This is a genomic window from Myxococcaceae bacterium JPH2, from assembly GCA_016458225.1.
In the GTDB taxonomy this organism is placed as follows: Bacteria; Myxococcota; Myxococcia; order Myxococcales; family Myxococcaceae; genus Citreicoccus.
Genome location: JAEMGR010000028.1, coordinates 56,858 through 114,528, shown reverse-complemented (window position 1 = coordinate 114,528; position 57,671 = coordinate 56,858). Strand labels below are relative to the sequence as shown.

Sequence of the window (57,671 nt, the reverse complement as noted above, 5' to 3'; positions counted from 1 at the left end):
ACACGGCGATGCCCAGCAGCCCCAGCCCCGACACGAGCGACATGACGAAGGCGGCGCGCGACTCGCCCTGCATGATGAAGAAGAAGCACGCCATGACGACCATGCTCAGCAGACCACAGGCCCACGCGAGCCGGCCCTGCGTGCTCCGTCGCGCCTCGACGCTCTTGTCGAAGGCCTCGATGGCGGCGATGTCCTCCAGCACCTCTGACGCGGGCGCGGAGGCGCGGTAGATCAACTCCTCGCGAAAGCGATGGACATCGAGCGCCACGGTTCGAGCCTTCCCTCTGGCCCGCCGACCGGGCGGGACCCCACAGCGTAGGAGGGGCCTCGGGATGGGTCAAACCCTCGCGTTTGCTCGAACACACGGGGCGCGGTAGCACGGGCGCGTGTCTACCTCCGGCATCGTCTACGCCTCGTTCGACCGCTTCCCCTCACCCAAGGGCGCGGCGGTGCACATCCAGGCCTTTGTCGAGGCGCTGGGCGCCGCGTTCGGACAGGTGGACCTGCTGGCCATCGGCGCGGAGCCCGGCGCGCGCCCCATGCCGTGGAGCCCTGGCGTCACGTATCACCCCCTGGAGGCGCGGGGCCGAGACCTGATGGCGCAGGCACTGAACTTCCGCGCGCGGCTCGGCGACTGGTGGCGCGAGCGCCCACGCGCCCGGGTGGTGCACGTGCGCTCCATCTTCGAGGGCTATCCGATTGCCCGCCGCAAGGACGCCCTCACGGACGCGCTGGTGTTCGAGGTGAACGGGCTGCCGTCCATCGAGCTGAAGTACCACTACCCGGACGTGGCCGATGACCGCGAGCTGTTGCTCAAGCTGGAGGCGCAGGAGGACACCTGCATCCAGAGCGCGGACCTCCTGGTGACGCCGAGCGCGGTGACCGCCGAGCACCTGAAGTCACGGGGCGCGGACGCCTCGCGGATCCGCGTGATTCCCAACGGCGTGGACTTGAACCTGTTCCGCCACGCGCCCCCGCGCGAGCGCCCACCCGAGCAGCCCGTGCGCCTGCTCTACAGCGGGACGATGTCCGCCTGGCAGGGCGTGCACCACGCCATCGAGGCGTGTCGATTGCTGCGCCGCGAGTTCCCCGTGGTGCTCACGCTGGTGGGCCCGCTGCGAAGACACCAACGCCGCGCGCTACTGGACCGCTGCGGAGACCTGCTGCTCGAAGGCGCGGTGGAGCTGCGCGAGCCCTTGCCCCAAGCCGAGCTGGCGGCGCTGCACCACGCCTGTGACGTCGTGCTCGTGCCCCTGCCCATGAACGACCGCAACTGCGCGCAGGGCTGCTGTCCGCTGAAGCTGCTAGAGGCCATGGCCTCTGGAACGCCCGTGGTGGCCAGCGACCTGCCCGTGGTGCGCGCGCTGGCCGAGGACACCACCGAGGCCCTGTTGGTGAAGCCCGGCTCCCCCAAGGCCATCGTCGATGCGGTGCGCGCATTGCGTGACGAGCCCCTCCGAGCCGCGGCCCTGAGCACGAGCGCGCGGGCCCGCGTGGAGCGGGACTTCACCTGGGGCCGTGCGCAGGAGGCGCTGGTGGCCACCTACGAGGACGCGTTCGGCATGGCCCGCGCGAGCACGCGGCGCAGCACGTCCGCCTCCGCGTCGGCCTGAAAACGCTCCTCGATGCGGCGTCGCGCGGCGGCCCCGAGCGCGGCCCGCCGCTCCGGAGGCAAACCCAAGACATCCAGACACGCCTGCCCCAGGTGGTTGAGCAGCGCCTTGGGAATGATGAAGCCGTTGTGGTCGGAGTCCACGGCCTCGGGGATGCCTCCGGCGTCGCTGGCGATGACGGGGCGCTCGCACGCCATGGCCTCCAGCAAGGCATTGGGCATGCCCTCCCACAGCGAGGGCTGAAGATAGACATCACACAGCCGCAGGTGCGCCGCGATGGCCTCGGGCGTGTCGAGCCGACCGGACACGACGATGCGAGCCGCGTCCTCGGGGTGCTCGGCGCGATAGGCCACCAGGTGCTCGGCGTCGCGGGCGCGCACCTCACCAATCACCAGCAGGCACGCGGGCCGCGCGCGGCGCACCTCGGTGAGCGCGGAGAGGAGGAACGGCAGGCCCTTCTTGTGGCGCAGCTCGCCGGAGAAGCCGAGCACCGCCTCGTCCGGAGCGATTCCCAACCGCGCCCGCAGCGCGAGGTCCGGCGCCCCGGGAGAGAACAGCGCGGTATCCACGGCGTTGGGAATCACCTCCACACCGGGGTCGCGGCCCAGCAGCAGCGCCATCTTCCGCCCCAGGTCGCGCGACGCGGCCGTGAGCACCTTCGCGCGTCCCAGCGTCCACAAGAGGCGCGCGAAGTCGCCCGGAGGGAACATGAGCTGATCCACGTCATTGCCGCGCGCGCTGAGCACCGAGGACAGCCCCTGGGACTCCGCGAACACCACCGCGAGGAACCCAGGCGGATACAGATAGTGCCCCCAGACCAGCGTGTAGCGCCGCTTCGCATGCAAGTGATTGAGCACGTCGAGCGTGTGTTGCATGGACAGGTCCGCGCTGCCGAACAACCCCAGCCGATGCAGGGTGACGCCGCGCGCGAACGGAGACACCTCGCCCGCGTCCTCCACGGTCTCCAGCGCGCCCGGGGCCGAGGTCCGCGTCCACGCCAACACGTCCACCTGCGCGCCCAGCTTCACCAGCGCGCCCGCGGTCCGAGCCCCACTGCGCGCCAGTCCTCCAATATCGGGAGGGAAGCGCTCGGCCACGAGGAGGACACGCGAATCAGGAGACATAGTCGGCGGATTCTTGGCCAAGTCCCCCGAGGGCGACACAGGAAACGGCGAGCCCCGCGCGCGGGCCCCGCTATCCTGGCGCCCTTCACTGGGGGTCTCCATGCAGTCCGCGCTTCCGATGTCCTCCGCACCGTCCTTGGATGTCATTGCGCCCACCTTCCCCGCCGTGCCCGGCACGCGCGAGGAGGCTCGGGTGCCCCTGCTCCTCGCGGGAGTGCTGGCCCCCATCCTGTTGCTCACGCTCCTCTTCTGTCCGGCCGGCCGCCTCAACTGGCTGCTGGAGATCGGCCCCGGGCTCATCGGCGTCGTCGTCCTGACCGCGACGTTCCGCCGCTTCCCCATGTCGCGTTGGGTCTATGTCTGCGTCTTCCTGCACATCCTGGTGCTGACCTACGGGGGCTATTACTCGTATGCCCTCACGCCGCTCGGCGACTTCGTCCGGGATGCCTTCCACCTGTCGCGAAACCCATACGACCGGCTGGGCCACCTCGCGCAGGGCTTCTTCCCCGCGTTCATCATCCGAGAGGTGTTGTTGCGCGCCACGCCGCTGCGGCGCGGAGGCTGGCTCAACTTCCTCACCGGCTCGGTGGCCTTCGCCATCAGCGCGGGCTACGAGCTGCTCGAGTGGTGGACCGCGCTGGTGCTGGACCCCGCCGGGGGCGACACGTTCCTCGGCTCCCAGGGCGACATCTGGGACGCGCAATGGGACATGTTCCTCGCGCTCTGCGGCGCCACGCTGGCCATGGCCGTGTTCGGCCGCGCCCACCTGAAGAGCGTGGAGCGCCTGATGGCCCGCGCGAAGCCCGCCGTGGAAATCTCCGCCCAGAACCGATGAAGGTCCAGAGAGCCGCGCCACCGACGTGTGGCGGCGTGTAACCGCGAATTTCCCGGCGCGTACTCTTTTTCGAAGTCGCGACGGGAGCCTTCTCCCACCCTGCTCCCGCGCGACCCAGAAGGAGTCTCCCCATGGGCGCTGGACGCGTTGCAGACAGGAGTTCGGCCGAGGCGGCACGCAGGGCAGCGGAAGAGGCGGCACGCAGGGCGGCGGAGGCCGCGCGGCAGGCCGAGGCGGCGCGACAGGCCGCGGCGAAGCACCCGCCCACCGCTCCGTCCACCTTCACCCCGTCCCCTTCCACCCAGCCGGTGGACCTGGGCGGCGGCGCGAAGAAGGCCCCGGCGACCTCGCTCCTCGATGAGAACACCCGCGACCGTCAGGTGAACTGCCTCGACCGGGCCGCAGACTTCGTGAGCAAGTGCTCGCCCGAGATTCAGGCCCGCTCGGAGATGGTGTTCCTCAAGGACTCGCGTCCGGGCGCGGAAGGCCAGACGGGCCACGTCGTCGTGCGGCAGGGCGAGCGCGTGCTCGACCCGGGCTCCGGCAAGAGCTACGAGGACATGAAGGCGTACCTCAAGGAGCAGCCGCAGTATTCGGAAGTCGGCTCCCTGCGAGGCACCGCGGCCACCAAGGTGTTCGCCACGAAGCCCGGCTCCCCCGAGCGCGCCCAGGCCCTGCGCGACGCGAACGTGTCGCCCGAAATCCAGCAGATGAAGCTGGCCGACCCCACCATCCCGTCGAACATCCCCAACCCCGCCACGGTGCAGCCCTTCAACGTGAGCGTCCCGGGCCAGGCCGGCCCCGTGTCCGTCGAGGTGTCCGCCTCGCTCGACAAGGACGTGAAGAAGAAAGACGGCTACACCACGGTGAAGCTCAGCGCGGACGTGGGAGTGACGGCGGGCGGTGAGCTGGACCTGAAGAAGGTCAGCATCGGCGGCGGCGTCACGGGCTCCCAGAGCCTGACCTACGAAGTGAAGATGACGGACGCGGACTTCGAGAAGATGAAGCGCGGCCAGATTCCCCCGCCGCATCCGCTCAAGCCCGAGACAATGCCAGACAACTCCTCCGTGCAGATGGAGGCCTCCCAGCTCGAGGGCTTCTATGCCCACGTGAGCGGCAAGGTCTCCAAGAAGGTCGAGCTGGGATTGGGCGAGGAGATCAAGAAGGGCCACGGCCTCTCCATCCAGACCGAGCACAAGGGCAACGAGCTGACGGTGACGGCAGGCCCCTCGAAGCTGATGGAGGGCGGCCTGTCCGTCGACGTGGGCCTCGGCGAGGGCTCGGTCTCCGTCAAGAACGACACGGCGCTGTCGGAGTACAAGCTGCGCACCGCGAAGTTCGACATCGGCACGAAGGGCGGCAAGGACGCCTTCGAGCAGTTCCGCAAGACGGGCGAGCTGCCCACGCAGAACGGCAAGGGCGTCCAGGGCGCGGCGACGGTGTCGAAGACGGAGCTGACCTCCCAGACGACGCTGGAGGCCAAGCTCGGGCCCTTGAGCCACTCGTGGGACGTGGTCCCCAAGAGCGGCAACACCATCACCGAGACGACCTACCCGGACGGCTCGCGCGACGACACCATGGAGCTGCAGCGCCCCTCCGGCTTCACCATCAATTACAAGCGACACATCAACGCGGATGGGAAGGAGGACCCCAACAAGCAGGAGTTCTCCCTCTTCATGAAGGGCCTCTCCGGCGAGGTGGAGGATGAATACGCCCGGGCCTACAAGGTCGACGGGCACCTCTTCGACAAGAAGAAGGACATCGAGCTGAGCTTCACGCCGCAGCAACTCACGCAGCTCGCGCAGCGCGCCCGCGACTACATCTCCACCAAGCAGAACGCGAACATCGAGTGGAAGGAGGGCAACGGCCGGGGCTTCAACGAGTTCATCGACAAGCTCTCCAAGCTCCAGAGCCCGGGGGACATCGCGAACTTCGTGCTCCAGCGCTCCACCAACACGGGGAAGCTGAGCCAGGACCTCAACGACCTCCAGTTCGGCTCCGGCGGCACCGCGCTGCCCGGCTCCATCCAGGCGCGCGACCGCGACGCCTGAGACGCGTCACCTCCGGGCCCCGCATCGCCGTGATGCGGGGCTCCGGCGTCTCACCGAAAGTCGCTCGCTACTTCGTCGGCGTCTTCGGCGCGGGCGGACTCGTGCGCGCGCCGCCGCTCTTCGGCGGGTCCACGATCCGATGGAGCAACTCTCCGAACTGCTCCGGGGTCATCCCCTCGGAGCCCTCGGCATTGAAGGTGCCCATCGACGAGGGCATCGGGCGCTTGGGGTCCTGCACCTGGTAGTCGGCAGGGACGGAGAAGCGCGAGTCCGGCTGCGCGCCCACCTGGATGTTTAGAACATCGACCTCCGAGCGAAGCGTGTTCTGCAGATCAAACGTCTGGCTGCGCACGTAGGCGACCTCCGGCAGGTCCGTGGGGCGCCACATCTTCTGCCGCTTGATGCTGCGCTCCGCGTTGGGAGGAAGGCCCTCGTAGACCGTGGTCGGGTGGCCGTTGACCTTCTCCGTGCCCACCTTCTTGTACCCCTGCGCGAGGAAACACGCGTCGAGGTCCTGGCCCTTGCCGATACACGTGTTGGGGAGCTGCCCAGCCACCTCATCCAGGCTGCGCACCATGGCCGTCTTGCGCTCGTGGAAGAGGATGATGCCACTGGGCTTCGCCCAGTCGAAGATGATGCTCATTCCGCCGGGAAGCTGAGACGAGACCATGTCCATGCGCAGCTTGTCCTTGCGGCCGTAAATCTTCCCGGCCGTCTCCGGCTCGGGGCTCTGCTGCCCCGGAAGGGGCGCGCTCTTCACACGCAGGTCACCGACATAGTCGGCGAAGGCGGGCGTGGCCAGCAGCAGCGTGGAGGCAACGAAGCCAGACAAACCCTGACGGAAGCGAAAGGAATTCATGAGCGGAATGAAGCCTCGTGAAGGAGTGTGAGTGGACAACGACAGACCACGGACCGTGGGATGCCCCCATGGCGGAATGAACCGCACGACTCTTGAAGAAACGAACGACGGCCTATTCCTTGACGAATAACCCAGCCCCGCCGAGACGTCGCGGCCCTGGCGAACGTCGCGGAGGAATTGGGCGCGGGTCCCGCCGACACCTTCTCCAAGCCGTTGAGCGCGGGGGCATGGAAAGACAGTCTCCAGGCGAGCCACGCGGAGCTGGGCTGCAAAGGCTCTCTCACGTGCCCCCGCGGGCCAGACAAGCGTGGATGGCTGTGTGAGGCAACCGAGGAATGCAGCCACCTGCGCACCGATGACGTACGCTTGGCGGAAGGAAAGGTTCGCACCATTCGCTATGCATTGAACCGCTCGCGCCAGGGATTGAAGGTTGGCGACGAGGTCTTCACCCGGGGCACCGAGGACCAGTTCGTGGGCCTGAGCAAGCGCCTGGGTTGCGGCGCACCCGAGGATGCGGAGGGCGGCTCCACCGCGACCTGCCAGGGCCCCTCGAAGCAGGTGACCACGCAACGGACCGGCGGCTCGGTGTACCCGTGTAACGCGTGGACGCGCCTCACGCCCCACCGCCTTGCAAGACCGGAGACATCCTCCGCCGAACGCGCTCGGTGGATGTCTCCGCGAAGGACGGATGTGAGCCGCTCGCTACTTCTTCGGCTTCTTCGGCGCGGGCGCCGTGCCGTGCGCGCCCTGCTGGCTCATGCGCTGGCGGATCATCTCCTGGATCTGCTCGGGGGTCTTTCCCTGGAGGTCCTCGGCCTTGAAGGCACCCATCGACGTGGGCACGGGGCGCATGGCGTCCTGCGTCTCGTAGTCCGCGGGGACGGAGAAGCGCGAGTCCGGCTGCGCGCCCACCTGGATGTTCGTGACGTCAATCTCCGCCCGAAGGGCGTTCTGCGGGTCGAACGTCTGGCTGCGCACGTAGGCGACCTCCGGGAGGTCCGTGGGGCGCCACACCTTCTGCCGCTTGATGCTCCCCTCCGCGCCAGGAGGAAGGCCCTCGTAGACGATGGTCGGGTGGCCGTTGACCTTCTCGGTGCCGACCTTCTTGTACCCCTGCGAGGTGAAGCACGCGTCGAGGTCCTGACCCTTGCCGATACACGTGTTGGGAATCTGCACCGGCAGCGCATCCAGGTTGCGCACCATGGCCGTCTTGCGCTCGTGGAAGAGGACGACGCCCGTGCGCTTCTCCCAGTCAAACAGGATGGTCATTCCGCCGGGAATCTGCGGGGTGTCCATGTCCATGCGCAGCTTGTCCATGCGGCCGTACATCTTCCCGGCCGTCTCCGGAGCGGGGCCCTTCTGCCCAGGAAGTGGCGCGCTCTTCACGCGCAGGTCACCGACCCAATCGGCGAAGGCGGGCGTGGCCAGCAGCAGCGAGGAGGCAACGAGTCCAGACAGGCCCAGACGGAAGCGGAAGGAGTGCATGAGCGGAGTGATGCCTCGTGGAGGAAAGCGAGAGGACAGCGGAAGACCACGGACCCGGGATGCTCCCATGGCGAGAGGAGCCGCGCGACCCCAGGAGAAACGAACGACCACCCATTCCTTCACGCCCACCCGTGCAGCGGCGCGGCACGGACAGCGCCCTCGTCCATGCGCCACATCCATGAGCGTCATCGATGCGGTGGATTGGGCTTCACCCCGCCGCATCCCTACGAAAGGGATCGCCACCGGCACCGCGCGGTGGCCGCCTCGCCACCTCTGGCGATGGCGCGCGGAGTCCCCTTTCCATGACCTTGCTTCGAACCGTGCTCGCGACCGGCCTGCTGCTCGGCGCCCTCCCCGTGAGCGCCGAGGACACTCCCTCGCTCTCCACCGCGCAGGACATCCAGGCGTGGAAGGCGAAACACACGAACTGGCGACGCTGGGGCGCGGAGGACCAGCTCGGCGCCGCCAACCTCATCACCCGTGACAAGCGCAAGCAGGCCGCGCGGCTCGTGCGAGACGGCGTCTCCGTCTCCGTCGCGCACACCGTGGAGACGCAGAAGGCCGCGGACGTGCCCTCGCCGCTGGAGCACGCCATGCTCACCTCCGGCGAGCCCGACAGCTCCACGTACAGCTCGGACCGATTGAGCATCGGCTACCACGGCTGGTCGCACACGCACATCGACGCGCTCTGCCACATCTTCGCGGAGGGCCAGATGTACAACGGCTACGCCCAAGGGCGCGTGAACGCCCAGGGCTGCTCGGTGCTTTCCATCAACAATCTGCGCGACGGCCTCCTCACGCGCGGCGTGCTCATCGACATGCCGGCCTTCCTGGGCGTGCCCTACCTGGAGCCGGGCACCCCCATCACGGCCAAGGACCTGGACGCCTGGGAGAAGAAGACCCAGGTGCGGGTGACGCCGGGGGACGCCGTCATCGTCCGCACCGGCCGCTGGGCCCGCCGCGCCGCCGTGGGGCCGTGGGAGGTGTCCCAGCACTCGCCGGGCCTGCACGCCTCCACCGCGGAGTGGTTCCGGCAGCGAGGCGTCGCCGTGGTCGCCACCGACGTCGGTGCGGACGTGATGCCCTCGGGCGTGGACGGCGTCGTGATGCCCGTCCACCTGCTGCTCATCCACACGCTCGGCGTCTACATCATCGACAACGCCGACCCCGAGGCCCTGAGCCGCGCCGCCGCCGAGCGCCGCCGCTACGACTTCCTCTTCACCCTCTCGCCGCTCGCCGTGGACGGGGGCACCGGCTCACCCGCCAATCCCATCGCCACCTTCTGACGGGTCAATCCCTGCCCTGACATGTCAGAGCCCCACCCTGACACGTCAGGGCCCGCGCCCGTGTCGGCTGGGAAACGGCCCGCCTCCTCTGAGGCGGGGCCTCCGACACGGCAACTCCGGACTGGCACTGTGATTGCTGTACAGTCCGCGCTCGCCTGGAACATCCCAGCACCCAGCAAAGGTCGGCGGCACACGTGGAATCACTCATCACTCAATTGAAGACCCTGGCACTGACGGACGCGCTGCCCTTCTTCCTGAAGCTGGCCGCCGTCATCGTGCTGTGGTTCATGGGGCGCACCGCCATCGGCGGTTTCCAGAAGGTGCTCCATCTCGCGCTGCAGAAGCGCAAGTTCGACGCCACGCTCATCCGCTACGTCGAGTCCCTCTTCAGCGGCTTCCTCACCATCCTCCTGCTGCTGTCGCTGCTGGGAGTGATGGGGGTCGAGACCACGTCCTTCGCCGCCCTGCTGGCCGCGGCCGGCATCGCGATCGGCTCGGCCTGGTCCGGCCTGCTCTCCAACTTCGCGGCGGGCGTGTTCCTGCTGGTGCTGCGGCCCTTCCGAGTGGGCGAGGAGATCAGCGGCGGCGGCATCAGCGGCGCGGTGCAGGAGATTGGTCTCTTCGTCACCACGATTGATACGCCCGACAACGTGCGCATCTTCGTCGGCAACAGCCGGCTGCTGGGCGACAACATCGTCAACTTCCACTCGCACCCGCACCGGCGCGTCGTCGTGAAGGTCCCGCTCGTGCACGGCACGAACGTGCGCGCGATGCAGGAGGCGTTCGCCAGCGTCGCGGCGGGCATCCCCGACGTGCTGACGACCCCGGGCGTGGGCGTGGGCATCGCGGAGTTCACCGCGGCGGGCCCTGTCCTCGCGGTGACTGCCTGGTGCGCCCCCACGCGCGGAGACGCGGTGCAAGGCGCCCTCACCCAGGCCCTGTCGGACGCCCTCCTCGCCGCGGCCTACGTCGTCCCCGCGCCGCCCCCCATGGCGGTGCTCACCAAGGCTGGCTGACCCCTCGGCCAGTGCCCGGGCTCCCCCAGCCCGGAGCTTCCCCCCATCCCGCAGTCGACGCACGGCAAGGGCCCCGGAGCCCCTCCTCCGGGGCCCTGCTACTTTGCGGGCCCTGCAACTGGCGGGTCCTCGCGCTCCACCGAGCCAGGCAAGCGCACGGAGGTCGCGCGCGGCGCGCGGCTGGGGTAGTGGAACGCGCCATGGCCAGGTTGGAGCTGAAGAATCGCTGGGTGGTCGTCACCGGCGCGTCGTCGGGACTGGGGCTGGAGATGGCGCGCGTGCTCGCGAGCCAGCACGGCGCGAACATCATCGCCGTGGCCCGCCGCGCGGACCGGCTGAGCGCGCTGCAAGCGGAACTCGAGTCGAAGCACGGCGTGAAGGTGGCGCCGCTCGCCGCGGACCTCTCCCGCGCGGGTGAGCCTCAGCGCCTCTTCGAGTCCGCCGTGGCCGGGCGCGACGTGGCCGGCGCCATCCTCAACGCGGGCGTGACGTTCTTCGGCCGAGCGCTGGAGCAGGCCCCCGCGGACTTCGAGTCCATGGTGGCCACGAACATCACCAGCCTCGTGGACCTCTCGCAGCGCTTCTCCACGCACTTCCTCCAGCAGGGCACGCCGAGCGGCCTCATGCTGGTGGCCTCCATGGCCGGCTTCTCGCCGCTGCCGTACCAGACGGCCTACGCGGCCACGAAGTCCTTCGTCATCAGCTACGGGCGCGGGCTCGCCTACGAGCTGCGCAAGACGGGCGTGTCCGTGACGGTGTTCGCGCCCGGCGGCATCGCCACCGAGATGCTGGAGCTGTCCGGCCTCTCCCGGAAGTTCAAGGCAGGCGACCTGGGCATCATGTCCGCCGAGGAGTGCGCCCGGCTCGCGGTGCGCGCCTTCGTCCGGCGCAAGGAGCTGTCCATCCCTGGATTGCTCAACCGGCTGCTCGCCCTGTCCATGAAGCTCTTGCCCCACGGGGTCATCATCTCGCGCTCCGGCAGCATGTACGCCGGGGGGCTGAAGCCCTCGTCCTGAGCCACGGGGCTGGAAAGCCCCTGTCCTGAGCCACGGGGCTGGAAAGCCCCTGTCCTGAGCCACGGGGCTGGAAAGCCCCTGTCCTGAGCCACGGGACAACACTCGCGGGGCCCGGTCGCCCGCACTCCCACCACCCCGCCGGGCGGCCTCCACCAGCGCCCTTTCCTCGCGTCGCGCTGGGAGGTATGCACCGGTGGGATGAGCAACGACGAGACGACTTCTCCGCCCCCGCCCGAAGCGCTGCCCCCGGTCACCCTGTCGCTGGACGAGGTCCGCGCGTGCACGCGGGTCCTCCAGGCGGTGAGCGAGAACCGCTTCCTGCTGGCGAGGCTGCCGGAGGAGGACCGCATCGAGCTGCTCGCGGCGGCGGGCCGCATGGTGCACCCCGACCGGACCGCGAAGTCTCGCTTCGCCAAGGCGCTGCGCCGCGACCGCAAGGAGACGAAGCGCGCGCATGACCGCGAGATTCGCGCGACGACCGAGATTCGCTCGCTGCGCCGCTCCCCCGTGTTCACCGTGCCCGCGCTGCCGCCGCCGCCGCCCACCGAGCAGGCCGAGCGCATCCTGGAGGTCCCGCGCCGGTGCTACGTGTGCAAGGCGGAGTACCGCAAGCTGCACTTCTTCTACGACACGATGTGCTGTGACTGCGCGGACTTCAACTACGCCAAGCGCACGCAGCGCGCGCCGCTGACGGGCAAGGTCGCGCTCATCACCGGCGCTCGCGTGAAGATTGGCTATCAGGCGTCGCTCATGCTGCTGCGCTCGGGCGCGCGAGTGATTGCCACCACGCGCTTCCCCAAGGACGCGGCGGGCCGGTACATGCAGGAGCCGGACTTCTCCAGCTGGTCGCACCGGCTGCACATCCACGGGCTGGACCTGCGCCACGCGCCCAGCGTGGAGCTGTTCGCGCGGCACATCGAGCAGACGCACCAGCGGCTGGACATCCTCATCAACAACGCGGCGCAGACGGTGCGCCGTCCGCCCGGCTTCTACGCGCACCTGCTGGACGGTGAGCAGCGCGCCTTCGACACGCTCCCGGACGCGGCGCGCACGTTGCTCGCGGGCCATGAGGAGTGCGTCACGGCGCTCCAGCCCACGCTCGGCGCGGGAGGTCAGGACCCGTCGGCGCTCGCGGCGTCGTGGCGCAGCAGCGACCCCGCGCTGGGCATCCACTCGTCGGCGGCGCTGTCGCTCCAGCCGTATCACCTGGAGCAGGAGGGCGACACGCAGGCGCTCTTCCCGCAGGGGCGGCTGGACGCGGACCTCCAGCAGGTGGACCTGCGCGAGGTGAACTCCTGGCGGATGAAGCTGGCGGAGGTGCCCACCGCCGAGATGCTGGAGGTGCACCTGGTGAACGCGGTGGCGCCCTTCATCCTCTGCGGCAAGCTCAAGCCCTTGATGATGAAGGACCGCAGCAAGCCCGGGCACATCGTGAACGTGTCCGCCATGGAGGGCAGCTTCTCGCGCGGGACGAAGACGGACCGTCACCCGCACACGAACATGGCGAAGGCCGCGCTGAACATGATGACGCTGACCTCCGCGCCGGACTACGCGAAGGACAACATCTTCATGAACGCGGTGGACACGGGCTGGGTCACCGACGAGGACCCGGCCCTGCACGCCGAGCGCAAGGTGAAGGAGTTGGACTTCCAGCCGCCGCTGGACATCGTGGACGGAGCGGCGCGCATCGTGGACCCCGTGATGACCTCCGAGAACACCGGCGAGTTCGTCTGGGGCAACTTCTTCAAGGATTACCGTCACACGGCGTGGTAACCGCGCGCACGCGCCTCGTGACCCGGGGCGCGTGAAACAACCCGAGGCTCATTCCCGCGCCTCTGTCTTCTTGGAGGCCGTCATGGAATTCGCTGCCCTCGCCCTTGCTCCCCCTTTGCTTCAGGTCCTCCAGGAGCTGGAGTTCCAGACCGCCACGCCCATCCAGGCGCAGAGCATCCCCGTGCTGCTCGCGGGGAAGGACCTCGTGGGGCAGGCCCGCACGGGCAGCGGGAAGACGGCGGCCTTCGCGCTGCCGCTGCTCCAGAAGGTGGACCTGTCGCGGCGTCACATCCAGGCGCTCGTGCTGTGCCCCACGCGTGAGCTCTGCGCGCAGGTGGCGGGCGAGCTGCGCCGGCTGGGGCGCAGGCTGCCGGGCCTCCAGGTGCTGGCGCTGGCGGGCGGTCAGCCCATTCGCCCGCAGGTGAACGCGCTGGAGAAGGGCGCGCACGTGGCGGTGGGGACGCCGGGGCGCGTGTTGGACCTGCTTCAGCGCGAGGCGCTCGACACGCGGAACCTGGTCACGGTGGTGCTCGACGAAGCGGACCGGATGCTCGACATGGGCTTCCGCGAGGACATGGAGCGCATCCTCGCCGAGACGCCGCGCACCCGGCAGACGGTGCTCTTCTCCGCCACGTTCCCGGACACCATCGAGCAGATGAGCCGCGCGTTCCAGCGCTCGCCCACGCGCGTGACGGTGGAGTCGACGGACAGCGCGCCGACCATCCAGCAGGTGGCCTATCCGTGCACGCCCGAGGAGAAGTCGGCGCTCCTCTTGCGCATCCTCCAGCATCACCAGCCCGGCTCGGCCATCGTGTTCTGCAACCTCAAGGTGACGGTGGCCGAGGTGGCGCGCGGGCTCAGCCGAGCGGGCGTGAGCGCGGATGGACTGCAAGGGGACTTGGAGCAGGAGGAGCGCGACCGCGTGATGGCGAAGTTCCGCAATCACAGCACGCGCATCCTGGTGGCCACGGACGTGGCGGGGCGAGGCATCGACGTGGAGGCGTTGGACGCCGTCATCAACTTCGACGTGCCGGCGCAGCCCGAGCCGTATGTGCATCGCATCGGGCGGACGGGGCGCGCGGGGCGGACGGGGTTGGCGGTGTCGCTCGTCACGGCGCAGGACGCTCGCAAGGTGGAGACCATCGAGTCCGCCACGGGCGTGCGGCTGGAGCGCGCCAGCACGGAGGCGCTGCCGCCCGTGAGCGCGACGGGCGCGGCGGGGCTCGGCTCGCCGTGGGACACGCTGTGCATCCTGGCGGGGCGCAAGGACAAGATGCGGCCGGGAGACATCCTCGGCGCGCTGACGGGCGAGGCGGGCGGGCTGAACGCGAGCGACGTGGGCAAGATTGAGATCCAGGATCGCGTGGCCTACGTCGCGGTCGCCCGAAGCGTGTCGCGTCTCGCGTTCCAGTGCTTGAGCGAGGGACGCATCAAGGGACGCCGCCAGCGCATCGAGCGCGTGCGGTAGTCCCGAGCAGGCGCGTCACCCAAGACACCTCGTCGGCTCCCTCGGGCCTCGATATACCGCGACGCCGAAGTCGTTTCGTTCGCGATGCGAGAGCACGGAGGAGCGAAGGGATGAAGCGATCTGCGTCGTGGTGCGTGAGCGGCTTCTTGGCGGCGGCCCTGGTCGTGCTGGCGTCGGGCTGTCACGAAGAGGACAGCTTCGTGGTGAACACGGCGTTCGGGTCTTCGCGCCTGAGCGCCCGGCCCGCCGCGCCGAATGCCTTGAGCACGGAGAAGGGCGTCATCTGGCTCACCGACACGGGGACGAGCGGCCTCGTGTATGTCCCGGAGTCCTATCAGGCCGGGACGCCCGCGCCGCTGGTGCTCCTGCTGCACGGCGCGGGCGAGCTGCCCGAGAGCATGCTCAAGCGCTTCCGAGCCTCCGCCGATACGGCGGGAGCGCTGCTCCTGATTCCGAAGTCCCAGGAGGAATCCTGGGACATGCTCATCGGGAAGTACGGTCCGGACCGCGACTTCATCGATGACAAGTTGAAGCAGGTGTTCAGCCGGTTCTCGGTGGACCCGGCCCGAGTGGGCATCGGCGGGTTCTCGGACGGGGCCACCTATGCGTTGTCGCTGGGCCTGTCGAACGGGGATGTGTTCCAGCACATCGCGGCGTTCTCAGCGGGCTTCGTGGCGCCGTCGGAGCTGGTGGGCAAGCCGCGCGTGTACATGTCCCACGGAACGCGAGACCCTGTGCTGTCGTTCGACACCAGCGGCAAGTACATCGAGTACCAGCTCACGAATGAGAAGTACTCGGTCGAGTTCCACGCCTTCGACGGCAAGCACGAGCTGCCCGCCGACATCGCCGCCGAAGGCTTCACCTTCCTCGTCAGCGACTCCTGAGCAGAAGCGGTGCCCCGCTCGTGAGGATGCGTGCTGGCATCCTCACGAGCAGACAAGCTCATGCCCACCACGTGAAGGGATACCGCCATGCGCATCTGCACCTGCATCGCAGTGCTGCTCCTGCTCATGGCCTGCGCGACGTCCCCCACGCCTCATGCCGGAGAGCCAGTCCCCAAGGACCCGAGGCTCGCCAACCTCCAGCGAGCGGCGACGCTGCCTTGGCGAGACCAGGGGCGCTGCGCGGTCCACGAAGCTTCGCATCCCTGGCCTGTGCTTGTGGAGGAGTGCTTCCCACGCCTTGACCACGACCGGCTTCGCTTCAATGACCCCACTGGGAGATGCGCGGTCGCCTCGGCGGATACGGTCGTCCTGGGCATCGGACTGTGTGTCTTGGCGGCGCCCGAGGTCGTGGTGGGAGCGGTCGTCATCGCCGGTGCGGTGGTGGTGGGCTTCGCCATCCAAGAAGCACTGGATGCGTACGAGCTGAAGGGGAGTCGCCCTACGGGTGCGGAGCCCTCGCTCACGACGAAGCCCGCCCCGCCAGAACTCGCCATGTCTCGAAGGCACAAGCCAGAGCCCGCGGGGCAAGACTGGCTGCCCCCGGTGCCAACCGGGCCTGAGACCCAAGAGCGCAGTCCTGATTGCGCACCTCGCCCCGTGCCACACCTCGGCGGCGATGCGATGCACAACCGGTGCGCCGACTTGGTCCCTCAGAATGGCTTCCCCGGGGCGGATGTGCTCGTCAACGGAAAGCGCTTCGATGCCCTTCAGCTCCGAACCCGTGTGCTGTGGGAGATCAAGACGGACCACTTCGACACGTTCACGGTCGCGCTCCGGGAGATCGTCATCGAGAAGCAGGTCCTGGAAGCACAGCGGGAGCGTGACCTCGCCAGGGCATGCGGATACAGCTTCGCGATGGGTGTGCGCAGCCATGCCCACAGAAAAGCCCTGCGCGACGCCGACCCCTCCCTCACCATCGTCGTCATGGACTGGTGCTGACATGACCGCCCCACAAGACACCTGTCTCCTCGTCGCTTATTCGCCTGCACTGAGCAGCGAGGACACGCGCCCCATGGCGGTGGTCCATGAAATGGAACGCGCGATCCCCGGGCTGAATTTGTCGTGGACCCTCTCGGACGAAGGTCTCTTCATCCCGGCACCACCGCGCGAGTCACGAGACACCGCCAAGACAGCCCGTGGACGGCTGCCGCTGCTCTGCAATGGAGATGAAGGCCACTTCGTGACGCTCTCTCGCAGGGAGACACCGGCGAGCCAGAATCCAGGAGGACAGCCACTGTTCGAGGTTCACGCCAAATGGCCCTTGGACGTGGCGGGGATCTCGGCAGCAGCGGAGACACTCGAACGGGTCGCGGAGGCCACACACGCGTTCTGGGCTCACGCCACACCCCAGCGCGCCGCAGGGGACATCGCGGAGCAGACAAGCCCCACCTTGGCGGGACCACCGAGCCCACCCCATGGCCTTCCAGCGCTCAAGCTGCCTTGGGAAATCCGCTCGCCCGAGGTTCCACATCGACTGGGGTGGCTGAACTATTGGTCGGCGGCCACCACGCAGCGCATCGGCTTCCCCAATCCATCCCTCGACGCGGATCTGCTCTCTCGGGCGCGGCGCACCGCGACGGGCGGCTGGGTGGTTCGCCTCACGGACACACCGCTCGATCTCGATAACCCCGCCCACCTGGACGCGCTGCTGCGCGCCTATGAGCGCTTCCCGGAGATCGGCGGCCGCACTGCCCTGAAAGAGGGCACGAGCGGCCCCGAGTAGTCTCGCGCCGAGCGAGCCTCAGCTCCCCGCGAGCTGCAGCGGTCGGCGCGGCTTCATCATCCCCGCGGCGACCTTCACGGTGAGCGCTCTCGGGGACAGGCGCGCCAGGTTCGCCTGGAGCCAGTTGCGCCACCCCGCGACGAGCGAGGGCCGCCCCTGCTCCAGGCCCCGCAACCCCGAGAGCACCACCTGCTCCGAGGTCATCATCACGCCCACCGCGACGCTCCGAGTCCCCACCACGTCGAAGAAGGGCGTCTCCACCGGCCCCGGGCAGAGCGCGAGCACCCGCACCCCGCGCTCGCGATTCTCCGCCCACAGCGCCTCGGTGAAGGACAACACGAACGCCTTGGTCGCGCCGTACACCGCCATGTACGGCACCGGCTGATAACCCGCCGTCGACGCGACGTTGATGATTCCGCCCTCGCCCCGCGCCAGCATCCCCGGCAGGGCCAGGTGACTCAGGTCCATCAGCGCGGTGACGTTGAGCATCACCTGCTCGTGCTCACGCGCGAGCGGCGAGGACTCGAAGGGCGCGTACGTCGCGAACCCCGCGTTGTTGATGAGCAGGTCCACCTCCAGCCCTCGCTCCTCGCAGCGCGACCACAGCGCGCGGGCCGCGCCGTCTCGGCCCAGGTCCATGGGCATTGCCTCCGCGTGGATGCCATGGAGCGAGGACAGCTCGGTCGCCAAGGCGCGCAGCTTGTCCTCCGAGCGAGCCACCAGAATCAGGTTCATTCCGCGCGCGGCGAGGACTCGCGCGAAGGACTCTCCAATCCCGGAGGAGGCTCCGGTGATGAGCGCGCGGCGCCCCTGATACGTGAAGGGCCCCGTGGTGCGTGAGGGACGAGCAGCCGAGAAGCAAGGGGCGTGCGACGACGTCGACAAGGAGTTCATGTGCTAAGAATGTGAGCGAGCGCTCATATTCTCAACTCGCCTTGGCGCTCACATTCCTCCAGGAGTCCGCATGCCTCGCGCCGCGCCCCAGCCCCGTCGGAGAAACCCTCGGCAGTCGCGCTCCCAGGCCACGTGCGACGCCATCCTCACGGCCACGGCTCGCGTTCTCGTTCAAGATGGCTACGACGGCGCGAGCACGAACCGCATCGCGAAAGAAGCGGGCGTGAGCATCGGCTCGCTCTATCAGTACTTCCCGAGCAAGGAAGGGCTGGTGGTGGCGGTGATGGAGCGCCACCGCACCCAATCGCTCGCCGAGTTCGAGGGAGGGCTGGCTCAGCTCGCCAGCCAGCCGCTGCCCGTGGCCCTGCGCGCGCTCATCGGGCAGGTCATCGCGTCCAAGGTGGACAACCCTCGGCTGCATCAGGTGCTGCACGAGCTGCTGCCGCGCATGCGCGAGTGGGGAACGGTCGACACCTTCGAGCAACGGCTCATCCGGATGGTGCGCGCCTTCCTCTTGCCGAGGGTCCACGACATCCGCCCCGCCAACCTGGACATGGCCGTCTTCATCCTGGTGCACACGGTGGACGCGCTCTGCCACGCCGCGGTCTCCCAGCGACCGGACTACCTCGAGGACGACACCTTCGCGGAGGAGCTGTGCGCGCTGGTGCTCGGCTACCTGCGTCCCGAGGTCACGAGCACCCAGCGGCTCCGAGGACGCAGTGAGCCGCGCCGGCTCAGTCCGGCAAGACGCCAGCAGCGCGCGGCCCCAGCACGCTGACGTCCGGATGCCAGTACATCGCGTGGAGCTCCCCGTCCTCCGGCATGAAGTCGATGGTGATGACCTGCAGGGGGTCACGCGCCAATGGAATGCGCAGCAGGGGCAGTCCCGCCCAAGCCACCGCCGAGAACCGCACCCCTTCGCTCACCAGGTGGGCCTCGACCTGCGCGCGCACCATTCCGGGACGAAGGAAGTAGCCACGCAATCGGAGGCTGGTGAAGTCACTCGCGCCCGCGTCGATCTCCAGGCTGTGCAGCGTCCCCGCCATCCAGTGGATCTGGACCGAGCCGTAGCACCAGCACACGCCAGCCATCGTGGTTTGAACGAAGTCGGGCAGCCCGAGCAGCTCGACCATCTCCGAGGCGCTCATTCGTGGCCGCAGCGGCGCCAGAGCCCCCTCGCGGAGCGCGGCGATGAAGTCGAGTTCCAATCCTCGCCCGAGGCGAACATCCTCGAACGCGGCTGCGCCAGCGCCCCAGTACCGCGTCACCGCGCTCATCGCCTCCTGGAGTGTTCCGAAAGTATCCGGGCACCCCGCAGGCAGGGGGTTCCGTCGGAACTCCGTCTCGGAGACGGACTCATAGCCATCAAAGCACCTGAGCCTGTACTCCACCGTCCCCTCGTCCTCCTCACGGCACAGGGTGAGCGTCTGTCCCTGCGCTGTTCGAGCAAAGAGCGTCTGCGAGTCTGAGTGCACCAGGGTCGCCTCCTCGCCTCGAAGCTCGCATGACTTCGCGGCCTCGCGCGAGCAGGGGCCATCCCGACTCACGCGCTCGGGACAGGAACGCCGGCCGTGCGCAGCATCTCCAGCGCGGCCTGCCGCAGCTGTTGCTGCGCCTTCACGTCATAGGCCTGTTCGTGCGGGCGAGACTTGCGCTGCACATCGAAGAATTCCCCACGCTCGCGTCCCGCCAGGGTCGTCTCCGAGACACCGACGACAGCGACCGCGCCCGAGTCCACCGTCCCCATCGGCGCAATCCCAGACTCCACCACCATCTTCGTCGCGAGGAACGTCCCGGGGTGCAACGAGTTGATGAGCAACTCCGGACGTCGCGCCGCCAGCTCCCGCGTCCACAGGATCATCGCGAGCTTGCTGCGCATGTACGCCTGGAAGCCGTCATAGCGGCGCGCCAACTGGAGGTCCGCGAAGTCCAGCGGCGCCTGCCCCAGCGACGCCACGTTCACCACCGCGCGAGGCGCAGCCCCCTCCGCCAGCAACCACTCCGTCAACGCGAACGGCGCCAGCAGGTTCACCGCCCACCGCAGCTCGAAGCCATCCGCGCTCAGCTCTCGCCCCGCGCCCCGAGCCCCCGCCCCCAGCGCGGCGTTGTGGATGAGCAGGTCCAGCGGAGGCTCACGCAGAAGCGTCTCCGCCAGCGTCCGCACCTCGCGGAGAGACGAGAAGTCCGCCCGATACGCCTCCGCCCCAGGGACGTCCTTCAGCGCACGCTCAATCCGCTCAGCCTGACGACCGTGCACCCACACCCGCGCCCCCGCCGCCGCCAGCCGCTTCGCCGTCAACAGCCCGATGCCATCCGTCGCGCCCGTCACCAGCACCCGCTTGCCCCGCCAGGAACTCATCACCCCTCCATATCGAGACGAACCGTTCCATTACTATTTCGAACCGGCTCGTCTCGTCAACGAGAGGGCGCGCGCCCCGACGAGCCTGGGCGCTTCCGCGGGGTGCTTCGCGCGGAGACCGCTACGCGACGGCGCTCGCCCCGCGGTGGAGCGGGAGGGACCTCGACGGATGCACGCGCCGCCATCTCCGCGGCGCGCGCCTCATCTTCATGCTTGATGTCGACCGCGATGCGATAGAGCGCCTCGCGCAGCCAGCGGTGCGCTTCATCCGGATCTCGCGAAGCATGCCAGCGCATGGCGATGCGCCGCTCCGGCAGCGGGATGGGAGACGGGCTGACGGCCAGACCAAACGCCGCCGCCGTGGTCACCGCCGAGCGACGCGGGAGAATCCCCAGGAACGGAGACTGCTTCAGGATGTACGGCACGCTCAGGGTCTGCGACGTGTGCAGCGCCACGTGCCGCCGCTGACGCAGCTTCGCCAGGGCATCATCGACCACATCGGACGCATCCGCTCTCCGACTCACCCGCACATGGGGGATGCGCAGGAAGTCCTCCAGCGACAGCGGCGTCCCCACCCGAACCAACTCCGGGTTGAAGAGACAGACATAACCCTCGGCGCAGAACGGCAGGTGCTTGTGGGACGCGCTCGCGTCCTCGATGGGCCCGAGCAACAAGTCCAACTCGCCCTCGTCCAACAGACGCGGCCCCTGCGCCTCGCTCAACGGGCTCAGCGCGAGGGACACACCCGGCGCCTCCACCGCCACGCGCGCCATGAGCCGAGGCATCAAGGAGATCTCCAGACCGTCCGTGATGCCCACGCGAAACACACGGAAGTCCGTCGCGGGATGAAAGCGTCGCTCCGCCACGACCAGCGTCTGGATTCGCGCCAGCGCGTCCTGCACCGCCTCCGCGAGCGACCGGGCATGCGGCGTCGGCTCGATTCCCCCGGGCCTGCGGGTGAACAGCGCGTCCCCCAGCAACTCCCGCAGCCGCCCCAGGTGATGACTCATGGCGGACTGCCCGATGCCAATCCGAGCGGCGGCGCGCGTGACGTGCCGCTCGCGCATCAAGGCATCGAAGGCCACCAGCAGGTTGAGGTCGAGGCGAGCGAGGTGCGCGTGGTCGATCTGCATCGGGGCTCCGTCGCTCTCGCCCGGACGGAGGGCCGGACGAGGGCGAGGGGCACTTGATAACGCGGGCGCGCCTGGCCCGCTCGCCTCACTGCCCGAAGCCGCCCAGCGCCGTGCGGCTGAAGCTCGCCGCCCCCTGGCTCACCCGCACCGCGGACTGGCTGAAGACCTGGAAGGCGCTGCGGATCTCCTGCTCGCTCTGACCGGGGGTGAGAATCCACCGGTCCTCGATGCCCATCTCGCGGAACACGCGCCGGAAGTCCGTGCTCCCGTCATGGATGCCCATGGCCGCGACGATGTGGTTCTCCATCCGGAGCAGGTCCTTCACCACCGTCGCCACGTCCCTCGCTCGGGCATTGCGCGAGCCCTGGTCCGCGCCGTCCGTGATGAGCAGCGTCACCGTGCGCACGGGCACCCCGTTGCCGCTGAACTCCTGCGACTTCGCCAGCACCGTGCCCAGCATCACCATCGTCTGGTCGTAGAGCGGCGTCCCCTTGTCCGCCTGGTAGTTGCCCGCGTGCATCCGCACCACGTCCTCCACGGGGCGATAGGGATTCAGCACGTGGCCGTTCAGGTACCGCGTGTGGAAGAGGATGCCGTCCCTCTGCTTGCTCCCCAGCAGCGCATCCAAGACCTGGTTGTGCCCGTCGCACACCGTCTGCGTGTGCCGCGAGTAGTCGATGCTCGCCGAGTCATCCGGCATCACCGTCACGAGCACCACCTCGCTCGCCTGCACGTCGTCCACGTGGATGCCGAGCCCCGCTTGAATCTGCGCGCCCAGGTCCACCACGGTCAGCGCCTGCAAGCTCGCGGGACTCAGCGTCCCTTCCGCGTGCGCATCCTCGAAGAGCTTCTGCGTGTTCGCACTCATGTCTGTCTTCCCCCTCGTGTCTCAGGCGATGTGCAGGTCCGGCCAGCTCGCGAGCGGATCCGTGGACTTCACCAGGTGCATCCCCGCATCGGCGAAGCGCTTCAGCGCCGCATCCGCCTGCGGCGTGAAGTCCGCCGCGAAGCCCCCCTTGCCGTCCGGCACCGTCACCGCCGACATGCAATCCGTCAGCAGGTACACCTTGCGCGCGAGCGCCGCGTCCTGCGCCACGATCTCCCCCAGCAGGTCATCGATGGAGCTCTTCACGCAGTGGCTCGCGGCCTGTCCGGCGATGACCACCGCGTCCGCCGTCAGCAGCGTCTTGAGGAACTGTGTGTTGCGCTGGGCCAGGGGCTGCCCGTCATGCCGGCTCAGCACCTCCGGCCGCATCACCGAGTAGTTCTCCGTCAGCGGATTGCCGCCCTTCACCTCCACCCACGACTGGATGCCACGCGCGTAGGAGTGGAACATGCGCGCCTCCTGCACCACCCCCGCGAGCGCGTGCCCATCCGCGCCGAGCAAGCAGTGCGGCGGCCACAGGTACAGCGTGTACTTGCCCGCGCGCTCCAACTCATCGCAGTAGAACTTCACCTGCTTGAGCAGCCACGGGTAGTTGCCGCCGCACAGCCACTTGGCCATGGCCGGGTTCGGTCGCGCGTGGCCACGTTCAATCTGCTCGCGCGTCACCTCGCGGTAAGGCGTCAGCGGCTGGTCGTCCTGGTCCACCCAGAAGGACGGGAAGAAAATCTGGTAGGCGAAGTGCGTGTCGAGCGTCGCCGTCACGTTCGTTACCGCGCCGAGGTTTCGGTAGAGGAACTCGGAGATGCGGCGGCTGTCGTCGATGGCGCCGCGTCCGCTGCGCCCCGCCACGTACAGCGAGCCCTCCGGGAAGCAGAAGTCCTTCTGCACGTCGATGAGCAGCAGGTGCAGGTTGAACGCATCCGTGGCGGAGGGGCTCAGCCCGTGCGCGGCGCGCCACGCGGCGGCCTCGGCCTGCAGCTTCCCTGCGTTCGCTCCGTAGCCGTACTCCGCGGCGTTCGCCGCCCGGTAGAAGGTCGGTAGCGGCAACTCCTTCAGCGTCTTCTTCATGTCCATCCTCCTGCGTGTGTGCGCGGAAGACCCGAGGCCCCGCGCGGGGAACTTCGTCACGTCATTCGCAGCGCGGTGAGGTCCCGCGTGCCCACCACCATCAGCCCCTCGCGCGTGAGGAGGAGCTGGCATCCCGAATCCACGAAGGGCTCCGTGTCGGGGAACTCGCGCACGGCCACGAGCTTTCCGTGCTGCGCTTCCACACGCACCAGCCCCGCATCCGTCGCGCAGAACAGCGCCTGGCCCACGGCGCACTTGCCTCGCAGCGTGCCCAGCCACGAGCCATCCCCCGCGTCCGCCACGCCGCTCGCGCGCACCGCGCCGTCCGCGCCCACGACGATGCAGTGATGCACCGTGCGCCCACCGGACTCCTCGGCGAGGAAGAGCCACACGGCCTCGCCATCGAACAGGGCCTCCGCATCCACCCATGGCCCCTGCGGCCAGGGCAGCGCGAGCCCATCGCGCAAACCCTTGCGCTCGGCGTCGAACAGGAAGGCGCCGCGCAGTCCGCCCGCGCGATGAAATCCCAGACCGAAGCGCGGGCCCACAAACAGGCGCGTCTGTCCTTCCAGGACGTCACCCAGACGCTCGGGCCCGTAGAGCCCATTGCGCCACAGCGCGCCCTGCGCGGCCCAGTAGTGAAAGCGAGCGTTGGCCGCGAACACCGGGCGCTGCTCATACACATCCACGCCCACCACCTGCGCGGAACGACCGGGCTCGAACACCGTCACCTGTCCGCCCGCGCCCATCAGCGTGGCGTCACCTCGCAAGGCCCACCGCAGCGAGGGATTCAGCGGCGACTCCAGGACGACGCGGCCGTCCTCTCGGCGGTATGTGCCCTCCGCGTGGTAGAGCCAGCGCGGCACGCCCGCTTCCGCGCACGCATGCACCAGCACCCCGCGCGTGGAGAACTTCCGCGTCGCCACCACCTGCCCTCGCACCGAGGCGACAGGGGTTGCCGCGGCGCTCGCGTTCGGCTGACAGGTGGGGCAGCTCGTCCGTGCGTGCTCCGCGCCGCAACTCAGACAGCGTTGGAAGCGCAACCCCTCCAGCAGCGGCCGAGGAAACGCCCCGCGTTGGTCCTCCACGAAGACGCGGTGCAGCTGGTGGAGGACATCGTCCGGAAGCGACCCCAACGCGAACGCGGGCTTGGGGTACTGCACCTCCGGATGAAACACCGTGACGCGCTGGAGCATGCGCGGCGCGGCCCCCAACCGAGCGCCCCCAGCCTTCGGCCGATGGATGCCACCGTAGGGCCCCACGCCCAGCAGCGACTGCATCACCATGACCGTGAAGGCAAACCAGTCACTGTCCACCGACGCGGGCTGCACGGGGGTGAGCGAGACCGCGCCCGCCGCCAGCCGCAGCGGATCCAAGAAGCGCTCCGTGAACACCGCGCATCGGTACGCGCCGAACTGGAAGCTGTCCGCGTCGATGAGGTGCGCGTCCGTCCCCGCCACCAGCACGTTGAGGTCGTTGAAGTCCCCCACGATGACGCTGCCCGCGTGCACCTCGCCGAGCGTCTGGTGCAGACCGCGCAGCACTGTCACCACGTCGCCGACACAACCTCCCGCGCGGCGGAACGCGGGCTCCGCGAAGCGGCGCAGCGGCTCAACGCCCTCCAACTTGCGCATCGCATAGCCGAGCACCTCCTGACCGCGAGCGTCGGTGGCCAGCGTCTGCGGTGTCACCACGCGCCCCGGCAGTCCCGAGGGGAACACACGCAGCTTCCGCTGATGCTCGTCGAGCCGAGCCTTCGCCGCGGCTTGCTCATGCGGCAGGCCCGCGTAGTCCGGATGCGAGGGCGTCTTGAACACCTTGAGCGCCCGCCCATCTCCGAGGTCGAAGACATCCGCCTCGCCCCCTTTGCCGAGCGCCTGCTTCGGGCTCAGCGCGACCTTGTGTCCCTCCAGCCAGATGTCCATGGCGTCACACCCGCTCCATTCGCCGACGCAGCACCACCAACGTGGTGTCGTCGGGAAGAAGCCCTGGCGTCCGCACCAGCCGATGTGCGGCGAAGTCCGCGCGCGTCGACTCGCGGTTGAGCTGCGCGAGTCGGCGGTTCACCGCCTCGGGGTTGGAGAAGTAACGGTCCTCGGTCCAGAACTGGGAGAGCGGACCCACGGGCTCCTCGCGCTCCGGCACGCGCGCCAGGGCGAGCCGCTTCAAGTCCTCGACGCCATCGGTGCCGAGCAGCAGCGCGTGGACGTCCTCGGTGCGCACCAGCGACTGACGGATGAGGGGGACGTCATCGCCGCCCATCACCGCGTAGGCCAGGTACGGCGGCGCATTGCCCGGAAACGGCCCCAGGACGTGCACCTCACCATTGAGCATCCACACCCCATCTCCCGCGCTGAAGACGAGCGTGTGCTCCGGCGTCACCACCGCGCCCACGAGGGTGAAGAGACAGTCCGCCAGGACCTCGCGCCCGAGCGCCTCGGGCAGCGCCTCCAGCAGCGCCAGCACGTCGCCGCGCAGCCCGGTGAGGAAGCCTTCGGTGTCCACGGCCTCGCCCGCATCGAGCCGCTGGAGCGCCGCTCGCACGAGGCGCCTCGCCCCCAGCCGCGCCCCCAGCTCACTGGCCTGCTGGCTGCCGCATCCATCCGCCACCACCGCCACGAGCCCCTTCATGCCCTCGCGCACGCACCAGGCATCCTGGTTGTTGCGCCCCGAGCGCGCGTGCTCCCGCCCCAGCACGGAACCCGCGGCGATGTCGAATGGCAGCGAGGACATGGCTCTCCCGTGGCCCTGAGCGGGCTCGCACGACACGGCATCGAGAACTCAGGAGGTGCCTGGCTCGCGACACACGGCTCGCGAGGTGGCCGCCTCCCGCACGAACCCGACCCGGCCCCCTCTCCACTCGCGGAGGCTGCGTGTCTTGTTCGTGTATCGACGACACCAACATAGTGTCCACGCGACACGAAGTCAATTCAACGTGCGGATGCGCTCGGCGGGGGCGCGTCCTCGCACCCACGCCCACGTGCCCTCACGGAGGGGGGGCCTAGAGTTCGAAGTTGAAGCCGGCCTTCTCCAACTGCCGGTACTTCTTGTGGTCGAACCGGTAGAGGCGAGCGGCGCGGTGGGAGACGTCCTGCTCCACCTCGTCCAGCTCCTCCAGCAGGTCCATGGCGAGAATCTTCTTTCGGAAGTTCCGCTTGTCGAGCTCGCGCTCGAGGACGACTTCGTACAGCCGCTGGAGCTGGGAGAGGGTGAACTTGGGCGGCAGCAGCTCGAAGCCGATGGGCTGGTAGCGCACCTTGCCCTTCAGGCGCTGCAGCGCGGTGCCGAGGATGTCCGCGTGGTCGAACGCCAGCTTCGGCGTATCCCAGACGGAGAACCACGCGGCCTCGCGCGCGTCGGTGGAGGCGTGCAGGTGGTGGGCGCTGAGCTTCACCAGCGCGAAGTACGCCACGGTGATGACGCGGCCGCGGGGGTCTCGCTCCGGAGCGCCGAACGTGAAGAGCTGCTCCAGGTGGCTGGGGCGGATGCCGGACTCTTCTTCCAGCTCGCGGCGCGCGGCGTCGTCCAGCGCCTCGTCCATGCGCACGAAGCCTCCAGGCAACGCCCAGCGCCCGGAGAACGGCTCCACACCGCGGCGGATGAGGAGGACCTTCAAGTCCTCGTCGTCCATTCCGAACACAACACAGTCCACCGTCACAGCGGGCCGTGGGTAGTCGTAGGTGTGGCTCACGTCACCGTCCGTTCGAGCGGGTGGGAGCTGTCCGCCATAGTGTCCGGCGAACACCCTGTCAACCACCCGCCCGAGGCGGCGGCGCTACACCGCGAGCATGCGGGAGACGCGGTGCCAGTCGACGAGCTGGACGTTCTCCTCGGCGAGGTCGAACTCGATGGAGCGGCGCATGCCCAGGACGTCTCCGCCCATCTGGAAGGGGACCTCGCGGTCGAAGTCCATGCGCAGGCGCTGCACGAAGAAGTCATGCATGTGCGGGAGGGGATGCTCACCGCGCCACAGGCGGAACATGTTGCGCGTGGCCTCCATCACGCTGGCGCCGTACACGCGCACCGACAAGCGATGCGGCACCGCCTGCGCGAAGGGGAAGGCCTTGAAGCCAAAGCCCCACTCCGGCGTGGTCGCGGCGCCCGCCACACCCGCGGGGCCTCGGTACAGCAGCGCGCCCGGGCCGCCGTGAGGGATGGGCTGCACCGCGCCGTGCGCGTCCATCGTGAGCGCGGTCTCGCCCACGTTATAGACAGACACCTGCGGGTTGCCCTCGCCGAACAGGTGGCGCGGCACCGTGCGCGTGAACATGGCGGTGAGGTAGCCGCGCAGTCCCGCCTGCTGGCTCTTCAGCGGCCCCGCGGAGGCGAGCTGGTTCTTGAAGTCCTGAATCATCTCCGCGTCCCAGCCGGTGCCCGCGAAGGGCGCCACCTTGCCGTCCACGCGCACGAGGGAGAAGGGACGCAGGGGCGGCAGGCGCTCGCCGAGCGCGGCGATCTGCTTCAGCGCGACAGAGGGACGCGGCGCGCCCGTGACGCGCGCCCACGCGTTGCCCGTGCCCAGCGGCAGCACGCCAATCGCGGGGAGGGCCACGCCCTGCATCCGCAGCTCGTTGAGGAGTCCGGTGATGGTGCCATCGCCTCCTCCCGCGAGCAGCAGGCTGGGCGGATCATGCCGCAGGTGGTCGGAGATCCAATCGCGCGCCTCATCGACGGAGCGAGTGAGCGCCACGCGGGCGCGAGGGAGCAGACGCCGAACCAGGCCTCCGATTCCCTCGGTACCCTTGCGCGCGCGGAGATTGACGAGGACGGCGATGTTCATGGCGGGGGGACTCTTCTCCGGGATATGTCATGGCCCGGTCACGGAACCATGGCGAGGCGCTTCGCGACCTGGACGTGGAACCGTCGTGCTGCGGGCCCCTCCACTCCCAGCAGGAAACAGCGCACCCTGCCCTGACCTTCCGCCCGAGGGAAGATCCTTCCTGTCCCGACTTCGGGACCGGACCCGGTGTGCCGCGCCAGGAACCTGGGGAATCGCGCAACGGCTGGCACGCAGCGGTCGTCCCTCCCTTCGTCGATCCGACATCCGGTGGGATGGGCGTCTCACATTGGGACGCTGGGTGCCGCATCCCACACAGACCGAGGCGCCTGCTCCCTCGGGCGCCCTGGCCGCCTGCTTCCCCGTGTGACGGCGACGGGTTTGGCGGTGGAGGCGCCCGCTGGTATGTGCGCGCGGCGGACAAGCGGGCGGACGGAATGCGCCCTGCAAACGGCCCCTGCGATGCCCCTCCTGCGACCCCTGCCCCTCCTCTCCTGGATGCGCCCCTGGCTGGCCTCCGGTGTCCTCGCGGTCCTCCTCGTCTCGAGCGCCCCCGCGGGGGCCGCTCCCCGAAGGATGGTCATCTCCAGCGGCGCGGACTGCGCGGACGCGGAGCTGAGCAGCCAGGCCAAGGCCTTCGCCGACGCGCTGCGGTCCCGCGCGGAGACCGAGACCCTGGGCGCCACGGAGCTGAGTGAGCGACTCTTCCCGCAGGCCGCACGCTCCTTCGAGGAGCTTCGCCGCCAGCTCGACGCCGCGAGGGATCACTTCTACGAGGGCCGCAACGCCAAGGCGGGACAGCTCGTGGAGGATGCCCTGCATGACATCGCCCGCCTGCCGGTGGGCGAGGCCCGCTGGAGGCTTCACGCCGACGCGCAGCTCCTCCTCGCCCTCAACCTCCGCGCCCAGGGCAAGGCGAAGGAGAGCGATGCCGCGTTCCTCCAGGTGCTTCGGCTCCAACCGCAATACCCGCTCGACCCGGACCTCTTCGCGCCCTCGGTGCGTCAGGCGTTCGACAAGGTGCGGCGCGAGCTGACGCGGACGCGCAAGGTGAAGGTGTCGGTGAAGTCCACCCTCCCGGCCTCCGAGGTGTATCTGGACGGGCTCCGGGTAGGGCAGACGCCCCTTCAGCTCGAGCTGCCGGCGGGCACGTATGACCTGGCCCTCGTGAAGGCGGGGGCGCACAGCTTCTCCCGGCAGGTGCAGGTGCAGGGCGCGGACCTGCCGCTGCTCGTGGATCTCGCGTTCGAGGGCGCCGTGTCCGGCAGCCCGTTCCCGTGCCTCGCCTCATCGGATCCGAGCGATGAGCGGACCCTGGCGCACGCGGTCCGGCTGGGTGGCGCGCTCGGCGTGGAGGAGGTCATCCTCGCGCGGCTGGAGCACCCGAGCAGCGGCCCCAAGTGGTTCGCCGCCACGGTGCTCCACGTGGAGGGCGGCCAGCGGCTGCGAGAGGGGGGCTTCAAGACGCAAGGACTGGACTCGCCGACCGAGGCCCTGTCCGCGCTGGTGGACTTCGTCACCACGGGGCGCTCGCCGTCCAACCTCGTGGTGATGAACGCCAGCGGGAAGGCTCCCTGGGAGCAGCCGACCGCGGCGCCCGCCGCCCCCTCGTCCGCCCTGGCGCCCGACGCCCCCGTGTCGCCCGCCACCGAGGGCCTGTCGCGCGCCGCGCCGTCCCCCACGGCGTCGAGGATGCGGGTGGCGTCCTACGCGACGCTGGGCGTGGGCGCGGCCGCGTTGGGAGGCGCGGGCGTGGTCCGCTGGATGGCGCAGAAGGACCTGAACGCGCTGAAGGAGCGACAGCGGCAGAACGGCGGCGTGCTGACCACGGACGACGCCGAGGCCGTGCGGCTGCGCGAGGGATTGGTGAAGAAGAACCAGGTCCTCACCGGGCTGCTCATCGGCGGTGGCGTCACGGCCGCCGCGGGCGCCGTCTTGTTCCTGCTCTCCCCCACTCCGGGTGCTCCGCCGCCGGTCACGGTGGGCCTGGGCGCGGATGACACTGGGGGATGGGCAACAATGTCAGGCGCGTTCTGACACGACATTCCCGCCAGCGGGGACACGGGCCGCCGCATAGAGTGGCCGCATGCGCGCATTCATTGTCTTGCTGTTGGCGGCGAGCACCGCGGCCGCGGCTCCCCGCACCTTCCGCGTCGACTACTTCCACACGGGCAACGCCACCGAGGAGCGCTTCAGCCTCGACCGGCTCGTCATCGAGCCACTGCCCTGGCCCGGCAATCCGGAGCAGCCCATCGACGAGACGAACCTGGGCAAGTACCTCTTCGAGGTGCGGGACCGGGACACCAACCGCCTGCTGTATTCGCGCGGCTTCGCCTCCATCTTCGGCGAGTGGGAGAGCACGCCCGAGGCCCACCAGCTCCACCGCACCTTCGGAGAGTCCCTGCGCTTCCCCACGCCGGAGCGCCCCGTCCAGGTCATCCTGAAGAAGCGCGACGCGCGCAACGCGTTCCGCGAGGTGTGGTCGCTCGACGTGGATCCAAAGAGCATGTTCGTCGACCCCTCGGCGCCTCCCGCGCCGGGCCCGCTGCTGAAGCTGATGGAGAACGGGCCGTCCGCGAGCAAGGTGGACTTCCTCATCCTGGGGGACGGCTACACCGAGGCCGAGCGCGGCAAGTTCGAGAAGGACGCGCGCCGGCTGATGGACATCCTCTTCACCTTCTCGCCCTTCAAGGAGCGCAAGACGGACTTCAACGTGTGGGGGCTGATGCCCGCCGCCGCGCAGTCCGGCATCTCGCGGCCCTCCACCGGCATCCACAAGCGCTCCCCCGTGGGCGCCACGTATGACGCCTTCGGCAGCGAGCGCTACGTCCTCACCTTCGACAACCAGGCCTTCCGCGACACGGCGGCCTTCGCGCCCTACGAGTTCGTGGAAATCCTCGTCAACGGCAACACCTACGGCGGAGGCGGCATCCACAACCTCTACAGCACCGTGGCCGCTGACAGCCTGTGGTCGCCCTATGTCTTCGTCCACGAGTTCGGCCACCACTTCGCCGGGCTGGCGGACGAGTACTACACCTCCGAGTCCGTCTACGGCCCCGCGGACGGGGACCGGCTGGAGCCCTGGGAGAAGAACGTCACCGCGCTGAAGGACCCCGCGAAGCTGAAGTGGAAAGACCTCGTGAGCCCGGGAACGGCCACACCGACCCCCTGGAACAAAGAGGCCTATGACAACCACGCCAACCAGGTTCAGCAGCAGCGCCGGAAGATCCGGGCGGACCAGCGCCCCGAGAGCGAGATGGATGCGTTGTTCCTCGCGCAGCGCGATTGGGAGGAGAAATTCCTCTCTTCTCAGAAGTTCTCCGGCAAGGTCGGAGCCTTCGAGGGCGCGATGTATGAATCGCGTGGGTACTACCGACCCCAGCTCGACTGCGTGATGTTCACGCGAGACCGCGTTCCGTTCTGCGCGGTGTGTCAGCGAGGCATCTCGGAGGTCATCGACCTCTACTCACGCCCCGCTTCGCATGCGGCTCATCAATCCCCCTGAATAACCCGTCTTCCGATCAAGCCGGCGTGACATGGCCGTGCCATGTCCGCTGGCGATTGGACGCCCCTTTGGGATTGGGTGTAAGGGAGCCGCTACCGCTATCCCAGGGAGGGGATTACATGCTGAGACGGAGTTTGTTTCCGGCTCTCTTGACCGCCGTGTTTGTCACGGTTGTTACGGGCTGTGGAAACGAGTGCGTGGATGAGTTCGACTGTCGCGACAAGGGCTCTCCTGGCGCGAACAAGGTTTGGGCTTGCGTCGAGAACAAGTGCGAGGCGAAGACCCTCTCCACGACTCCTCCGGAGGAGGACGCGGGCACTGACGCGGGCGTGGATGCTGGAACGAAGCCTGACTCGGGCACGGATGCCGGCACCGACGCGGGCGTGACGTGCTCGCCGGCGTGCGCCACGGGCGAGGTTTGCGACATCAGCTCCGGCCACGGCGTGTGCAAGACCTGCACGGACTCCGCCACGGGCAACGGCCAGGACAACGGCTGCAGCGCGGCGGCCCCCATCTGCAACGTGACGGGCAGCAGCGGCAAGGGCGTCTGCACCGCGTGCCAGGACTCGGCCACGGGTGGCGCTCAGGACAACGGCTGCTCCGCGGCCGCTCCGGTTTGCGACCCCGCGGCCAACGGCGGCGTGGGCGCGTGCAAGGGCTGCCAGGACTCGGCCACGGGCAACGGCCAGGACACGGGCTGCTCGGCGACCGCTCCCCTCTGCGACGCGACGGCCAACAACGGCGTGGGCGCGTGCACGGGCTGCCAGGACTCGGCCACGGGCACCGGCCAGGACACGGGCTGCGCGGCGACCGCCCCGGTTTGCGACCCGACCGCCACGAACGGCGCGGGCGCGTGCACGGCGTGCCAGGACTCCGCCACGGGCAACGGCCAGGACACGGGCTGCTCGGCGACCGCTCCCCTCTGCGACGCGACGGCCAACAACGGCGTGGGCGCGTGCAAGGCGTGCCAGGACTCCGCCACGGGCAACGGCCAGGACACGGGCTGCTCGGCGACCGCTCCCCTCTGCGACGCGACGGCCAACAACGGCGTGGGCGCGTGCACGGCGTGCCAGGACTCCGCCACGGGCAACGGCCAGGACACGGGCTGCTCGGCGACCGCCCCGGTTTGCGACCCGACCGCCAAGAACGGCGCGGGCGCGTGCAAGGCGTGCGTGGACAGCGCAACGGGCAATGGCCAGGACACGGGCTGCGGCGCGCAGGCGCCGGTCTGTGACACGACGGCCAACAGCGGCTCGGGCGTGTGCAAGGCGTGCGTGGACTCCGCCACGGGCGCGGGCCAGGACACGGGCTGCGGCGCCGCGGCGCCGATGTGCGACGTGACGGGCAACGGCGGCGCGGGCGTGTGCAAGGCGTGCGTCGACTCGGCCACGGGCAACGGCCAGGACCAGGGCTGTGGCGTGGACGCGCCGGTCTGTGACACGAGCGCCAACGGTGGCGCGGGCGTGTGCAAGGTGTGCTTCGACTCCGCGAGCAGCCCGTCCATCGGCTGCTCGAACGCGGCCTCGGTGTGCGACGCGACGGCCAACAACGGCCTCGGCGTGTGCAAGGTGTGCATGGATACGGCGGCCACCGGTCAGGACCTGGGCTGCGTCTCTCCGTCCGCCATCTGCGACGCCGCCGCGAACGACGGCTTTGGCGTGTGCAAGGTGTGCCTTGGCGCCGAGGGCTGCACGCAGCCCCAGACGTGCAACGCCTCTGGCACCGCGTGCGAGGGCTGTGTCGACAACGCCTCGTGCGCGTCGAACAACCCCAACACCCCGGTCTGCAACACGGGCGCGACGCCTTCGCAGTGCGTCGAGTGCACCACGGCGGACGCCGCCAAGTGCGACGCGAGCAAGCCCGCGTGCAACAACAACCTCTGCGGCTGCACGAGCGACACCCAGTGCAACGCGGCCGGCAGCGACCGCCGCACCTGTGACACCACCGCGAACAACGGCCGTGGCCAGTGCGAGATCTGCCTCGGCAACGCGCAGTGCACGGACCCGAACAAGCCGGTCTGCGACAACAAGGCCTGCATCTGCCGCGACAACGCGGACTGCTCCGTGGGCCTGACGTGTGACGGCGCCACGAAGGCCTGCGTCGCGCAGGGCCCGACGGCGGCCTCGACCAGCGCGCAGATCCAGGCGTTCAAGAACGCCACGGGAGCGACGTTTGATCCGCCGATGGCGATCGACGGCGCCTACGTGACGTACATCAAGCCGGCGACCGGCGCAGACGTGGCGGGCTACTTCCTCCAGGCCGAGGCCACCGGCCCCGCGATGTTCGTCGCGGCGAGCCCGGGCACGCTGGTGGTGGGCGACCGCGTCAACCTCAAGGTGGGCGCGGCGACGACGCTGAGCGGTGTCATCAAGGCCGCCGGCACCATCACGGGCCTGACGGTCATCAGCCAGGGCCACCCGGTGCGCAGCCTCAACACGGTCACCCCGGCCGGCCTCACGGTGGATCGCTCCGGCGACCCGTCGACGGAGCTGCTGGACAAGGCGGACACCTACTTCGGCACGCTGGTTCGCCTGAAGGGCAGCGAGAATGGCGCGACGGCCAGCAGCGGCTCCGGTCACGTGGCGTTCACCTTCCAGACGACTGGCATCAACAACGCCAACCTGAAGATCCGCGTCCCGGACACCATCGCCGCGAGCATCAGCTTCGCGGACACGTGCAAGCTCACCCTGGCCTCGGGTCCGGTGTGGAAGTTCACCAGCACGACGGGCACGCCGCCGGTGACCACCACCCAGGTCCAGGCTTCCGCGTACTTCCGCTCGGAGCTGACGGACATCACCTGCCCGGCCCCGAAGGCCGTGAGCGCCATCGCCGTCTCCAGCAGCGAGGTGAAGGTGACGTTCGACCGCGCCATCGACGCGGCGAGCATCACGGACGCCGCCACCCAGTTCACGTTCAACAACGGGCTCCAGGCCGTCAGCGCCACGGTGTCCGGCAAGGACGTGACGGTGAAGACCGGCGAGCAGGTGGGCGGCACCAGCTACACGGTGACGGTCGCAAACTCGGTGAAGGACATCCTGGGCGGCGCGGTCGCGGCTCCTGGCACGGCGACGTTCAAGGGCTACCGCGTGCCCGCCGTGCTGATGATCAACGAGGTCAACCCGAACGTGAGCGCCTCGCGCGACCTCATCGAGCTGCTCGTGGTGAGCGGTGGCACGACCGACGCCATCACGCTCGTCCAGGAGTCCACGTCCGTGGCCACCCTGGCGACGCTCCCGGATGTGAACGTGGCGACGGGTGACTACATCGTGGTCCACCTGACCCCGACCGCCGCTCAGGGTGACGCCACGGCGTCCGAGACGGCGAGCAAGAGCGAGATCACCGCCACGACGAACTTCCCCAACGCCTGGGACTTCGTCGCCGGCGCGACCAACCTGACGTTCTCCAACCAGGTGGTGCGTCTCAAGAGCGCCTCCGGGTCCACGCTGGACGCGGTGGCCTTCGTGAAGAGCGACCTGACGACCCCTCCGGGTGGCTATCCGGCCAAGCTGCAAGCGCTCCAGGCAGAAGGCCTTTGGCTCCCGGCCGACTGCAACGGCGCGCTGTGTACCTACACGACGACCCCGACTGCCCTTGCGGTCTCCGTGGAGTGGAAGGCCGCGGGGAGCACCCAGGCGGGCAACAGCATGCAGCGCAAGGCCAATACGCATCAGGCCTCGGACTGGGTGTCCGGTGCGCCCAGCTTCGGCGCCGCGAACCCGTAGTGCTCCGCTGAGCCCTCGGGCTCACGGTTGAAACATCCAAGGGCCGCGATTCCTCTCACGGAGTCGCGGCCCTTGCTGTTTCTCGGGTCCGAGCCGACTCGGAGGCGAGATACACGCTGACCCACTAGAGTGAAGGTCTTTCTTCTCGTGAGCCGCGTGTCACATCGGCTCGGAGTGGGTCATGTCGTCTCACCGCGCCCTCGTGCCGCTGCTCGTCCTGCTGCTCACTGCTTGTCCTGGCAACAAGCCGTTGGATCCGGAGCCGCCGAAGACGGACGGCGGCTCCCACGTCACCGATGGCGGACATGACGAGCCCTTGGCCATCACCACCTCGGGGCTTCTCCCCGCCACGGTGAATGTGGCCTACAGCGCGACCCTCTCCGCATCCGGAGGCGTCTCGCCGCAGGCATGGCGCGTCAGCGCGGGGGCGCTTCCCTCGGGCCTGTCCCTCTCGGCCCAGGGAGAGGTGAGCGGGACGCCCAGCGTCTCCGGCACCGCGCGCTTCACCGTGGAGGTTCAGGATGCGCACGGCACGAAGGCGCACGCGGAGCTCTCGCTCGAGGTTCGCGCGGGGCTGGCCATCTCCGACGCCGTGCTCGCCGATGCCTATCTCGGCGAGACCTATGCGGTGAGGCTCGATGCGACAGGCGGCGTCGCGCCGCTCACCTGGGTGCTTGCTCAAGGCGCGCTGCCGACTGGCATCACGCTGACCACCGACGGCCAGCTCACGGGCTCGCCCATCACGGTGGGGCCCTGGGCCTTCAGCGTGGGTGCGCGAGACGCGGAGGGGAAGTCCGCTGCACATCCCTTCCTGCTCACGGTCTATTCGCCGCCAGCGTTCACCACGTCCAACCTGCCGCCCGCGGTGGTGGGCACGGCCTACTCGGCATCGGTGCCGGGCACGGGAGGCAAAGGCGCGCTGTCGTATCGCCTCGTCTCGGGCGCATTGCCCGACGGGCTCCGCCTGGAAGGCTCCACGCTGCTCGGAACGCCCAGCACCGCCACCACCGCGACCTTCACGCTCGAGGTCTCCGACGCCAACGGCCACACCGCCACCGCGGCCTTCGGGCTCGACGTGCGTGGCGTCGTCACGCTCACGTCCACCGTGCTGCCGGATGGATACACCGACGCCACCTACCGTCAGCCGCTCTCCGCCGCGGGAGGTCGCAGTCCCTATCGCTGGGTCCTGGTCAGTGGCTCGCTGCCCTCGGGGCTGAGCCTCGTCGAGACAGGCTCGCTCGAAGGGACGCCCACTGCGGCAGGCACGTCCTCCTTCGTCCTGCGCGTCACCGATGCGGATGGTTTCTCGGACGCGCGTTCGGTGTCCGTCTCGATGTATCGCCCCCCCAGCATCACCACCGCCACGACGCTGCCGGATGCGTATTCCTCCGAGCCCTATGCGCACGTCGTCACCGCCGTGGATGGCAAGGCTCCTCGCACCTTCACGGTCGCGGGCGCGCTTCCCTCCGGACTGACCTTGTCGAGCGAGGGCTCCTTGTCCGGCACGCCTTCCACCACGGGCTCCGGCTTCAGCCTCGCAATCACGGTCACGGATGCGAACGGCCGCACCGCGTCGCGCACGGTGGCGCTGTCCGTCTACGCGCCTCCCGATGTCACCTCCGCGTCGCTGCCCATCGCCCTCATTGGCCAGCCGTACTCCGCCACCCTCACCGCGTCCGGTGGCAAGGCCGGGCTCTCGTGGGCGGTGACGTCGGGCGGTCTGCCGATGGGGCTCTCCCTGTCCTCTTCCGGCGTGCTCAGCGGCACGCCCACCGGTGACGCCGCGACCTTCTCCGCGACGTTCACCATCACCGATGCGAATGGCCACGTGGCCTCGCGTTCATTGACGCTGACGCTGTCGAGCCCGCTCTTGGTGACGACCTCGACGCTGCCGGATGCGACGGTGGGTCAGGCCTACAGCGCCACGCTCGCGGCCTCGGGCGGACGGCTCCCGCTGACGTGGAGCTTCAGCGGCGCGCTGCCGGTGGGACTCTCGCTGTCATCGGACGGGGTCCTCTCCGGCACGCCCTCCGTGCAAGGGCAGGCGTCGTTCCTCGCCATCGTGCGCGATGCGAACAACCTCAGTGACTCGCGCACGCTGTCCCTCGCGGTGAAGGCTCCCGCGGTGCCCTTCACCGTGGCGCACTGGAACCTGGAGTGGTTCGGCGCGCCCAACCAGGGCCCGCCCCACTCCACCTCGGATGGTGGCCTGACGGATGATCTCCAGATTGCCTACGCGCGCGACGTCATCCGCGACGCGGGCGTCAACGTGTGGGGGCTCGTCGAGATGGTCGACACCGCCGACTTCGACACCCTCAAGGCCCAGCTCCCGGGCTACCGCGGCTTCCTCGCCAACAACACGGCCTTCGTCTCCAGCGGCGCTTCGTCCTACTCGGTGGGCGAGCAGAAGCCCGGCATCCTCTACGACGACTCGGTCACCTTCCAGAGCGCCCAGGTGATTCTCACCACCAAGGCCGCGGACTTCGGCGGGCGCCCGCCCCTGCGCGTGAACTTCACCACGGCCATGCATGGCACCACCGCCAACCTGGTCGTCATCGTCGTCCACATGAAGGCCTTCGATGACCTGGTGTCCTACGGCCAGCGACAGCGCGCGGGCGCCGCACTGAAGACGTACCTGGACACGGAGCTTTCCACCGAGCGCGTGCTCGTCATGGGCGACTGGAACGACGACGTGGATCAATCCATCAGCAAGGATGACCTCGGCGCCATCCTGCCCTCGCCCTATCAGCCGCTCGTCGACGACTCGGCCCACTACATCTTCATCACCCAGGCCCTGTCGCTCGCGGGCGACCGCACCACGGTGAGCTACCGCGACGTCATCGACCACACGATGGTCACGGATGAAGTCGCCGTGGATTATGTGCCGGGCTCGGTCGTGGTCCTACGGCCCGATGCGTGGCTGCCCGACTACGGCAACACCGTCAGCGACCACTATCCCGTGCAGAGCCGCTACGACTTCCGCAGCACGGGCGGCCCCACGCTCCGCCTGCTGTCGCCGCAGGGCGGCACCTACCTGGCGGGCAGCACGGTCTCCATCGCCTGGCGCTCCACGGGCATCGCCACCCTGCGCTTGGAGTTCTCACTCGACAACGGCGAGCACTGGCAGGTGATTGCCCCCACGGTCAGCGCGGCGCTCGGCTCCTATCCGTGGACCCTGCCCGACTCGGTGAGCAACACCGTGCGCGTCCGCGTGGTGGACACGAGCAACGTGTCCAACGCCGCCACGCATGACACGCCGCTGGTGCTCACCCGCGATCAGCCCCACATGTTCATCAATGAGGTGCTCGCCAATGAGCCGTCTTTCGATGGCGGCACCGGCGACACGGCCTACGAGTTCGTCGAGCTGGTGAACGCGGGCCCCGTCAGCGCCGACCTGTCCGGCTGGACGCTCTGGGACAGCCTCAGCACACGCCATGTCTTCGCAGCTGGCACCACCGTGGCGCCGGGGCGCGCGTTCGTCATCTACGGCGGCGCGTCCGCGTTCCCGCCGGGGACGCCGAACACGGTGGCCGCATCCGTGGGAGGACTGGCCCTCAACAACTCCAGCGACAGCGTGCGGCTGAAGCGGCCCGATGCCGGCATCGAGGACGAGATGAGCTACACGAGCACCGTGGACAACGTGTCCGTGAACCGCTCCCCCGACGCGACCTTGGACGCCGGCTTCGTCCTCCACAACGTGCTGTCACCTGGGCGCACCTCGTCCGCGGGCCTGCGCGCGGACGGCGGCGTGTTCTGACGCGGCTCGCGACTCAGGGCCGGGACATCGGGTGCTCCGGCTCACCCGAGGCGGGAGGCAGGTTCGCGGGGACGATCTCCACCTCGCGCGCCATCCAGCCCCCGGACGTGACGTTGAAGGCGACGCGGACCTCCTGACCCTCGGAGAGTTCGCGCAGCAACACGGGCCGGTTGCGGCGGTGGATGCGTGTGCGCGGCGCCACGAGGACCTCGTGCTCGACGCCGGTCGTGTCGCGGAAGAGGAGTTCATCGTCCCCCACCCACGTCACCCGGCCTCGGAGTTCTTCCGAGGGGGCGGGCGAGTCCTCGGCCTCACACGCGCCCGCGTCCTGCCCCAGGAGCGCGGGGCCGGCTGCCTTCAGCGCATCCGCGTCCACCTTCTGTCGGGCGGCGAGGAAGTTGTTGAGAACTCTCGAGCGGCCCTCGCGGTCCCTCGCCGAGGGGCCCTCGGGGCCTCGCCCGCAACCCAGCCCGAGCCCCGCGAGGGCGAGCATCCAGGCCGCCCACGCGCGCGTGCGTCGCATGTCATCCGTCTCCCGCGTTGGAGAAGGAGCCCCTGGCCCCGGGCTTGACCTGGGCCACGCGCACCCTTCCAAGGAAACATGCGACTGGCGCGAGCAGCCGCAAACCGGGCTGTTCGCGCCAGGAAACTCGCTCACGGGCTCGCTACCCCGCCTGCCCTGGCTCGGGGCAGGGAGTCCGCTGAATCAGCGCCCGGACTCGATGGCGAACACCAGGGTCACCTTCGCCTGGAGCGTCTGCTCCTCCGGGACGATGGGCGTCGCCGAGGCGCGCGAATCCGCCGTCATCTCGTAGGCGCGGTTCATGGGGAAGAAGCGCTGCGGCTCCGTCACCGTGCTCGCATCCAGCACCGCGCCCAGCTTCACGTTCAGCGCCGTCGCCAGCACCTGCGCCGACTGCCGCGCCCGCGCCACCGCCTGCCGCAGCGCCTCCCCCTGCGCCGCCTCCTCCCGCGTCAGCCCGAAGCGCACCGAGTCCACCCGGTTCGCCCCCGCCGTCAGCGCCTTGTCGAGCAGGCTCCCCACCTTCGACAGGTCCGTGACATGCGCCGTCACCAGGTTGCTGACCCGGTACCCCTTCACCTTCGGCTCGGCGCCATCGGGCGTGGGCGGGGTGTAGGTGGGGTACACGTTGTAGTTGCGCGTCTGGAGGTCCCGCTTCGTCAGGCCCGCGCTGCTCAACGCGGCGAGCACCTTCTCCATCCGCCGCGCGTTCTCCTCGCTCGCCACCTTCACGTTGGCGCCCTCGGTCTCCACCGCCAGGTCGAGGTACGCCTCATCCGGCTGCGCCTTCACCTCGCCCGTGCCCTCCACGCGAATGGTGCGGACCGAGATGTCCGCATGCGGCGGCGGAGGAAGGGGAGCGCTCATCGGCTGGGACTGCGCCATCGCGGAAAGGCTCAGGGACATCACCGCGGCCATCAGGACAGGTCGGAAGGACTTCAAGGTGTCGCCTCACGGGGTTCCAGCGCCACGGACATCGCGGCGCCCTCTTGGGAAGCTCGGACGGCGCGGCGCGCGGGGCATTCAACGCCCCGCGCGCCAGGGGGCCGCCGCGGGAAAAGCCCAGCCTCTCAGTGAAGCGCCGGCCCCTGGTCCATCTCGAACGAGGCCCGGGCCGTCTCGCGCTGGCGGGCGGTCCGCTGGCGGGACAGCGTGGCATCGCGCGCCTCGCGAACCTTGAGGCCCGCCTTGCGGCGCGCGGCGCGCAAGGCATCCCGCCCCAGGTCCATCACCGCCGTCACCGCGCCCGCCACCAGGTTGGCGGGCGGCGTGTCCGGCGCGCCCGGATGCGGATGCGTGGGCGCCGAGCCCTTCGCCTGCTCCAACTGCGCGCCCAGGCTCCGCAGCTCCTGCGGACGGAAGAGCTTGCGCACCTCGGGGAAGAGGTATTGCTCCTCCTCGACGACGTGCGCCCGCGTGGCCTCCATCAACACCTGGACCTTGGCGTCGAAGCGCTCGGCCTCCGGGGACATGCCGTCCAGCTCCGCCAGCAACAGCTTCAGGACGTGGTGCTCCTCCAGCGAGCGCAGCACATCCCCGACGAGCACGTCTCCGCGCGCGCGCGCCGCCGGATAGAACACCTGCTCCTCGATGGCGGCGTGGATGGACAGCGCGCGCACCATCTCGTCCACCAGCTTGCGCTTCTGCGTGCGCGCGTGGTCTCCCGCTTTCTCGAACTTGCGGAAGAGCTGCTCCACCGTCTTGTGGTCCGCTTTCAGCAACGCAATGGCATCCATGAGCAACGCCTCCCTCCGGGGCATGAGACAACCCGCTCGGAATGGTGGGGATGGCGGATGGCGGATGCCTGCCGACCCCGCCGAAGGCCCCTCGGCTGCGTGCAGGACAAACGTTCGGACGAGCGTCCATTCGCCATCAGCTCGCCTGCCCCCCAAGGTACTCACCGGCACGCCAGGGACTGAGCACTGTCAACCCCACGTACCGGAACCTCCCGCCGTGACAGGTGAGGCGCGCTCCGGAAAGAGGGGGGAAGCCATGCCGGGAAGTACCTTGCGAGTTCGGGTCGCGCGTATCGCGCGTGAGGCGGAAGGCATCCAATCCTACGAGCTCGTCGCGGAGGAGGGAGGCGCCCTGCCCGCCTTCGAGCCGGGAGCACACGTCGACGTCACGGTGCCAGGCATGGCGGGGGCGCTGCGGCCCTACTCGCTGTGCAACGACCCCACGGAGACGCATCGCTACGTCATCGCCGTGCAGCGCGACGACGCCGGACGCGGCGGCTCGCGGGCGATGCATGAGCGCGTGCACGAAGGCGACACGCTCGAGGTGAGCGAGCCGCGCAACGACTTCCCGCTGCTCTTCGCCAAGAGCTACGTGCTCATCGCGGGCGGCATCGGCGTCACGCCGCTGCTCTCCATGGCGCGCGCGCTCCAGCGCACCGGCGCGCAGTGGCTCATGCACTACTGCACGCGCTCACCCGAGCGCACCGCGTTCCTCGACCTGCTGTCCTCTCCGTCGTTCGCCGGCAACGTGCACGTGCACCACGACGGCGGAGACCCCAGCCAGGGTCTGCCAGTGCGCGACGTGCTGGCCTCGCGCGGTCCGGGCACGCGGCTGTACTGCTGCGGACCGGTGGGCCTGATGAAGGCCGCGCGCGAGGCGGCCACGCTGCACAAGTGGCCGTGGGAGAAGGTCCACTTCGAGTCCTTCACCGCCGAGGGCATCGGCGCCGCGAGCGGTCAGGAGGAGCAGGACTTCGAGGTGGTCATCCGCAGCACCGGCCAGGTCGTGCGCGTGCCCGCGGGACAGAGCGTGCTCAACGTGCTGCGCGCGCATGGTCTCACGGTGCCGAGCGACTGCGAAGCGGGCTCCTGCGGCACCTGCCTCACCCGCGTCTGCGAGGGCACGCCCGAGCACCGCGACACCTTCTTCGGAGGCACGTCCGCGGATGACTCGCGCATGCTCGTGTGCGTGTCGCGCGCGCGCTCGCGGAGGCTGGTGCTGGACCTGTAGCCCGTCAGCGCTCAGGCCGCGCGGCTGGAGGTCCCGCGCGCCCGCGCCACGCCGGAGCGCACCACCTCGCGCAGCTCCTCCGGCTCGAAGGGCTTCTCCACGCGCGGGTTGCGCACGCGCTCCAGGAAGGTGCGCGCCGCCGAGGTGAAGGCGCCGCCGGTGATGAACACCATGCGCGCCGCCAGCTGCGGCGCGCTTTCCTCCAGCGCGTCGTGCAGCTCCATGCCGGTCAGCTCCGGCATCATCAGGTCGCAGAGGATGACGTCGAAGCTGGCGTCAGGCGCGCGCAGCCGCTCCAGCGCCTGCCGCGAACTCACCATCACCTCCACGTCGTGCTCGCGCGCGAGCGTGCGGCGGATGGCGCCGCTCACCATGGGCTCGTCGTCCACCACCAGCACCTTCCCTCGCACGGGCGCGGCCACCTCGGACACCCGGCTCGCCGCGTCCTCGCGGGGCACCACGGGGCCTTCGCCTGGCGCTCGGGCCGCGCGCAGCGTCACGCGGAACACCGAGCCCTTGCCCAATTCGCTCTCCACGGCGATGTGGCCGCCCATGCCCGTCACGTACGCATGGCACAGCGAGAGCCCCAGCCCCGTGCCCACGCCCACCGGCTTGGTGGTGAAGAACGGGTCGAAGATGCGGCCCACCATCTCCGGCGCCATGCCCGAGCCGGTGTCACGCACCTCGGCCACCACCTCGCCCACCGCGCCCGTGCGAATCACCAGCCGCACCGAGTTCACCTCGGCCCGGCCCTCGGGCAGCGCCTGCGCGGCGTTGATGAGCAGGTTGAGGAACACCTGCACCAGCCGCGCTTCATTGCCCTCCACCTTGGGGACTTCGCTGTACTCGCGAATCACCCGCGCGCGGTGGCGCAGCTCGCTCGACGCCATCTTCGCCGCGGACTCCAGCACGGCCGTGAGGTCCACCGGCCCGAGCGCTTCGTCGTCGCGGCGCGAGAACGTCTTCAGGTCCCGGACGATGCGGCGCACCCGGTCCGCGCCGTGCAGCGCCTCGCGCAGCGCCTGGCTCAAGTCCCGCAGCCGAGGGCCCGCGTCCGCGGGGAGCGTGGCGAGCGACTCCGCCTCCGTGCACGCGTGCTCCAGGTTGGACACGATGTAAGCCAGCGGGTTGTTGATTTCGTGCCCCACGCCGGCCGCGAGCGTGCCCACCGCCGCCATCTTCCCCGCCTGGAGCAGCTGCGCCTGCGTGTCCCGCAGCGCGCGCATGTTGTCCTCCAGCTCGCGGTTGGCCAGCTCCAGTTCGGCGGTGCGCTCCTGCACGCGCGCCTCCAGCCAGCGCTCGCGCGCCTTCAGTCGCCCCACGCGCAGCAGGTACACCGCCGTGCCCAGGAGGCCCACGCCCAGCACGAACAGCGCCCAGAAGCCGGTGCGCTGCCACGGCCGAGGCACCAGCACGACCTCCAGGGACGCGGGCTCGGACCACGCGCCGTCCCGCCCGTGGGCCGTCACCTCGAAGCGGTACCGCCCCGGGCGCAGGTTCGTGTACGTGGCCGTCCGCCGCCCGTCCGCGTCCACCCAGCCCTCGTCATGGCCCGCCAGCCGGTAGCGGAACGGCAGGCGCGAGGTGTCCCCCGGCGCGAAGGCGGTGAAGCGCAGCTCCAGCCGCGTCGTGCCCGGAGGCAGCTCCAGCCGCGACTCCAGCGGCACCGGCTGCCCCTGCACGCGAATCTCCTCCATGCGCACGTCCGGAGGGCGCAGGCCGGGCCGCACGCGCGCGGGGTCCACCGCCACCATGCCGCGGATGGTGGTGAACCACAGTCGGCCGTCTCGGCCCCGGAAGCCCGAGGGCTGCGTGTTGCCGTTGCACTCGCCGCTGCGCATGCCGTCGCGCGCGTCGAAGCCCACCGCCTCCACGCGCCGGTGGAGTCCCTCGGCTACCTCCTCCAGGTCGCGACGCGACACGCGCGAGACGCCCTTGTTGCTGCTCATCCACAGGAAGCCCTCGCCGTCCGGCACCAGGCTGAAGACGGCGTCGTCGTAGAGCCCCTGCTCGGTGGTGTAGCGCGCCCACCGGCCGTCCTTGCGCCGCGCGAGCCCCGTCTCGGTGCCCACCCACAGCGTGCCGTCTGGATCCGCCAGCAGCGCGAGCACCGCGTCGCCGGGCAGACCGTCCTTCATGGTGTAGCGCGTGAAGCCCTTGCCGTCCCAGCGCATGAGCCCCGCGTCCGAGCCAAACCACACCCCGCCCAGGGGGTCCTCCAGCATCACGGCAATGGCGTCCGTGGGGATGCCCTGCTTCGCCCCGAACACCGTCACCGAGCCGCCGTGCACGCGCGCCAGCCCGTGCTGCATGCCCACCCACAGGTCTCCGCCGGACACGGGCAGCAGCGCCGTCACCGTGTCGTCCGGCAAGCCCTGCGCCCGCGACAGCACGCGCGTGAAGTGGTGGCGGCCATCCGAGCGGTACACGCCGCCCATCGTCCCCACCCACAGCGCGCCGTCCGGCGTCTCCGCCAGCGCGAGCACCGTCTCCTCGGGCATGCCGTCCGCGACCGTCACGGGGAAGATGCGCCCCTCCTCCATGCGGAACAGGCCGCCGCCCATGGTGCCCAGCCACAGCACGCCGTCGCGGGACTCCAGCACCGCGCTCGCCGTCTCGTGCCCCAGCCCCTCGGGCCGGCCGAAGGTGGCGAAGGCGCCGTCGCGCAGGCGGTGCAGGCCCGCAAAGGTGCCCACCCACAGGTTGCCCTCGCTGTCCTCCAGCAGGGACAGCACGGAGACGCTGGCCAGGGCCTCGCCGGCCCCCTGGCGCTCGAAGGCGCCCGCGCCGTAGCGCACGAGCCCGCCGCGTCGCGTGCCCACCCACAGGTTGCCGTGCCGGTCCGTCAGCAGCGCGCCAATGGGGCCCGCCGGGAGTCCCTCGGCCTCGGTGTAGCGGGTGACCCGCCCTTCCGCCCACGAGAAGAGGCCCACGGTGGTGCCCACCCAGAGCACGCCCGCCGCGTCCTCGCGCAGCGCCGAGACGGATGGCGGCGCGGCGTCCTGGCCCGGGAAGGGAAAGGGCGCGGGCTCCACGCGTCCGCCCACCAGGCGCGCCAGGCCCGCGTCCGTGCCCACCCACAAGCCGCCCGCCGCGTCGGACGCCAGTGAATGGATGATGGCGGAGGGCAGGCCCTGCGCCTCGGTGTACCGCTGCGCCGTGGCGCCGTCCGTGAGCGGCACCTGCCACAGCCCCTCGCGCGTGCCCACCCACAGCACGCCGTCGCTGACCGCGAGCACCGTCACCTTCACGTCGGCCAGCGGACTCGCCGCGCCATGCGCCCGCACGAAGCCGCCGTGCCCGTACGCGAGCAGCCCGCGCTCGGTGCCGACCCACAGCGTGCCCGACGCATCCTCGACGAGCGCCGACACCGCGTGGCTGCGCAGCTCGGGCGTGTTGCGCCGGTCGAACACGGTGAAGCGCGCGCCGTCGAAGCGCACCAGCCCTTCGAAGGTGCCCAGCCAGACGTAGCCATCCCGCGTCTGGGCCATGGTGAAGATGGTGTTCTGCGGGAGCCCATCCTCGCTCTGCCACACGTCGTGGACGTACTGCGTGACGCGGCGATGCGCGTCGAGCGTCAGTCCGGGCGCCCCAACGAGGAGGACCACGAGGAAGCAGCAGTGGATGAGGTGGCGCCATCCCGCCTGGCGCCCGACCCGCGAGTGCATGGGGGCGCAGTGTCCGGCAGAACCTCGCCCTATCCAAGTGGGGGGCAAGACCTTGGCGACAGCGGCGAGGGACCCTCGACCTCCCCGACGCTCCCCGACATCCCCCCGCCGCTGCCGCCTCCGCCCACCATCCCCCAACCTCCGGGGTCATGGCCCTCGCGCGCGCGACGAGGCCCGCCACGGGCTCGCCGCACCGCGCTGACGGGAAGATGGGAGCCCGTGGCACGGCGCGCCACTCCCGGAAACGGACAGCCGCCACGCCCCCCGGTCGTGACCGACCAACCTCCGTGACTCAGGCCCGCGACGGGCGCACCGCCCCGGGAAGCCCTGGGACGCGTGGGCTCGCGCTAGCCGCTGCCGCGCCGGGAGCCCAGCAGCGCCGTGCGCAGCCGCAGCGCGGGGAAGCGGTGTCCCGTCTCCTCGAACCGGTCCGCCGCCCAGCCAATGGCCTGCCTGAGCGTGGGCACCACGACATGCGGCGCCACCAGCGGGCGCAGCGCGAGGATGACGTTCAGGGACAGCCGCACGGCGGGCGAGGTGATGACGAACGCGGTGCCCTGGTTGAAGTGCCGCAGCACCGCTTCGTGCTGGCGCTGCCACTCCGCCTGCCGCTGGCGCTGCGCGGGCGGCATGCCCACGGCGTCCCGGGCGTCCACCAGCATCACCATGGGCTCGCGACGGCGGAAGTAGCCGGCGGTCCGCTCGAGGTAGGCCTCGAGCTCATCGGGCGATTGTGGACCCTCGAAGCGGGCGATGAGCAGAGGCCACAGGCTGTCATCCAGCGAAATCACGCCCGCTGAAGGCTACAGGCCCTGTCCGACACCGATGACTGTCCGCCACGCACGGTGTTCCCCGGGCGTCATCCGGACGCGCCAGCGCTCAGCACTGGAAAGGACGAGTGTCACGGGGCGGACCGAGCCCCCCGGCGAACGTCCGGGCCCTTCGGCGCGCGACGGACTATGGTGGCGCCTTGAGAGAGGCAGATGACTCACGGGACGTTGTTCTCGACGGATACGGTGACGGAGGCAGCTCGCCTCCAGTGGCGAGTGTGGGTGGCGGACCTGCTGGACCTCGTGTCCGCCGGGCTCTGGGGGTGGGGTGCCCTGCGCGCCCTGGAGCATGACCGCACGCACACGGCGCTCGCGGTGGCGGTGGGCCTCGCCTGGCTTCTCCTCAGCGGAGTGGGCGGGCTGACGGGGCGCACGCTGGGACGGCAGCTCCTGGGCATCCAGTTGGTGCGCGGCGGTCAGCCTCCGGGCCTGGGGCGCGGCCTGGCGCGCGCGTTCACCGCGCCGCTGGAGCTGCCCATGCAGCCCGTGCTTCAGCGCCGGCCCCTGGACGAGGCGCAGGGCGTGCACGCCGAGACGCTCCGGCCCGGCGTCGTGGCGTGGCTGAAGGCCCTGGTGCCCCAGCTCCCCTGGGTGGCCCTGCTGGCCGCCGCGGCGTGGTTCATCGTCATGCCCACGAAGCAGGAGCTGCTCAAGTACCTGGGCCGCACGCTGACGGGCTGGCACTGCTGCCACGGGACGCGGGACGTGACGTGGGAGTGCAAGACGTCGCTGTCGCGCGCGGTGCGCGACGCCCGCCGAGGAGACCCGGAGGTCAGCCAGGTGGTCGCCGCGTGCCCCGTGGCCTCGGAGCGACTCCCGAAGTGATTCCGGGCGACTGACTTCCGGCGCGAGGGCCGCCACAGCTGGGCGGCCCCGCGTCAGCGGCTCACGTAGAACTCGCCCGAGCCTTCCAGGCACTGGATGACCAGCCGGTTCTCCTGCTGGAAGTAGGGCACGTCATCGTCCCACGCGAAGTCGCCGAACGCGACGGACATGGGGCGGCCGGGCAGCACGCGGGGAATGCGGGCGCTCTCCTGCGCGGCGCGCATGATCTTGCAGTCCGTCCACGGCACGCTGCTCGAGTTGTGCACCACGTAGCGGCGGTTGAGGAGGCCCAGCCCGCCCAGGCTCTGCACCACCACCCGCCCCTGCAGCTTGAGGCTCGCGGGCTTCTGGGCCTCCGCGGCGGGAGGAGGTGTCACGGCCGCGGGCGCTTCCACGACGGGCGCGGCCGCGGCCTGCTCGGGCAGCACCACGAAGCGAGGCTCCTCCGCCGCGAAGGCGTCATCATCCAACCGGAGCTGGACGACTCCGAGCCTCGGCCGGAACCGCTCCACCGTGGCCCAGCCCAACAGCCGCCGCTTGCCGCCCTTCGCCTTCACGGGCGGCCCCACCACCTGGAGCGACGTGCTCGGACCCAGCCCGGGGCCCTGCTCGCCGGGGATGACGAACTCGCCTCGGACGGTCTTCACCTCCGCCACGGACTTCGCCGCGACGTAGACCCCGGCCTTCCGCGGCCGAGTCACCGACGCGGGCTTCACCTCGGGCGCCGCCGTCGGGCCCGTGCCCACGGCGGGCGTCGCCTCCGCGGTCGCGGGCTCCTCGGCGTGGGGCATCGCCACGCCCGCGTCGGAAGCAGCACTCGGGGCAGCGGCCTCCGCCATCGCGGGGCCTGGCTGGCTTGGGACCATCGGCTCCGGGCCTCCGTGGAGGGGACGGCCCTGCGCGTCCACGGGAGGTGGCTCGCGCGGCTCCTCACCCGGCGGCGGCGGACCGTCCTCACCGGGATGCGGCGGGGGAGGACGCGGATGCGGAGGATGTCCCGGCGGCGGCGGTCGAGGCGCGGGCTCCGCCAGGGCGACGGGCGTGCCCGCCCCGTTCGACTGGAGTCGCGCCTTCACGAAGTACGCGGTGGTGGCGGCGGTGGAGCCCACGAGCAGGAGCGCGGCCAGCGCCACCACGAGCCCCCGCGAGCGACGCCGGGGCGGCTCGGTCACCGTGGGCGACGCCGCGAGCGGCGCTGGCGTCACGGCGGTGGAGGAAGCCAGGGGCGCCGTGGGTCCGCTGGGAGGACGCACCGCGGTGGCGCCGAGCGCCGAGGCGTCCACCTGCTCTCCCTCGCGGGCCACGCCACCGGAGTCCGGCCGCGAACCCGGCGCGGACGCATCGCGCGGGCGAACCATCGTGGGCCCCGTGCCAGAGACATCGGCCATGCCGGGCGCGGGGCTCACGCCATAGAGGCCCGTCCCATACGCGCCCGCCCCGGGCGGGGGCGTGCGCGCCACGCCGCCGGGATTGCTCGACACCTTGGAGATCAACTTCCGCTGCGCGGCGAAGGCGTCCGGGCACATCGCGCGGACGAACTGGCCCACTTCCTCGGCGCCCAGGGGCGTGCCCACGCGCAGCAGCTCCGCGTTGAGGGCCCGGGCGAAGTCATCCGCGCGCGCATAGCGGTCCGCGGGAGACGCCGTCAGCGCTCGCCGCACCACCGCATCCAGCGTGGCGTCCACGTCCGGCCGCAGCTCTTGGAGCGCGGGCACCACCGGCTGGGACATGGCCGCCATCATCTCGCCCACGGTTCCATGGGGGATGAGCGTGCGGCCCGCGAGCATCTCCCACAGCACCACCGCGCACGAGTAGATGTCGCTGCGGTGGTCCAGGGGCTCGGCGCGCACCTGCTCCGGGGACATGTACCCCAGCTTCCCCATCACCGTGGACGGCAGCGTGTACTTGCTGCGCGCCGCGGACTTGGCGAGGCCGAAGTCGATGACCTTCACCTCGCCCTCGTACGACACCATCGCGTTGTGCGGGGACACGTCGCGGTGGACGATGCCCAGGGCCTCGCCGTCCGGGCCCACCTTGCGGTGCGCGTAGCCCAGGCCCTCGGCCATCTTCTGGCCCACGTACAGGGCCACCGGCAGCGGGACGGCCCGGCCCTGCGCGCGCGCCTGCTCCAGCAGGTACGCCAGGTCCACGCCCGCCACGTACTCCAACGCCATGAAGTACGTCCCGTCCGCCTCCCCCATGTCGTACACCTGGGCAATGGAGGAGTGGACCAGGTGCACCAGCACCTTGGCCTCGTGGTGGAACCGGTCCAGGAACTGCCGGTCCTTCAGCAACGCCGGGAGGATGGTCTTGACGATGCAGGGCTTCTCGAAGCCGGCCGCCCCGGAGAGCTTCGCGAGGTACACCTCGCCCATTCCTCCCTGCCCCAAGAGGTGGACAAGCTCGTAACGCCCCAGAAATCGGGGTGACTCTGTCGGTGCGGTGCTCATGGCTTCGGTCCGGAGCGCACCACGGGGCACATGCGGAATCAAGCTGCCCCGAGGCCGCTCCCCCGCTCAGACACCGCTGTCGCCCGGAAGTGAAAACCCGACCCTGGGGGGCCATGTCAGACCCTCCAGGCACAACGGTCCGTGCAACGGACCGATACGCGCAGCCTCATTCGGCGTTGCACGGAGTTTGCGGGCCAACCCCGAACGGCGGAGGTGTGCCCACCCCCGCGCGGTCCACTTTTCAGCGGGTTGCGCGGCATCCCCCCAGCACCGCCGATAACGCGGAAAGCAGGTCATCACGGCAACACATGCCATGTGAACCGGCGCACCCCACGGGGCCAGGCGGCCCCCCGAGCCGTTGCCGGGCCGGAGCGCGATGCACTTCCTCAAGAGCACGCGCGCCCGGTGTGGCCGGAATCGTTTCGGCCGTGAACCCCCGAAGTCCACGGGCGACGTGAAGAGAAGGAGCGGGTCATGCGGCGATGGGGACTCATCGGACTCCTGACGATTTCGGCGTGTGCATTGGATGTGTCCACCTCCACTCAGGCCCAGGGCCAGGTGTGCCCAGGTGTCATCGCGGGCACGCGTCCGGATCAGACACCCCAGGGACTCCCGCGTCCGGGCCAGGCGCGGCAGGGGCTGCGCGCGGCGCCCGTCATCGAGCCGGGCCAGGTGGACGAAGACGGCCGAGAGCCCGTGCTCATCCGCTACCGCGAGCGGCGCCACGTGAGCGCGGCGACGGTGGCCAGCGGGAAGGTGAGCATCGTCTTCCGCAACATCCCGGCCGTGGCGGCGCGGGTCAATCCGGAGGAGCGCGCGCGGCTGGCGGCGGACCCTCGGGTGGACAGCATCGAGGCGGATCAAGTGTGGTTCAGCCAGGAGCTGCCCCGAGCGGCGGCGCTGGGCGCCGTCACGGCATCGTCGCTGGGGGCCTGGCCCTCCGAGCAGATGGACGGCCTGCGGATGGTGCAGGCCGCGGACGTGTGGGACGCGAATGGCGACGGTCAGCCGGACCCGGGCGCGCCCACGGGCCGAGGCGTGCGGGTGTGCGTCATCGACAGCGGGCTGGACGTGCAGCACCCGGAGTTCCAGGGCGCGGTGGTCGCCAGCAAGGACTTCCTCTACGGCGATGACGACCCGAGCGACAGCGAGGGCGGCGTGTGGGGCGAGGGCCACGGCACGCACGTGACGGGCATCCTCGCGGCGCGGCGCGGGCAGGGCGGACAGGGCGCGCCGGTGCTGGGGCCAGACGGCGTGGTGGGCGTGGCGCCCGAGGCGGAGCTGCTCATCGCCCGGGTGCTCGACACGCACGGGCGCACGCAGATGAGCTACGTGTTCGAGGCGCTCGAGTGGTGCGAGCAGCAGGGCGCGCGCGTCGCGTCGCTGTCGCTGGGCGGCGGCTCGGGCACGCGGCTGTCGGAGGAGGCGTTCAAGGCCGCGCTGGACCACGGGATGCTCGTGGTGGCCGCGGCGGGGAACCAGGGTGCCGGTCCCGTGCTGTACCCGGCGGCGGATCCGTCCGTGCTGGCGGTGGGCGCGGTGGACGCACAGGGGCGCCGCGCCTCGTTCTCGTCCGGAGGGCCGGAGCTGAGCCTGGTGGCGCCGGGCGTGGACGTGCTGTCCACCTTCCCGCGGGGCCTGGGCGCCTTCTCCGAATTGGAGGTGGAGGGCATGCACCCCGTGTCGCGCTCACTGATGTACGCGCCGGCGGGCGACGCGGTGGGGCAGCTGGTGGATTGCGGCGAGGGGGACTCGCTCGGCTCGTGCCAGGGCAGCACGTGCGACGGCTTCATCGCGTACGTGCGGCCCGGCCCGGTGTCCGTCGATGACGCCACGGCCACGGTGATGATGCAGGGCGCGCGCGCCGTCGTGTTCGGTCCGGATGACTCGCGAGCGGGGGGCACGGTGGACATCGCCGCGCTGCCTCGCGAGGGCCACTGGGCGCCCGCGGTCACCATCAGCCAGGCGTCCAGCACCGTGCTGCTGCGGCGCATGGTGGGCCACTCCGTGCACCTCACGCTGCGGCCGGTCGACTACGCCTACTCGTCCGGCACGTCCATGGCCACGCCCTATGTCAGCGGCGTGGCCGCGCTGCTGTGGAGCGCCCACCCCGAGCTGACGCCGCTCCAGGTCCGCAACGTGCTCGAGTCCTCCGCCCGCGACCTGGGCCCGCCGGGGCGCGACTCCGGCTATGGCCACGGCCTGGTGCAGGCCAAGGCCGCGCTGGCTCGGCTGCCCTGAGAGACACCCCGCCCTTGCCCAGGGTGGGAAGCGGCGTTCACCCGGTGCGCCCATCGCGTGCCCACCGGGTGGACGAGGAAGGACCTTCCGGGCCATCCCGTTGCCCTTGAGTCGCGTGCACTCCACGTTGCGCTTCGAACGAACGAAAGGAGTCCGGGACATCATGAGGACCATCATTCGCGTGGGCGCATGCGCGGCGGCGCTGGGGGCGAGCGTGGCGCTGGCCGAGGACGACTACCGGTCAACGAACCAGACGTACACCTCCACCGAGACCGTCACGGTCAAACGCGAGAGCAAACAGGCGGGCACCGGCCTCTACGCGCTCATCGGCGGCGGCATGGAGGGCTACACGGGCAAGCTCGCGCCCGAGCTGCAACCCGGTGCCTCGTATGGCGCCGTGGTGGGCTACCGGCCGGTGCCCATGCTCGGCCTGGAGCTGGGGTACAGCGGCGGCCTCTCCGACATCGACACCCGGGGCCGCACCGAGGGCGGCATCACGGACGGGCCCGACATCGTGCGCAACGGCGGGCAGGCGGCGCTGGTGGCGGACCTCACCGACACCCGGCTCCAGCCCTACGTGCTGGGCGGCATCGGCTTCGAGCACTTCAACATCCGCAACGACTTCCGGGGCGCCCAGCTCGGCTTCAAGGACGACACGAGCGCGTACGCACCGGTGGGCGTGGGCCTGCGCTACCAGATGGGCAAGACGTTCACCGCGGACGCGCGCGTGAACTACGACTTCCTGCTCGGCCAGGACTTCGCGCCCACTCCGGGCAATGACGCCGGCAGCGGGCGCTACCAGGCCACGCTGTCCCTGGGCGGCACCTACTGACGCCGCGAGCGGCGCCCGGGGCCCATGCGAGCCCCGAGGCGCCGCGCCCGCTCACGACGGGCGATCAATCCCCACCCGCGCCGCGGCCCACGTCCCCGCCAGCCAGCGCGGCAACTGCCCTTCAATCTTCCGGGCCTCCCCTTCGGTGATTTGCGTCTGGAGCGCGGCGAAGACGCCGTGGAGCACGAGCCGCACGTTCTCCGGCTCCGCGTTCAGGTGGTTGGCCACGTGCAGGTAGAAGTCATCCCGGTCCATCCGGCCCGCGTCCGCGCCCGGCTTGCGCTCGCAGCCGTCCATCAACGAGCGGGCATCCTCGGGGAGCTGCTGGCGGATCTGCGCCACCAACCCGCCCGGCAACAGCGCCGACAGCCCGCAGCACACCGCCTCCGAGGCCTGCTCCGGCTCGTAGTCCGGGAGCTGCTCGCGCACCTTCGCCAGGAAGGATGGGCGGTCCGTCCCCACGCCCAGCCCCGACCACGACAGCGTCTCGTCCTGCCTCTGCATCGACATGAGCGTCTCCTCTCCCTGCCCCTTCACCGTGGGCGCGGTCGCGGCCCGCGGCAGCAGGCAAGGGAGCAGTGTCACGGTTGCATGTCGCGGTGCGCGGCCGGTGAGGCTCGCCCCCTCAAGCCACCCCCGCCGTTCGAGCCGACAGGCATTCCCAGAGGCGGGACGGATGTTCATCTTTGGGAATGGCTGGATTTGTCCCAGGAGTGGGTATGTCTGTCATTGATTCGACGCATCAACCGCGCTCATCCCCGAGACCTCGGGTCCCTCTCTATACCGACGCAGAGTGCGGTCTCGCCCGGGATTCCATGCCAGTTCTCCATTCCCGGAGGCATCACCCTCGTGGAATGAATTCCCGAAGCAATTGTATGTGGCGCGCGACGTAGGTTGCCTGGACGGCGGCCCGCCGCCACCCATCACTTTTCTCTTTCTCTGAAAGAAGGATTCCATGTCTCGCATTGCTGTCGCCGCATTGATTCTGGCCGCCGCGGGTTGCGCCACCACGGGGAGCGCGGGTGGGCCGGGCGGCACCGCCACTGTCAGCGGAGTGGTCGCGGTGCCCAAGGCCGGCCTGCAGAGCAACCCGTGCGACAGCGTTCGCGTGGTCGTCTCCTCCGCCGCCGCTCCGGGCGTGGCCCTGGGCAAGGGGGAGATCAAGGCGAACAGCCGCGGTGACCGCTGCCAGTACTTCGTGTCGGGCCTGCCGCACGAGACGGACCTGAAGATCAACCTGGTCGTGGGCGCGGACGTCAAGTGCACCAACGGCGCGGCCCCGACCGCCACCCCGGCCGAGGGTTCGCTGTCGATGAAGAAGTACGAGACGGCGCTGCGCGACTTCCAGCTCACCTGCGCGTCCTGATTCGGCGCGTGGCGGGCCCGTAGTCCCCACCCTCGCGCCGCCTGTCTTCGGGCTGGCGCGGGTGGGGAACGGCGGGGAATTCCGGATTGCATCACTGGGGTGAGGGCGGCAAGCTCGCTCGGTGGCTCGTTCCCGGGGCGCAGCGGCCGGCACGGGGGGCCCGGAACGAAGGAACCCCCGGCGATGAGAGCATCCTCTGTGCGTAGCAAGGCCTTCGCCTTGGCCCTGACAGGGCTGTTGGGCGTGGCGTGCGAGTCCGAAGCGCCCTTCCCGTCCGAGGACGAACTCGACGACCTGCGGAACCTGTCGCCGCTGGGCAGCACCCCGCTGCCGCGCGATGCGACCAACCGGCTGGAGGGCAACGCGGAGGCCTTCCGGGTAGGCAACCGGCTGTTCCATGACCCGGGCCTGTCGCGCTGCAAGACGGTGTCGTGCCAGAGCTGTCACGACGGCGAGGGCCGCACCGTGGACACGCCCACCGCCGAGGGCTGTGACGGCCAGCGGACCGTGCGCAACCCGCCCACCATCATCAACGCGGGCTTCAACACCTGGTACATGTGGGATGGCCGCGCGGACGAGCTGTGGTCCCAGGCCGTGCTGCCGCTGACGAACCCGGTGGAGATGAACTCCAACGCCGACATCGTGCGCACGCACCTGGATGGCGACGCGGACTACCGGCAGAGCTACCAGAAGTTCTTCGGCCGAGCGCCCGCGGACGAGTCCGACGGCAACCGCCTGCTGGCCAACGTGGGCAAGATGCTGGCCGCGTACGAGGCCGGGGTGAACCGCACGGCGTCGCCCTTCGACGAGGACGTGAAGCGCTTCCTCGCGGCGGTGGAGACCGGCACCCAGAAGAAGGACCCGGCGTACCTGCGCCTCAAGACGTTCCTCCGCAAGGGCCAGTGCATCCTGTGTCACAAGGGCGCCGCGCTCAACGACAACGGCGCGTTCCACAACCTGGGCCTGCGCGACGACGCGGCGGAGAGCCAGCACGGGCGCGGCGCGGTGGCGGACGGGCTGCTCGACTGGACCTTCAACGCCGCGGGCCCCTACAGCGACGCCCCCGACGGAGAGGACGCCAAGCGGCTGCAGCGGCTGCGCACGGACCTGGTGACGAAGCGCGAGGAGATGGAGGGCGCCTTCCGGACCCCGACGCTGCGCAACGTGGAGCTGACGGCGCCGTACATGCACAACGGCTCGCTGCGCACGCTGGAGGACGTCGTGGAGTTCTACGACAAGGGCGGCGACCCCGCGGGCACCTTCCCGGGGAAGCGCTCCGAGTCCATCCAGAAGCTGGGCCTGGACTCGGAGGAGAAGCAGGCCCTGGTGGACCTGCTCAAGTCGCTCACCGGCGCACCGCAGCAGCAGTAGCCACGGCGGTTAACGCACCAGGTGGAAGCGCGTCTGGCGCTGCCACGCCCAGCGCAGGGTGCCGGACGCATCCACGGTGACGTCCTCCTCCTGCGCCGAGCGTACCTGCTGCCCGCCCCACTCCGGCACGGCGCTGGTGGCCTGCAGCTCGATGGAGAACCACTCGTTGGGGATGACGGTGTGGTCGCCGTTGCCGGGCACGCCCTCCTGCCGGTCCCACAGGCCAATCATGGGCCCGGCGCCGTGGCCGTGCAGCCCGATGGGGTGCGAGTACACGGTGCCGTCGATGCCCTCGGCCTTCATCCGCTCACGCGAGGCGCGGAGGATGTCGTTGCCGGTGCGGCCGGGGCGCAGCTCCGCGATGACGATGTCCTGCAGCCGGTTGGAGCGCTGGAGCGCGGCCTTGAGGCCCTCCGGAACGTCCTGCTCGCCCTCGCGCAGCACGTAGCCCATGTGCTGGGTGTCCGTGTTGAGGCGCAGCGCGGTGATGCCGAAGTCGCAGTGCAGCACGTCGCCGCGCTGGATGAGGGGGTTGTCCCCCACCTGCTCCTCCGTGGCGCCCTGGCGCTGCACGTCCACGTCCGGCTGGAACCACGTGTCCAGGCCCAGGTCGCCCAGGCGCTGGCGCATCCACCACTCGACGTCCTGCGTGCGCGTGACGCCCGGGGTGATGACCTGGCTGGAGAAGGCCGTCTCGATGACGTTCCACGCGAGCTTCGTCAGGTCCTCGTAGAAGCGCGCTTCGTCCGCGCTCCGCCACGCGATGACGTCCACCGGCAGGTTGCCCGCGGGCTTGAAGCGCTTCATCCAGGCCGGCCCGAGCGCCTCGGCCATGCCCTCGTACTCGCCATGGGAGAGGCCGTCCGCGAAGGCGAAGGTGCGCGACACGTTGATGGCGACGGACTTCGGCTGGCGCTCCTCGAGCACCTGCTTGAGTACCTGCCACTGCTCGGGGCCCCACAGCTCGGCGGCCCGCGTGGCGCCGCCTCGGTCCACCTGCTGCTGCGCGCGGCGCGGCTCGTACACGCCGCCCTGCGAGCCTCCGCCCAGGGCCAGCCGCTCCACGCCCTTCTCCGGTCCCCGGTCGAAGAACACGTAGATGGTGCGGCGGCGCGCGGCGAACGTGGTGGGCGACACGAGCGCCTTGAAGACCGGGTCCTCGTTGTACTCGCGCATGGGGACGACCCACATCTGCACGCCGTACTTGCGCATCAGCTCGGGCACCGCGACCGTGAGGCGCTCACGCAGCCAGGACTGCTGACGCTCGGCCTGCTCTCGCAGCGTTCCAAAGGGCCGCTCCACGG

Annotated in this window: 44 protein-coding genes (2 of these 44 running past the window's edge); 22 read left to right on the top strand and 22 right to left on the bottom strand. The window is 70.1% G+C overall.

Annotation, left to right across the window (positions count from 1 at the left end; all coding sequences use genetic code 11):
• On the bottom strand, nt 1-268 hold the start of the coding sequence (locus JGU66_29805) for a hypothetical protein (GenBank protein MBJ6764980.1). Its footprint begins 626 nt before the window's first position; the window shows 268 of its 894 coding nt (coding positions 1-268); its start codon is at nt 266-268; its stop codon lies beyond the left edge, outside the window.
• Between the two features lie 118 nt (nt 269-386).
• Between JGU66_29805 and JGU66_29800 the strand changes: the two genes are divergently transcribed.
• Nucleotides 387-1,613, top strand: a complete 1,227-nt coding sequence (locus JGU66_29800) for a glycosyltransferase family 4 protein (GenBank protein ID MBJ6764979.1) — start codon at nt 387-389, stop codon at nt 1,611-1,613.
• Here the strand turns inward: JGU66_29800 and JGU66_29795 are convergent.
• Nucleotides 1,544-2,737 carry a glycosyltransferase gene (locus JGU66_29795; GenBank protein MBJ6764978.1) on the bottom strand — a complete coding sequence of 398 codons (1,194 nt, stop codon included), beginning with the start codon at nt 2,735-2,737 and terminating at the stop codon, nt 1,544-1,546. The two genes, JGU66_29800 and JGU66_29795, sit on opposite strands and share 70 nt — an antisense overlap.
• A gap of 100 nt (nt 2,738-2,837) precedes the next feature.
• On the opposite strand from JGU66_29795, the gene JGU66_29790 reads away from it, so the two are divergent.
• Nucleotides 2,838-3,572, top strand: coding sequence for a DUF2238 domain-containing protein (locus JGU66_29790; protein MBJ6764977.1), 735 nt, complete (start codon nt 2,838-2,840; stop codon nt 3,570-3,572).
• A 131-nt stretch (nt 3,573-3,703) separates the two neighbouring features.
• Nucleotides 3,704-5,623: a hypothetical protein gene (locus tag JGU66_29785; protein ID MBJ6764976.1), complete on the top strand. Its 1,920-nt coding sequence runs from the start codon at nt 3,704-3,706 to the stop codon at nt 5,621-5,623.
• 67 nt (nt 5,624-5,690) lie between these two features.
• Here JGU66_29785 and JGU66_29780 read toward each other — a convergent pair whose 3' ends face one another.
• Together JGU66_29780 and JGU66_29775 are read right to left on the bottom strand one after the other, a co-directional pair.
• Complete coding sequence (locus JGU66_29780; GenBank protein ID MBJ6764975.1) at nt 5,691-6,482, bottom strand: hypothetical protein; 792 nt, start codon at nt 6,480-6,482, stop codon at nt 5,691-5,693.
• Between the two features lie 702 nt (nt 6,483-7,184).
• Nucleotides 7,185-7,967 carry a hypothetical protein gene (locus JGU66_29775; protein ID MBJ6764974.1) on the bottom strand — a complete coding sequence of 261 codons (783 nt, stop codon included), beginning with the start codon at nt 7,965-7,967 and terminating at the stop codon, nt 7,185-7,187.
• 302 nt (nt 7,968-8,269) lie between these two features.
• On the opposite strand from JGU66_29775, the gene JGU66_29770 reads away from it, so the two are divergent.
• From JGU66_29770 to JGU66_29735, 8 genes are all read left to right on the top strand, one after another.
• Nucleotides 8,270-9,253 carry a cyclase family protein gene (locus JGU66_29770; GenBank protein ID MBJ6764973.1) on the top strand — a complete coding sequence of 328 codons (984 nt, stop codon included), beginning with the start codon at nt 8,270-8,272 and terminating at the stop codon, nt 9,251-9,253.
• Nucleotides 9,254-9,447: 194 nt separating this feature from the next.
• Nucleotides 9,448-10,269: a mechanosensitive ion channel family protein gene (locus tag JGU66_29765; protein ID MBJ6764972.1), complete on the top strand. Its 822-nt coding sequence runs from the start codon at nt 9,448-9,450 to the stop codon at nt 10,267-10,269.
• A 200-nt stretch (nt 10,270-10,469) separates the two neighbouring features.
• Nucleotides 10,470-11,285: an SDR family NAD(P)-dependent oxidoreductase gene (locus JGU66_29760; protein MBJ6764971.1), complete on the top strand. Its 816-nt coding sequence runs from the start codon at nt 10,470-10,472 to the stop codon at nt 11,283-11,285.
• Nucleotides 11,286-11,483: 198 nt separating this feature from the next.
• A complete protein-coding gene (locus JGU66_29755) occupies nt 11,484-13,058 on the top strand; it encodes an SDR family oxidoreductase (GenBank protein ID MBJ6764970.1) in 1,575 nt (524 codons plus the stop codon).
• Between the two features lie 82 nt (nt 13,059-13,140).
• Nucleotides 13,141-14,526 (top strand): ATP-dependent RNA helicase DbpA, encoded by a 1,386-nt coding sequence (gene dbpA / locus JGU66_29750; GenBank protein ID MBJ6764969.1) that lies wholly within the window; start codon nt 13,141-13,143, stop codon nt 14,524-14,526.
• Nucleotides 14,527-14,636: 110 nt separating this feature from the next.
• Complete coding sequence (locus JGU66_29745; protein MBJ6764968.1) at nt 14,637-15,410, top strand: phospholipase; 774 nt, start codon at nt 14,637-14,639, stop codon at nt 15,408-15,410.
• 87 nt (nt 15,411-15,497) lie between these two features.
• Nucleotides 15,498-16,409 carry a hypothetical protein gene (locus JGU66_29740; protein MBJ6764967.1) on the top strand — a complete coding sequence of 304 codons (912 nt, stop codon included), beginning with the start codon at nt 15,498-15,500 and terminating at the stop codon, nt 16,407-16,409.
• Nucleotide 16,410: 1 nt separating this feature from the next.
• On the top strand, nt 16,411-17,193 hold the full coding sequence (locus tag JGU66_29735; GenBank protein MBJ6764966.1) for a hypothetical protein: 783 nt from the start codon (nt 16,411-16,413) through the stop codon (nt 17,191-17,193).
• 18 nt (nt 17,194-17,211) lie between these two features.
• Here JGU66_29735 and JGU66_29730 read toward each other — a convergent pair whose 3' ends face one another.
• On the bottom strand, nt 17,212-18,087 hold the full coding sequence (locus tag JGU66_29730) for an SDR family oxidoreductase (protein MBJ6764965.1): 876 nt from the start codon (nt 18,085-18,087) through the stop codon (nt 17,212-17,214).
• Between the two features lie 70 nt (nt 18,088-18,157).
• On the opposite strand from JGU66_29730, the gene JGU66_29725 reads away from it, so the two are divergent.
• Nucleotides 18,158-18,865, top strand: coding sequence for a TetR family transcriptional regulator (locus JGU66_29725; GenBank protein ID MBJ6764964.1), 708 nt, complete (start codon nt 18,158-18,160; stop codon nt 18,863-18,865).
• Here the strand turns inward: JGU66_29725 and JGU66_29720 are convergent.
• From JGU66_29720 to JGU66_29680, 9 genes are all read right to left on the bottom strand, one after another.
• Complete coding sequence (locus tag JGU66_29720; protein ID MBJ6764963.1) at nt 18,822-19,562, bottom strand: hypothetical protein; 741 nt, start codon at nt 19,560-19,562, stop codon at nt 18,822-18,824. The genes JGU66_29725 and JGU66_29720 overlap by 44 nt on opposite strands.
• Nucleotides 19,563-19,630: 68 nt before the next feature.
• Complete coding sequence (locus tag JGU66_29715; protein MBJ6764962.1) at nt 19,631-20,446, bottom strand: SDR family NAD(P)-dependent oxidoreductase; 816 nt, start codon at nt 20,444-20,446, stop codon at nt 19,631-19,633.
• Nucleotides 20,447-20,502: 56 nt separating this feature from the next.
• Nucleotides 20,503-21,579 carry a LysR family transcriptional regulator gene (locus tag JGU66_29710; GenBank protein MBJ6764961.1) on the bottom strand — a complete coding sequence of 359 codons (1,077 nt, stop codon included), beginning with the start codon at nt 21,577-21,579 and terminating at the stop codon, nt 20,503-20,505.
• A gap of 85 nt (nt 21,580-21,664) precedes the next feature.
• Nucleotides 21,665-22,447 (bottom strand): hypothetical protein, encoded by a 783-nt coding sequence (locus JGU66_29705; protein MBJ6764960.1) that lies wholly within the window; start codon nt 22,445-22,447, stop codon nt 21,665-21,667.
• 21 nt (nt 22,448-22,468) lie between these two features.
• Nucleotides 22,469-23,533 (bottom strand): nicotinamidase, encoded by a 1,065-nt coding sequence (locus JGU66_29700; protein ID MBJ6764959.1) that lies wholly within the window; start codon nt 23,531-23,533, stop codon nt 22,469-22,471.
• Between the two features lie 56 nt (nt 23,534-23,589).
• Nucleotides 23,590-25,458 (bottom strand): hypothetical protein, encoded by a 1,869-nt coding sequence (locus JGU66_29695; protein ID MBJ6764958.1) that lies wholly within the window; start codon nt 25,456-25,458, stop codon nt 23,590-23,592.
• Nucleotides 25,459-25,462: 4 nt separating this feature from the next.
• Nucleotides 25,463-26,266: a protein phosphatase 2C domain-containing protein gene (locus JGU66_29690; protein ID MBJ6764957.1), complete on the bottom strand. Its 804-nt coding sequence runs from the start codon at nt 26,264-26,266 to the stop codon at nt 25,463-25,465.
• A gap of 268 nt (nt 26,267-26,534) precedes the next feature.
• A complete protein-coding gene (locus tag JGU66_29685; protein MBJ6764956.1) occupies nt 26,535-27,224 on the bottom strand; it encodes an NUDIX hydrolase in 690 nt (229 codons plus the stop codon).
• Nucleotides 27,225-27,308: 84 nt separating this feature from the next.
• Nucleotides 27,309-28,313: a diacylglycerol kinase gene (locus tag JGU66_29680; GenBank protein ID MBJ6764955.1), complete on the bottom strand. Its 1,005-nt coding sequence runs from the start codon at nt 28,311-28,313 to the stop codon at nt 27,309-27,311.
• A 459-nt stretch (nt 28,314-28,772) separates the two neighbouring features.
• Between JGU66_29680 and JGU66_29675 the strand changes: the two genes are divergently transcribed.
• From JGU66_29675 to JGU66_29660, 4 genes are all read left to right on the top strand, one after another.
• On the top strand, nt 28,773-30,347 hold the full coding sequence (locus JGU66_29675; GenBank protein ID MBJ6764954.1) for a PEGA domain-containing protein: 1,575 nt from the start codon (nt 28,773-28,775) through the stop codon (nt 30,345-30,347).
• Nucleotides 30,348-30,396: 49 nt separating this feature from the next.
• Nucleotides 30,397-31,815: an IgA Peptidase M64 gene (locus tag JGU66_29670; GenBank protein ID MBJ6764953.1), complete on the top strand. Its 1,419-nt coding sequence runs from the start codon at nt 30,397-30,399 to the stop codon at nt 31,813-31,815.
• 197 nt (nt 31,816-32,012) lie between these two features.
• Nucleotides 32,013-35,537: an Ig-like domain-containing protein gene (locus JGU66_29665; GenBank protein MBJ6764952.1), complete on the top strand. Its 3,525-nt coding sequence runs from the start codon at nt 32,013-32,015 to the stop codon at nt 35,535-35,537.
• Between the two features lie 181 nt (nt 35,538-35,718).
• Nucleotides 35,719-39,294, top strand: a complete 3,576-nt coding sequence (locus tag JGU66_29660) for a putative Ig domain-containing protein (GenBank protein MBJ6764951.1) — start codon at nt 35,719-35,721, stop codon at nt 39,292-39,294.
• Between the two features lie 13 nt (nt 39,295-39,307).
• Here JGU66_29660 and JGU66_29655 read toward each other — a convergent pair whose 3' ends face one another.
• The 3 genes from JGU66_29655 to JGU66_29645 all read right to left on the bottom strand — a co-directional run bounded on the left by JGU66_29655 (nt 39,308) and on the right by JGU66_29645 (nt 41,553).
• Nucleotides 39,308-39,817, bottom strand: coding sequence for a hypothetical protein (locus JGU66_29655; protein ID MBJ6764950.1), 510 nt, complete (start codon nt 39,815-39,817; stop codon nt 39,308-39,310).
• A gap of 183 nt (nt 39,818-40,000) precedes the next feature.
• The gene (locus JGU66_29650; protein MBJ6764949.1) at nt 40,001-40,735 is read right to left on the bottom strand and encodes an SIMPL domain-containing protein; all 735 of its coding nucleotides are present in this window, start codon (nt 40,733-40,735) and stop codon (nt 40,001-40,003) included.
• A 152-nt stretch (nt 40,736-40,887) separates the two neighbouring features.
• Entirely contained in the window at nt 40,888-41,553 is a 666-nt protein-coding gene (locus JGU66_29645; protein ID MBJ6764948.1) for a hemerythrin domain-containing protein, read from the bottom strand.
• Nucleotides 41,554-41,809: 256 nt separating this feature from the next.
• Between JGU66_29645 and JGU66_29640 the strand changes: the two genes are divergently transcribed.
• Nucleotides 41,810-42,784, top strand: a complete 975-nt coding sequence (locus JGU66_29640) for an oxidoreductase (protein MBJ6764947.1) — start codon at nt 41,810-41,812, stop codon at nt 42,782-42,784.
• Between the two features lie 11 nt (nt 42,785-42,795).
• Here JGU66_29640 and JGU66_29635 read toward each other — a convergent pair whose 3' ends face one another.
• Complete coding sequence (locus JGU66_29635) at nt 42,796-46,452, bottom strand: response regulator (GenBank protein MBJ6764946.1); 3,657 nt, start codon at nt 46,450-46,452, stop codon at nt 42,796-42,798.
• Nucleotides 46,453-46,799: 347 nt separating this feature from the next.
• The gene (locus JGU66_29630; protein ID MBJ6764945.1) at nt 46,800-47,243 is read right to left on the bottom strand and encodes a hypothetical protein; all 444 of its coding nucleotides are present in this window, start codon (nt 47,241-47,243) and stop codon (nt 46,800-46,802) included.
• 192 nt (nt 47,244-47,435) lie between these two features.
• On the opposite strand from JGU66_29630, the gene JGU66_29625 reads away from it, so the two are divergent.
• Nucleotides 47,436-48,107: a hypothetical protein gene (locus JGU66_29625; protein MBJ6764944.1), complete on the top strand. Its 672-nt coding sequence runs from the start codon at nt 47,436-47,438 to the stop codon at nt 48,105-48,107.
• Nucleotides 48,108-48,160: 53 nt separating this feature from the next.
• On the opposite strand, the gene JGU66_29620 is transcribed toward JGU66_29625, so the two are convergent.
• Nucleotides 48,161-50,557, bottom strand: coding sequence for a serine/threonine protein kinase (locus tag JGU66_29620; GenBank protein MBJ6764943.1), 2,397 nt, complete (start codon nt 50,555-50,557; stop codon nt 48,161-48,163).
• Between the two features lie 474 nt (nt 50,558-51,031).
• Between JGU66_29620 and JGU66_29615 the strand changes: the two genes are divergently transcribed.
• Together JGU66_29615 and JGU66_29610 are read left to right on the top strand one after the other, a co-directional pair.
• On the top strand, nt 51,032-52,798 hold the full coding sequence (locus tag JGU66_29615) for a S8 family serine peptidase (protein MBJ6764942.1): 1,767 nt from the start codon (nt 51,032-51,034) through the stop codon (nt 52,796-52,798).
• 163 nt (nt 52,799-52,961) lie between these two features.
• Entirely contained in the window at nt 52,962-53,630 is a 669-nt protein-coding gene (locus tag JGU66_29610) for an outer membrane beta-barrel protein (protein MBJ6764941.1), read from the top strand.
• Nucleotides 53,631-53,681: 51 nt separating this feature from the next.
• On the opposite strand, the gene JGU66_29605 is transcribed toward JGU66_29610, so the two are convergent.
• Nucleotides 53,682-54,140, bottom strand: coding sequence for a DUF2267 domain-containing protein (locus JGU66_29605; protein ID MBJ6764940.1), 459 nt, complete (start codon nt 54,138-54,140; stop codon nt 53,682-53,684).
• 445 nt (nt 54,141-54,585) lie between these two features.
• Between JGU66_29605 and JGU66_29600 the strand changes: the two genes are divergently transcribed.
• Both JGU66_29600 and JGU66_29595 read left to right on the top strand, forming a co-directional pair.
• A complete protein-coding gene (locus tag JGU66_29600; GenBank protein ID MBJ6764939.1) occupies nt 54,586-54,996 on the top strand; it encodes a hypothetical protein in 411 nt (136 codons plus the stop codon).
• A 183-nt stretch (nt 54,997-55,179) separates the two neighbouring features.
• Nucleotides 55,180-56,367, top strand: a complete 1,188-nt coding sequence (locus JGU66_29595) for a cytochrome-c peroxidase (protein ID MBJ6764938.1) — start codon at nt 55,180-55,182, stop codon at nt 56,365-56,367.
• A gap of 9 nt (nt 56,368-56,376) precedes the next feature.
• Here the strand turns inward: JGU66_29595 and JGU66_29590 are convergent, their stop codons facing one another.
• Nucleotides 56,377-57,671, bottom strand: partial view of an aminopeptidase P family protein gene (locus JGU66_29590; GenBank protein MBJ6764937.1) — the 3' portion only. Its footprint extends 142 nt past the window's final position; the window shows 1,295 of its 1,437 coding nt (coding positions 143-1,437); its start codon lies off the right edge, out of view — the gene reads right to left on this strand; it ends in the stop codon at nt 56,377-56,379.

Excerpts from the sequence above, each read along its gene's own strand:
- JGU66_29775 (MBJ6764974.1), bottom strand. The coding sequence starts at position 7,967 with ATGCACTCCTTCCGCTTCCGTCTGGGCCTGTCTGGACTCGTTGCCTCC.
- JGU66_29605 (MBJ6764940.1), bottom strand. The coding sequence starts at position 54,140 with ATGTCGATGCAGAGGCAGGACGAGACGCTGTCGTGGTCGGGGCTGGGC.
- JGU66_29770 (MBJ6764973.1), top strand. The coding sequence starts at position 8,270 with ATGACCTTGCTTCGAACCGTGCTCGCGACCGGCCTGCTGCTCGGCGCC.
- JGU66_29610 (MBJ6764941.1), top strand. The coding sequence starts at position 52,962 with ATGAGGACCATCATTCGCGTGGGCGCATGCGCGGCGGCGCTGGGGGCG.
- JGU66_29755 (MBJ6764970.1), top strand. The coding sequence starts at position 11,484 with ATGAGCAACGACGAGACGACTTCTCCGCCCCCGCCCGAAGCGCTGCCC.
- JGU66_29700 (MBJ6764959.1), bottom strand. The coding sequence starts at position 23,533 with ATGAAGAAGACGCTGAAGGAGTTGCCGCTACCGACCTTCTACCGGGCG.
- JGU66_29760 (MBJ6764971.1), top strand. The coding sequence starts at position 10,470 with ATGGCCAGGTTGGAGCTGAAGAATCGCTGGGTGGTCGTCACCGGCGCG.
- JGU66_29675 (MBJ6764954.1), top strand. The coding sequence starts at position 28,773 with ATGCCCCTCCTGCGACCCCTGCCCCTCCTCTCCTGGATGCGCCCCTGG.
- JGU66_29790 (MBJ6764977.1), top strand. The coding sequence starts at position 2,838 with ATGCAGTCCGCGCTTCCGATGTCCTCCGCACCGTCCTTGGATGTCATT.
- JGU66_29680 (MBJ6764955.1), bottom strand. The coding sequence starts at position 28,313 with ATGAACATCGCCGTCCTCGTCAATCTCCGCGCGCGCAAGGGTACCGAG.
- JGU66_29725 (MBJ6764964.1), top strand. The coding sequence starts at position 18,158 with ATGCCTCGCGCCGCGCCCCAGCCCCGTCGGAGAAACCCTCGGCAGTCG.
- JGU66_29795 (MBJ6764978.1), bottom strand. The coding sequence starts at position 2,737 with ATGTCTCCTGATTCGCGTGTCCTCCTCGTGGCCGAGCGCTTCCCTCCC.
- JGU66_29600 (MBJ6764939.1), top strand. The coding sequence starts at position 54,586 with ATGTCTCGCATTGCTGTCGCCGCATTGATTCTGGCCGCCGCGGGTTGC.
- JGU66_29650 (MBJ6764949.1), bottom strand. The coding sequence starts at position 40,735 with ATGGCCGCGGTGATGTCCCTGAGCCTTTCCGCGATGGCGCAGTCCCAG.
- JGU66_29745 (MBJ6764968.1), top strand. The coding sequence starts at position 14,637 with ATGAAGCGATCTGCGTCGTGGTGCGTGAGCGGCTTCTTGGCGGCGGCC.
- JGU66_29695 (MBJ6764958.1), bottom strand. The coding sequence starts at position 25,458 with ATGGACATCTGGCTGGAGGGACACAAGGTCGCGCTGAGCCCGAAGCAG.
- JGU66_29660 (MBJ6764951.1), top strand. The coding sequence starts at position 35,719 with ATGTCGTCTCACCGCGCCCTCGTGCCGCTGCTCGTCCTGCTGCTCACT.
- JGU66_29730 (MBJ6764965.1), bottom strand. The coding sequence starts at position 18,087 with ATGAACTCCTTGTCGACGTCGTCGCACGCCCCTTGCTTCTCGGCTGCT.
- JGU66_29655 (MBJ6764950.1), bottom strand. The coding sequence starts at position 39,817 with ATGCGACGCACGCGCGCGTGGGCGGCCTGGATGCTCGCCCTCGCGGGG.
- JGU66_29715 (MBJ6764962.1), bottom strand. The coding sequence starts at position 20,446 with ATGAGTTCCTGGCGGGGCAAGCGGGTGCTGGTGACGGGCGCGACGGAT.
- JGU66_29645 (MBJ6764948.1), bottom strand. The coding sequence starts at position 41,553 with ATGGATGCCATTGCGTTGCTGAAAGCGGACCACAAGACGGTGGAGCAG.
- JGU66_29625 (MBJ6764944.1), top strand. The coding sequence starts at position 47,436 with ATGACTCACGGGACGTTGTTCTCGACGGATACGGTGACGGAGGCAGCT.
- JGU66_29595 (MBJ6764938.1), top strand. The coding sequence starts at position 55,180 with ATGAGAGCATCCTCTGTGCGTAGCAAGGCCTTCGCCTTGGCCCTGACA.
- JGU66_29785 (MBJ6764976.1), top strand. The coding sequence starts at position 3,704 with ATGGGCGCTGGACGCGTTGCAGACAGGAGTTCGGCCGAGGCGGCACGC.
- JGU66_29735 (MBJ6764966.1), top strand. The coding sequence starts at position 16,411 with ATGACCGCCCCACAAGACACCTGTCTCCTCGTCGCTTATTCGCCTGCA.
- JGU66_29740 (MBJ6764967.1), top strand. The coding sequence starts at position 15,498 with ATGCGCATCTGCACCTGCATCGCAGTGCTGCTCCTGCTCATGGCCTGC.
- JGU66_29705 (MBJ6764960.1), bottom strand. The coding sequence starts at position 22,447 with ATGAGTGCGAACACGCAGAAGCTCTTCGAGGATGCGCACGCGGAAGGG.
- JGU66_29710 (MBJ6764961.1), bottom strand. The coding sequence starts at position 21,579 with ATGCAGATCGACCACGCGCACCTCGCTCGCCTCGACCTCAACCTGCTG.
- JGU66_29615 (MBJ6764942.1), top strand. The coding sequence starts at position 51,032 with ATGCGGCGATGGGGACTCATCGGACTCCTGACGATTTCGGCGTGTGCA.
- JGU66_29690 (MBJ6764957.1), bottom strand. The coding sequence starts at position 26,266 with ATGTCCTCGCTGCCATTCGACATCGCCGCGGGTTCCGTGCTGGGGCGG.
- JGU66_29635 (MBJ6764946.1), bottom strand. The coding sequence starts at position 46,452 with ATGCACTCGCGGGTCGGGCGCCAGGCGGGATGGCGCCACCTCATCCAC.
- dbpA (MBJ6764969.1), top strand. The coding sequence starts at position 13,141 with ATGGAATTCGCTGCCCTCGCCCTTGCTCCCCCTTTGCTTCAGGTCCTC.
- JGU66_29780 (MBJ6764975.1), bottom strand. The coding sequence starts at position 6,482 with ATGAATTCCTTTCGCTTCCGTCAGGGTTTGTCTGGCTTCGTTGCCTCC.
- JGU66_29620 (MBJ6764943.1), bottom strand. The coding sequence starts at position 50,557 with ATGAGCACCGCACCGACAGAGTCACCCCGATTTCTGGGGCGTTACGAG.
- JGU66_29670 (MBJ6764953.1), top strand. The coding sequence starts at position 30,397 with ATGCGCGCATTCATTGTCTTGCTGTTGGCGGCGAGCACCGCGGCCGCG.
- JGU66_29640 (MBJ6764947.1), top strand. The coding sequence starts at position 41,810 with ATGCCGGGAAGTACCTTGCGAGTTCGGGTCGCGCGTATCGCGCGTGAG.